Origin of the sequence: Cryobacterium sp. Hh38 (assembly GCF_004403235.1) — a bacterium.
Classification (GTDB): Bacteria; Actinomycetota; Actinomycetes; order Actinomycetales; family Microbacteriaceae; genus Cryobacterium; species Cryobacterium levicorallinum.
Map to the genome: position 1 here is coordinate 172,141 of NZ_SOHD01000008.1, position 55,989 is coordinate 228,129.

Annotated in this window: 58 protein-coding genes (2 of these 58 cut by a window edge); 34 read left to right on the plus strand and 24 right to left on the minus strand. The window is 64.0% G+C overall.

The genetic code is table 11. The features are described 5' to 3' along the window. The 9 genes from uvrC to E3T41_RS04175 all read left to right on the plus strand — a co-directional run. Positions 1-307, plus strand: partial view of an excinuclease ABC subunit UvrC gene (uvrC, locus tag E3T41_RS04135; protein ID WP_134477450.1) — the 3' portion only. Its footprint begins 1,598 nt before the window's first position; only the last 307 of its 1,905 coding nucleotides appear in the window; the start codon falls outside the window, past its left edge; its stop codon occupies positions 305-307. Between the two features lie 61 nt (positions 308-368). Then, on the plus strand, positions 369-1,244 hold the full coding sequence (gene rapZ, locus E3T41_RS04140; RefSeq protein WP_092448545.1) for an RNase adapter RapZ: 876 nt from the start codon (positions 369-371) through the stop codon (positions 1,242-1,244). Between the two features lie 84 nt (positions 1,245-1,328). Then, the gene (gene whiA, locus E3T41_RS04145) at positions 1,329-2,309 is read left to right on the plus strand and encodes a DNA-binding protein WhiA (RefSeq protein ID WP_092448546.1); all 981 of its coding nucleotides are present in this window, start codon (positions 1,329-1,331) and stop codon (positions 2,307-2,309) included. A 100-nt stretch (positions 2,310-2,409) separates the two neighbouring features. Next, complete coding sequence (locus E3T41_RS04150; RefSeq protein WP_092448547.1) at positions 2,410-3,036, plus strand: superoxide dismutase; 627 nt, start codon at positions 2,410-2,412, stop codon at positions 3,034-3,036. A 123-nt stretch (positions 3,037-3,159) separates the two neighbouring features. Next, positions 3,160-4,167 (plus strand): type I glyceraldehyde-3-phosphate dehydrogenase, encoded by a 1,008-nt coding sequence (gene gap / locus E3T41_RS04155; protein ID WP_134477452.1) that lies wholly within the window; start codon positions 3,160-3,162, stop codon positions 4,165-4,167. Positions 4,168-4,176: 9 nt separating this feature from the next. Continuing rightward, positions 4,177-5,391 (plus strand): phosphoglycerate kinase, encoded by a 1,215-nt coding sequence (pgk, locus tag E3T41_RS04160; RefSeq protein WP_092448549.1) that lies wholly within the window; start codon positions 4,177-4,179, stop codon positions 5,389-5,391. Then, complete coding sequence (gene tpiA, locus E3T41_RS04165) at positions 5,382-6,182, plus strand: triose-phosphate isomerase (RefSeq protein WP_170851537.1); 801 nt, start codon at positions 5,382-5,384, stop codon at positions 6,180-6,182. Before pgk ends, tpiA begins: the two co-directional genes overlap by 10 nt. 133 nt (positions 6,183-6,315) lie before the next feature. Then, positions 6,316-6,567 (plus strand): preprotein translocase subunit SecG, encoded by a 252-nt coding sequence (secG, locus tag E3T41_RS04170; protein ID WP_092107845.1) that lies wholly within the window; start codon positions 6,316-6,318, stop codon positions 6,565-6,567. A gap of 143 nt (positions 6,568-6,710) precedes the next feature. Then, positions 6,711-7,079, plus strand: a complete 369-nt coding sequence (locus tag E3T41_RS04175) for an RNA polymerase-binding protein RbpA (protein ID WP_092107849.1) — start codon at positions 6,711-6,713, stop codon at positions 7,077-7,079. Between the two features lie 104 nt (positions 7,080-7,183). Here E3T41_RS04175 and pgl read toward each other — a convergent pair whose 3' ends face one another. From pgl to tkt, 6 genes are all read right to left on the minus strand, one after another. Continuing rightward, positions 7,184-7,969 carry a 6-phosphogluconolactonase gene (gene pgl, locus E3T41_RS04180; RefSeq protein ID WP_134477598.1) on the minus strand — a complete coding sequence of 262 codons (786 nt, stop codon included), beginning with the start codon at positions 7,967-7,969 and terminating at the stop codon, positions 7,184-7,186. A 2-nt stretch (positions 7,970-7,971) separates the two neighbouring features. Further along, on the minus strand, positions 7,972-8,928 hold the full coding sequence (locus E3T41_RS04185; RefSeq protein ID WP_134477454.1) for a glucose-6-phosphate dehydrogenase assembly protein OpcA: 957 nt from the start codon (positions 8,926-8,928) through the stop codon (positions 7,972-7,974). Further along, positions 8,925-10,466 carry a glucose-6-phosphate dehydrogenase gene (gene zwf / locus E3T41_RS04190; RefSeq protein ID WP_092448551.1) on the minus strand — a complete coding sequence of 514 codons (1,542 nt, stop codon included), beginning with the start codon at positions 10,464-10,466 and terminating at the stop codon, positions 8,925-8,927. The genes E3T41_RS04185 and zwf overlap by 4 nt, the downstream gene beginning before the upstream one ends. 110 nt (positions 10,467-10,576) lie before the next feature. After that, on the minus strand, positions 10,577-12,178 hold the full coding sequence (locus E3T41_RS04195) for a glucose-6-phosphate isomerase (RefSeq protein ID WP_092448552.1): 1,602 nt from the start codon (positions 12,176-12,178) through the stop codon (positions 10,577-10,579). Next, positions 12,178-13,305 carry a transaldolase gene (gene tal / locus E3T41_RS04200; protein ID WP_092448553.1) on the minus strand — a complete coding sequence of 376 codons (1,128 nt, stop codon included), beginning with the start codon at positions 13,303-13,305 and terminating at the stop codon, positions 12,178-12,180. The genes E3T41_RS04195 and tal overlap by 1 nt, the downstream gene beginning before the upstream one ends. Before the next feature lie 115 nt (positions 13,306-13,420). Further along, a complete protein-coding gene (gene tkt / locus E3T41_RS04205; protein WP_092448554.1) occupies positions 13,421-15,514 on the minus strand; it encodes a transketolase in 2,094 nt (697 codons plus the stop codon). Positions 15,515-15,838: 324 nt separating this feature from the next. Here tkt and E3T41_RS04210 point away from each other — a divergent pair, with 324 nt between their 5' ends. Continuing rightward, positions 15,839-16,759, plus strand: coding sequence for a heme o synthase (locus E3T41_RS04210; RefSeq protein ID WP_092448555.1), 921 nt, complete (start codon positions 15,839-15,841; stop codon positions 16,757-16,759). A 22-nt stretch (positions 16,760-16,781) separates the two neighbouring features. On the opposite strand, the gene E3T41_RS04215 is transcribed toward E3T41_RS04210, so the two are convergent. Together E3T41_RS04215 and E3T41_RS04220 are read right to left on the minus strand one after the other, a co-directional pair. Then, positions 16,782-17,369: a hypothetical protein gene (locus tag E3T41_RS04215; protein WP_092448556.1), complete on the minus strand. Its 588-nt coding sequence runs from the start codon at positions 17,367-17,369 to the stop codon at positions 16,782-16,784. 227 nt (positions 17,370-17,596) lie between these two features. Next, positions 17,597-18,571 carry a heme A synthase gene (locus tag E3T41_RS04220; RefSeq protein WP_241991022.1) on the minus strand — a complete coding sequence of 325 codons (975 nt, stop codon included), beginning with the start codon at positions 18,569-18,571 and terminating at the stop codon, positions 17,597-17,599. Positions 18,572-18,906: 335 nt separating this feature from the next. Between E3T41_RS04220 and sufB the strand changes: the two genes are divergently transcribed. From sufB to E3T41_RS04260, 8 genes are all read left to right on the plus strand, one after another. Further along, a complete protein-coding gene (sufB, locus tag E3T41_RS04225) occupies positions 18,907-20,325 on the plus strand; it encodes a Fe-S cluster assembly protein SufB (protein WP_092448558.1) in 1,419 nt (472 codons plus the stop codon). Next, positions 20,326-21,564 carry a Fe-S cluster assembly protein SufD gene (gene sufD, locus E3T41_RS04230; protein ID WP_104132808.1) on the plus strand — a complete coding sequence of 413 codons (1,239 nt, stop codon included), beginning with the start codon at positions 20,326-20,328 and terminating at the stop codon, positions 21,562-21,564. It abuts the gene before it with no gap. Positions 21,565-21,566: 2 nt separating this feature from the next. Then, on the plus strand, positions 21,567-21,893 hold the full coding sequence (locus E3T41_RS04235; protein WP_092340113.1) for a non-heme iron oxygenase ferredoxin subunit: 327 nt from the start codon (positions 21,567-21,569) through the stop codon (positions 21,891-21,893). Between the two features lie 55 nt (positions 21,894-21,948). Further along, on the plus strand, positions 21,949-22,713 hold the full coding sequence (gene sufC, locus E3T41_RS04240) for a Fe-S cluster assembly ATPase SufC (RefSeq protein ID WP_092448560.1): 765 nt from the start codon (positions 21,949-21,951) through the stop codon (positions 22,711-22,713). A 4-nt stretch (positions 22,714-22,717) separates the two neighbouring features. After that, the gene (locus E3T41_RS04245; protein ID WP_092448561.1) at positions 22,718-23,047 is read left to right on the plus strand and encodes a metal-sulfur cluster assembly factor; all 330 of its coding nucleotides are present in this window, start codon (positions 22,718-22,720) and stop codon (positions 23,045-23,047) included. A 249-nt stretch (positions 23,048-23,296) separates the two neighbouring features. Then, positions 23,297-23,854 carry a TetR/AcrR family transcriptional regulator gene (locus tag E3T41_RS04250; RefSeq protein ID WP_158251654.1) on the plus strand — a complete coding sequence of 186 codons (558 nt, stop codon included), beginning with the start codon at positions 23,297-23,299 and terminating at the stop codon, positions 23,852-23,854. A 106-nt stretch (positions 23,855-23,960) separates the two neighbouring features. Continuing rightward, a complete protein-coding gene (locus E3T41_RS04255; protein ID WP_092448563.1) occupies positions 23,961-25,559 on the plus strand; it encodes an ABC-F family ATP-binding cassette domain-containing protein in 1,599 nt (532 codons plus the stop codon). A gap of 61 nt (positions 25,560-25,620) precedes the next feature. Then, on the plus strand, positions 25,621-26,847 hold the full coding sequence (locus tag E3T41_RS04260; RefSeq protein WP_134477458.1) for a glycosyltransferase: 1,227 nt from the start codon (positions 25,621-25,623) through the stop codon (positions 26,845-26,847). 56 nt (positions 26,848-26,903) lie between these two features. Here E3T41_RS04260 and E3T41_RS04265 read toward each other — a convergent pair whose 3' ends face one another. The 3 genes from E3T41_RS04265 to E3T41_RS04275 all read right to left on the minus strand — a co-directional run bounded on the left by E3T41_RS04265 (position 26,904) and on the right by E3T41_RS04275 (position 28,296). After that, positions 26,904-27,752 (minus strand): SURF1 family protein, encoded by an 849-nt coding sequence (locus tag E3T41_RS04265; RefSeq protein ID WP_092448565.1) that lies wholly within the window; start codon positions 27,750-27,752, stop codon positions 26,904-26,906. Continuing rightward, positions 27,749-27,877, minus strand: a complete 129-nt coding sequence (locus E3T41_RS18905) for a hypothetical protein (protein WP_369828696.1) — start codon at positions 27,875-27,877, stop codon at positions 27,749-27,751. The genes E3T41_RS04265 and E3T41_RS18905 overlap by 4 nt, the downstream gene beginning before the upstream one ends. A gap of 143 nt (positions 27,878-28,020) precedes the next feature. Further along, the gene (locus E3T41_RS04275; protein WP_092448567.1) at positions 28,021-28,296 is read right to left on the minus strand and encodes a DUF3099 domain-containing protein; all 276 of its coding nucleotides are present in this window, start codon (positions 28,294-28,296) and stop codon (positions 28,021-28,023) included. A gap of 146 nt (positions 28,297-28,442) precedes the next feature. On the opposite strand from E3T41_RS04275, the gene E3T41_RS04280 reads away from it, so the two are divergent. Then, positions 28,443-29,153 (plus strand): beta-ketoacyl-ACP reductase, encoded by a 711-nt coding sequence (locus E3T41_RS04280; RefSeq protein WP_092448568.1) that lies wholly within the window; start codon positions 28,443-28,445, stop codon positions 29,151-29,153. Between the two features lie 22 nt (positions 29,154-29,175). Here E3T41_RS04280 and serB read toward each other — a convergent pair whose 3' ends face one another. Next, on the minus strand, positions 29,176-29,829 hold the full coding sequence (gene serB / locus E3T41_RS04285) for a phosphoserine phosphatase SerB (RefSeq protein WP_092448569.1): 654 nt from the start codon (positions 29,827-29,829) through the stop codon (positions 29,176-29,178). Continuing rightward, positions 29,826-31,070, minus strand: a complete 1,245-nt coding sequence (locus E3T41_RS04290) for a glucose-1-phosphate adenylyltransferase (RefSeq protein WP_092448570.1) — start codon at positions 31,068-31,070, stop codon at positions 29,826-29,828. The genes serB and E3T41_RS04290 overlap by 4 nt, the downstream gene beginning before the upstream one ends. Before the next feature lie 79 nt (positions 31,071-31,149). Between E3T41_RS04290 and glgA the strand changes: the two genes are divergently transcribed. The 3 genes from glgA (at position 31,150) to E3T41_RS04305 (ending at position 33,636) form a co-directional block, all read left to right on the plus strand. Further along, entirely contained in the window at positions 31,150-32,331 is a 1,182-nt protein-coding gene (gene glgA, locus E3T41_RS04295) for a glycogen synthase (RefSeq protein WP_092448571.1), read from the plus strand. A gap of 97 nt (positions 32,332-32,428) precedes the next feature. Next, on the plus strand, positions 32,429-33,211 hold the full coding sequence (locus E3T41_RS04300) for an ABC transporter ATP-binding protein (RefSeq protein ID WP_104132807.1): 783 nt from the start codon (positions 32,429-32,431) through the stop codon (positions 33,209-33,211). A gap of 173 nt (positions 33,212-33,384) precedes the next feature. Further along, positions 33,385-33,636 (plus strand): type B 50S ribosomal protein L31, encoded by a 252-nt coding sequence (locus E3T41_RS04305; protein ID WP_092448573.1) that lies wholly within the window; start codon positions 33,385-33,387, stop codon positions 33,634-33,636. Positions 33,637-33,723: 87 nt separating this feature from the next. Here E3T41_RS04305 and E3T41_RS04310 read toward each other — a convergent pair whose 3' ends face one another. From E3T41_RS04310 to treS, 4 genes are all read right to left on the minus strand, one after another. After that, complete coding sequence (locus E3T41_RS04310) at positions 33,724-34,410, minus strand: exonuclease domain-containing protein (RefSeq protein WP_092448574.1); 687 nt, start codon at positions 34,408-34,410, stop codon at positions 33,724-33,726. A 225-nt stretch (positions 34,411-34,635) separates the two neighbouring features. After that, positions 34,636-35,349 (minus strand): GAF and ANTAR domain-containing protein, encoded by a 714-nt coding sequence (locus tag E3T41_RS04315; RefSeq protein ID WP_104132461.1) that lies wholly within the window; start codon positions 35,347-35,349, stop codon positions 34,636-34,638. A gap of 29 nt (positions 35,350-35,378) precedes the next feature. After that, positions 35,379-36,059, minus strand: a complete 681-nt coding sequence (locus E3T41_RS04320) for a GAF and ANTAR domain-containing protein (RefSeq protein WP_241991023.1) — start codon at positions 36,057-36,059, stop codon at positions 35,379-35,381. 143 nt (positions 36,060-36,202) lie between these two features. Beyond that, positions 36,203-37,900, minus strand: a complete 1,698-nt coding sequence (treS, locus tag E3T41_RS04325; RefSeq protein ID WP_092448575.1) for a maltose alpha-D-glucosyltransferase — start codon at positions 37,898-37,900, stop codon at positions 36,203-36,205. A gap of 118 nt (positions 37,901-38,018) precedes the next feature. Here treS and E3T41_RS04330 point away from each other — a divergent pair, with 118 nt between their 5' ends. The 3 genes from E3T41_RS04330 to E3T41_RS04340 all read left to right on the plus strand — a co-directional run bounded on the left by E3T41_RS04330 (position 38,019) and on the right by E3T41_RS04340 (position 41,510). Then, the gene (locus E3T41_RS04330) at positions 38,019-38,981 is read left to right on the plus strand and encodes an alpha/beta fold hydrolase (RefSeq protein WP_241991024.1); all 963 of its coding nucleotides are present in this window, start codon (positions 38,019-38,021) and stop codon (positions 38,979-38,981) included. Next, positions 38,978-40,048: a glycosyltransferase family 1 protein gene (locus E3T41_RS04335; RefSeq protein WP_092448577.1), complete on the plus strand. Its 1,071-nt coding sequence runs from the start codon at positions 38,978-38,980 to the stop codon at positions 40,046-40,048. The genes E3T41_RS04330 and E3T41_RS04335 overlap by 4 nt, the downstream gene beginning before the upstream one ends. A gap of 70 nt (positions 40,049-40,118) precedes the next feature. Then, the gene (locus E3T41_RS04340) at positions 40,119-41,510 is read left to right on the plus strand and encodes an MFS transporter (protein WP_134477462.1); all 1,392 of its coding nucleotides are present in this window, start codon (positions 40,119-40,121) and stop codon (positions 41,508-41,510) included. Positions 41,511-41,692: 182 nt separating this feature from the next. On the opposite strand, the gene E3T41_RS04345 is transcribed toward E3T41_RS04340, so the two are convergent. Together E3T41_RS04345 and E3T41_RS04350 are read right to left on the minus strand one after the other, a co-directional pair. Then, positions 41,693-42,295, minus strand: coding sequence for a histidine phosphatase family protein (locus E3T41_RS04345; RefSeq protein WP_166787592.1), 603 nt, complete (start codon positions 42,293-42,295; stop codon positions 41,693-41,695). 51 nt (positions 42,296-42,346) lie between these two features. Beyond that, on the minus strand, positions 42,347-43,270 hold the full coding sequence (locus E3T41_RS04350; RefSeq protein ID WP_134477464.1) for an NAD-dependent protein deacetylase: 924 nt from the start codon (positions 43,268-43,270) through the stop codon (positions 42,347-42,349). A gap of 130 nt (positions 43,271-43,400) precedes the next feature. On the opposite strand from E3T41_RS04350, the gene E3T41_RS04355 reads away from it, so the two are divergent. After that, positions 43,401-44,210 carry an RNA methyltransferase gene (locus tag E3T41_RS04355; RefSeq protein ID WP_092448581.1) on the plus strand — a complete coding sequence of 270 codons (810 nt, stop codon included), beginning with the start codon at positions 43,401-43,403 and terminating at the stop codon, positions 44,208-44,210. Positions 44,211-44,254: 44 nt separating this feature from the next. After that, positions 44,255-45,490 (plus strand): D-alanyl-D-alanine carboxypeptidase family protein, encoded by a 1,236-nt coding sequence (locus E3T41_RS04360; protein ID WP_134477466.1) that lies wholly within the window; start codon positions 44,255-44,257, stop codon positions 45,488-45,490. Positions 45,491-45,551: 61 nt separating this feature from the next. Here E3T41_RS04360 and E3T41_RS04365 read toward each other — a convergent pair whose 3' ends face one another. Then, positions 45,552-46,340, minus strand: a complete 789-nt coding sequence (locus tag E3T41_RS04365; RefSeq protein ID WP_092448583.1) for an SGNH/GDSL hydrolase family protein — start codon at positions 46,338-46,340, stop codon at positions 45,552-45,554. 87 nt (positions 46,341-46,427) lie between these two features. On the opposite strand from E3T41_RS04365, the gene E3T41_RS04370 reads away from it, so the two are divergent. Then, complete coding sequence (locus E3T41_RS04370; protein WP_092448584.1) at positions 46,428-48,245, plus strand: DEAD/DEAH box helicase; 1,818 nt, start codon at positions 46,428-46,430, stop codon at positions 48,243-48,245. On the opposite strand, the gene E3T41_RS04375 is transcribed toward E3T41_RS04370, so the two are convergent. Then, positions 48,242-49,444 (minus strand): PLP-dependent aspartate aminotransferase family protein, encoded by a 1,203-nt coding sequence (locus E3T41_RS04375; protein ID WP_092448585.1) that lies wholly within the window; start codon positions 49,442-49,444, stop codon positions 48,242-48,244. The genes E3T41_RS04370 and E3T41_RS04375 overlap by 4 nt on opposite strands. 106 nt (positions 49,445-49,550) lie before the next feature. On the opposite strand from E3T41_RS04375, the gene E3T41_RS04380 reads away from it, so the two are divergent. After that, positions 49,551-50,030 carry an Lrp/AsnC family transcriptional regulator gene (locus tag E3T41_RS04380; RefSeq protein ID WP_092107921.1) on the plus strand — a complete coding sequence of 160 codons (480 nt, stop codon included), beginning with the start codon at positions 49,551-49,553 and terminating at the stop codon, positions 50,028-50,030. 71 nt (positions 50,031-50,101) lie between these two features. Here E3T41_RS04380 and E3T41_RS04385 read toward each other — a convergent pair whose 3' ends face one another. Together E3T41_RS04385 and E3T41_RS04390 are read right to left on the minus strand one after the other, a co-directional pair. After that, positions 50,102-50,305 (minus strand): cold-shock protein, encoded by a 204-nt coding sequence (locus E3T41_RS04385; RefSeq protein ID WP_035840308.1) that lies wholly within the window; start codon positions 50,303-50,305, stop codon positions 50,102-50,104. 309 nt (positions 50,306-50,614) lie between these two features. Continuing rightward, entirely contained in the window at positions 50,615-51,451 is an 837-nt protein-coding gene (locus E3T41_RS04390; protein ID WP_134477468.1) for a DUF3097 domain-containing protein, read from the minus strand. Between the two features lie 59 nt (positions 51,452-51,510). On the opposite strand from E3T41_RS04390, the gene E3T41_RS04395 reads away from it, so the two are divergent. The 3 genes from E3T41_RS04395 to E3T41_RS04400 all read left to right on the plus strand — a co-directional run bounded on the left by E3T41_RS04395 (position 51,511) and on the right by E3T41_RS04400 (position 53,545). Further along, a complete protein-coding gene (locus E3T41_RS04395) occupies positions 51,511-52,230 on the plus strand; it encodes an SOS response-associated peptidase (RefSeq protein WP_134477470.1) in 720 nt (239 codons plus the stop codon). A gap of 91 nt (positions 52,231-52,321) precedes the next feature. Beyond that, positions 52,322-52,486 carry a hypothetical protein gene (locus E3T41_RS17780; RefSeq protein ID WP_166787591.1) on the plus strand — a complete coding sequence of 55 codons (165 nt, stop codon included), beginning with the start codon at positions 52,322-52,324 and terminating at the stop codon, positions 52,484-52,486. A 129-nt stretch (positions 52,487-52,615) separates the two neighbouring features. Beyond that, a complete protein-coding gene (locus E3T41_RS04400; protein ID WP_134477472.1) occupies positions 52,616-53,545 on the plus strand; it encodes a nuclease-related domain-containing protein in 930 nt (309 codons plus the stop codon). A gap of 3 nt (positions 53,546-53,548) precedes the next feature. Here E3T41_RS04400 and E3T41_RS04405 read toward each other — a convergent pair whose 3' ends face one another. Further along, complete coding sequence (locus tag E3T41_RS04405) at positions 53,549-54,427, minus strand: hypothetical protein (protein ID WP_092448589.1); 879 nt, start codon at positions 54,425-54,427, stop codon at positions 53,549-53,551. A gap of 83 nt (positions 54,428-54,510) precedes the next feature. Here E3T41_RS04405 and E3T41_RS04410 point away from each other — a divergent pair, with 83 nt between their 5' ends. Continuing rightward, positions 54,511-54,918, plus strand: a complete 408-nt coding sequence (locus tag E3T41_RS04410; protein ID WP_092448590.1) for a hypothetical protein — start codon at positions 54,511-54,513, stop codon at positions 54,916-54,918. A 51-nt stretch (positions 54,919-54,969) separates the two neighbouring features. After that, positions 54,970-55,989: the 5' portion of a DUF2092 domain-containing protein gene (locus E3T41_RS04415; RefSeq protein ID WP_134477473.1), read on the plus strand. It continues 123 nt past the right edge of the window; 1,020 of the gene's 1,143 nt are visible here — the first part of the coding sequence; the start codon lies at positions 54,970-54,972; the stop codon falls past the right edge of the window.

Here is a 55,989-nt window from a genome sequence, read left to right on the forward strand (position 1 = left end):
AATCTGGCTGCCCGACTCCGACTACCCGGTGATTCTGCCGCGCAACAGCGACGCGCTGTTCCTGATTCAGCGCATCCGCGACGAAGCTCACCGGTTTGCCATCACTCATCAGCGCATCCGACGTAAGAAGGACGTAGCCTCGATCTTGGGGGAGATCGCCGGGCTTGGCCCCGCCCGGGTCAAGGTGCTGCTGCAGCATTTCGGTTCGGTGGCCCGGCTCAAGGTCGCATCCGTGCAGGAAATAGCAGATGTTCGCGGCATCGGCCCGGTGCTGGCCGAGGCGATCCATGCCCATTTGCGCGCGTGAACCGCTCACCGCTGGGTAGGCTAGATAGTCCCACAACTTTTCATTAAGGCGCTTTGAACGTATGACTACGGATCCCGACAAGCAGGAAGTGCTGATCGTCACGGGAATGTCCGGGGCGGGTCGTTCGACCGTCGGCAATGCGCTGGAGGATCTCGACTGGTACGTCGTCGATAATCTGCCCCCGCAAATGCTGCGGCCCCTGGTCGATCTGGTCGAACGTGCCGGTACCAACCTGCCCAAGATCGCCGCCGTGGTCGACATTCGCGGCCGCGATCTGTTCGGTGACTTTCTCGAAACCGTGCAGCAATTGCGAAGTAACACGCAGGTTCAGGTGATCTTCCTCGAAGCGCGGGATGACGCGCTCGTGCGCCGCTTCGAATCGGTACGTCGGCCGCACCCTCTGCAGGGTGATGGCACCCTGCTCGATGGCATCGCGGCGGAGCGGTCTCGCTTGCTGACCGTGCGGGAGTCGAGCGACCTGGTCATCGACACCTCAGACCTCAATGTGCACCAGCTGGCGACGGCCATCACTGAGCGATTCGCCGCAGCCGGATCGGCCGGCGTGCAGCTCACCATTATGAGCTTTGGCTTCAAGTACGGCCTGCCGACGGATGTCGATCTGGTGGCCGATGCCCGCTTCCTGCCGAACCCGTTTTGGATCCCAGAGCTGCGGGCGCACACCGGTGTCGATCCGGAAGTGAGAGACTTTGTACTTGCCCAAAATGGTGCCCTCGAATTTATCGACCACTATGCGGCCGCCCTGGCACCGGTTTTGGCCGGGTACCAGCGGGAAAACAAACGCCATGCCACGATCGGTATCGGCTGCACCGGGGGCAAACATCGCTCCGTCGCCATGGCCCGGGAACTGGCGTCTCGACTCGAAAAACTTCCCGGAGTCGTGGTTAATATCAAGCACCGCGACCTCGGACGCGAATAAGCGAGACCGGGCGCAGCATCCGCTGCTCCACCGCACTCTCATCCCTCAGACCTAACGCAACTGATCAACAGAATGGAAAAGCGATTGGCACTCACCGCCGACGTTAAAGACGAACTTTCGCGCGTGGAGGTCTCCAAGACCACCGTGCGCGCGGCCGAACTGGCCACTATTCTTCGGTTCTCCGGAGGTTTGCACATGATCAGCAGCCGCATCGCGATCGAATCGGAACTGGACACCGCCATCCTGGCTCGCCGGGTGCGGAAGGACCTGGCCGAGCTCTACGGAGTGCGCAGCGCCCTGCAGGTCATTGCCGCCGCCGGCCTGCGCCAGTCCAGCCACTACCTCGTGCAGGTCATCGAGGGTGGGGAGACACTGGCACGACAGACTGGCCTGTTGGATGCCCGTCGGCGCCCGATTCGAGGTCTGCCCAACCGTCTCACCACCGGCTCGAAGGAAGAAATCGCCGCCGTCTGGCGCGGAGCCTTCCTCGCCCACGGCACTCTGACGGATCCGGGCCGTTCGGCGGCCCTCGAGGTCATCTGCCCCGGCAACGAAGCCGCCATGGCATTGGTCGGCGCTGCCGGACGCCTCGGCGTCGCGGCCAAGGCGCGCGAAGTTCGCGGGGTACACCGGGTCGTCATCCGTGACGGCGATGCCATTGGGGCGATGCTCGTGCACATGGGCGCCACCAACACCGTGCTCAACTGGGAGACGCTGCGGCAGCGTCGCGAAGTGCGTGCCACCGCCAACCGGCTGGTCAACTTTGATGACGCGAACCTGCGCCGTTCGGCCGAAGCCGCGGTCGCCGCCTGTGCCCGCGTTCAGCGCGCCATGGACATCCTGGGCGAAGATATCCCCAAACACCTGCGCTATGCCGGCGATCTCCGCCTCAATTTTCGTGACTCCAGCCTTGATGAACTGGGCCACCACGCCGATCCGCCGATGACCAAGGACGCCGTCGCCGGCCGGATCCGCCGGCTGCTCGCCATGGCAGACAAGAAAGCGGTCGAGCTTGGCATCGAGGGAACCGACGTTCCCTACCCGGTTCACCCGGAAGACGCCTGACGTGATCAATTCTGTGCCTGGGAACCGCGCAGGTACACTTGAATGTGCTTACAAGGTCGCCGCATCCGATGTGGCGCCACCACTGAAAAGGAGATAAGTAATGGCTGAATATATCCTGCCCACCCTTGACTATGACTACTCGGCTCTCGAGCCCAGCATCAGCGGTGCCATCATGGAACTCCACCATGGCAAGCACCACCAGGCGTATGTTACCGGCGCGAACACCGCGCTGGCCCAGCTCGCCGAGGCCCGCGACAGCGGCAGCCTCGCCAACGTGAACAAGCTGCAGAAGGACCTCGCCTTCAACCTCGGCGGCCACGTCAACCACTCCATCTTCTGGACCAATCTCTCCCCGAACGGTGGAGACAAGCCTGTCGGCGAACTCGCCGCCGCGATCGATGACAACTTCGGTTCCTTCGATAAGTTCCAGGCGCACTTCACCGCCGCTGCCCTGGGCGTGCAGGGTTCCGGCTGGGCAGTTCTAGCTTGGGACTCCATTGGCCAGCGCCTGATCATCCAGCAGTTCTTCGACCAGCAGTCCAACTTCGCTGCTGGTACCGTTCCGGTTCTCATGCTCGATGTCTGGGAGCACGCCTACTACCTCGACTACCGCAACGTGCGCGCTGACTACGTCAAGGCGTTCTGGAACATCGCCAACTGGGCGAACGTTCAGGAGCGTTTCACCGTCGCACGCGAGAAGACCAACGGCCTGCTGCTACTCTCATAGCCTGCCGGTGCCCCACCCCAGCATTTCGGTGCGCGGGCGGGGCACCGCTGTTTTCCTCCCGTACCCAGTAGTGCATCACTTTTCATCGCGCCAGTCGGCGCCCTTTTCTAACAGGAGTTATTTGTGTCCGTAAAGATCGGCATCAACGGATTCGGCCGTATTGGCCGTAACTACTTCCGCGCAGCCCTCGCGAAGGGCAGCGACATCGAAATCGTCGCCGTCAACGACCTCAGCGACCCCGCGTCGCTCGCCCACCTGCTCAAGTACGACTCCGTCGCCGGTCGTTTGAACGCCTCGGTCGAGGTCGACGGTGACGATATCATTGTCAACGGCAAGCCCATCAAGGTGCTCGCCGAGCGCGACCCGGCCAACCTCCCCTGGGCAGCCCTGGGCGTCGAGATCGTCATCGAGTCCACCGGTCGCTTCACCAAGGCCGTCGACGCGCAGAAGCACATCGAGGCCGGCGCAAAGAAGGTCATCGTCTCTGCCCCGGCAACCGGTGCTGACGTTGCCACGCTTGTGCTCGGTGTGAACGAAGACACCTACGACGCGGCGATTCACAACATTATCTCGAACGCATCCTGCACCACGAACTGCCTCGCGCCGCTCGTCAAGGTGTTCCTGGACAACTTCGGCATCGAGCGTGGCCTCATGACCACGATCCACGCCTACACCGCAGACCAGAACCTGCAGGACGGCCCGCACAGCGACCTTCGGCGTGCCCGTGCCGCCGCGCTGAACATCATCCCGACCTCTACCGGTGCAGCTAAGGCACTCGGCCTGGTCATCCCGGAGAGCGTCGGCAAGCTCGACGGTTACGCGCTGCGCGTTCCGGTTCCGACCGGCTCGATCACCGACCTCACCCTGACGGCCTCGCGCCCGGTCACGGTCGAAGAAGTGAACGCCGCCTACAAGGCTGCAGCCGAGGGCCCCCTCAAGGGCATCCTCAGCTACACCGAGGACCCTATCGTCTCCAGCGACATCGTCGGCGACCCGCACTCCTCGATCTTCGACGCCGGCCTCACCAAGGTGATCGGCGACCAGGTCAAGGTTGCTTCTTGGTACGACAACGAGTGGGGTTACTCCAACCGCCTCGTTGACCTCACCGAGTTCGTCGCCGAGCGACTCTAACGGCCCCCGGTGACGTTACGCACGATTGACTCGCTTGGTTCCCTCGCCGGCAAGCGGGTTATTGTCCGCTTCGACCTGAATGTTCCGTTGAAAAACGGGCAGATCACCGATGATGGACGAGTGCGGGCGTCACTGCCCACCCTCAACGCCCTCGTCGCTCAGGGCGCCCGCGTAGTGATTGTTTCTCACCTCGGGCGTCCCGACGGGGCTGTTGATCCCCAGTACAGCCTGAAGCCGGTCGCTGCTCGCCTGAGCGAACTGGTGGCCCTTCCGGTGGCCTTCGCCACCGACACCGTCGGCGCCTCGGCCACCGAGGCCGTGGCAGCGCTGCAGAACGGTGAAATCGTCGTCCTGGAAAACCTGCGCTTCAACGCCGGAGAAACCAGCAAAACGGATGCCGATCGCCTCGCGTTCGCCCAGCAGCTCGCGCTGTTCGGCGACGCGCTCGTTTCGGATGGCTTCGGCGTTGTCCACCGCAAGCAGGCCAGCGTGTACGATCTCGCCTCGCTCCTTCCGAGCGCTGCCGGACTGCTCATCGCTGCCGAACTCGACGTGCTTGATCGCCTCACCGAAAAGCCAGAGGCGCCGTACACGGTCATCCTCGGCGGGTCCAAGGTGAGCGACAAGCTCGGCGTCATCGGTCACCTGTTGCCGCGCGTGAATTCGCTGCTGATTGGCGGCGGAATGCTGTTCACGTTCCTGGCCGCGCAGGGGCACCAGGTCGGCGCGAGCCTGCTCGAAAGCGATCAGATCGACACGGTTCGCGGTTACCTGGCCGAGGCGGATCGCCTTGGCGTCAAAATCGTGCTTCCGACCGATGTCGTTGTCGCCTCGAAATTCGGTGCAGATGCCGAACACGTCATCACACCGGCCGACGGTATCGAGAACACCCCGTTCGGCGCAGCCGGACTCGGCCTCGACATCGGACCAGACACCGCTCTGGCGTTTGCCGAAATAATTCGGGCATCGAACACGGTGTTCTGGAATGGCCCGATGGGCGTTTTTGAACTCGCACCGTTCGCGGAGGGCACCCGTACCGTGGCCGCCGCACTCACCGAGGTTACCGGCCTCAGCGTGGTCGGCGGTGGCGATTCCGCCGCGGCCGTGCGTATTCTCGGTTTCAACGACGACCAATTTGGTCATATTTCTACCGGCGGCGGTGCCAGCCTCGAGTTCCTCGAAGGTAAGCGCCTGCCAGGACTGGAGGTCCTCGGATGGCAGTGAACATTAACCCTCGGCGTACACCGCTGATCGCGGGCAACTGGAAGATGAACCTGGACCACCTCCAGGCCATCGCCTTTGTGCAGAAGCTCGCCTGGAATCTCAAGGACGCCAATCATGATTTCGCCGCCGTGGAGGTGGCAGTCTTTCCGCCGTTCACCGACCTGCGCAGCGTGCAGACCCTGGTTTCGGCCGACAAGCTGCCGCTCGCCTTTGGTGCGCAGGATGTCTCGGCGCAGGAATCCGGAGCCTACACCGGCGAGATCTCCGGGGCGTTCCTGGCTCAGCTGGAGTGCCAGTACGTCATCATCGGGCACTCCGAACGCCGTACCCTGCACAATGAGTCCGATGAGCAGGTCGCCGCGAAGGTGACCGCAGCCTTGAAGCACAATCTCGTGCCGCTGATCTGCGTGGGCGAAAGTGCTGAAGACCTCGCCGTTCACGGTCCAAGCGCCGTTCCCGTCGCTCAGCTGCGTGCCGCCCTCGCCGGCGTCACCAACGCCGCCGATATCGTCGTCGCGTACGAACCGGTTTGGGCCATTGGGTCCGGACAGGCGGCAACGCCTGAACAGGCCGAACAGGTCGCCGCAGCCCTACGCGGCGTTCTCACCGAACTGCTTGGGCAGGACGTCGCCGACAAGACGCGCATCCTCTATGGCGGTTCGGTCAAAAGCGGCAACATCGCCGCGTTCATGCGCGAACCCAATGTTGACGGTGCCCTGGTCGGCGGTGCGAGCCTGGATATTCCAGAGTTCTCCAGCATCATCCGCTATCAAAAGCACGTCGGTCTCTAAACCGACGCGCACCCTCCCAGTCGTGAGCGAGGGGGTTGCCCGTGTGGCAACCGCCTCGCTTGTGGGCTGAAGGGTATAATTACGATGGTCTGGGCGCCAGAGTTGCGTCCACCGTGTTTGTGAAAGGTTTCGTGTGGAGATTCTCCAGGTCGTCATGCAGGTGCTCGTCGGTATTACGAGCCTCCTGCTCACCATGCTCATTTTGTTGCACAAGGGGCGGGGTGGTGGGCTCTCCGACATGTTCGGCGGCGGTGTGACTTCCAACCTGGGAGCGTCGGGGGTGGCCGAGCGAAACCTCAACCGGATCACGATCATTCTGGGCCTGCTCTGGATCTCCTGCATCGTCGTTCTCGGATTGATCACGAAGTTTGACACAGGAGCTTAACTTTTCGACCAGTGCGGAGTTACCCTGAGGTTTCCGGTGCACTTTGTCGTGCACAGGCTTTCAAGGCACATTGTCTACAGCAGTAGCACCAATCACAGCTCGAACCTGCAGCGCACGACTGCACGAGTCAACGGAGGAACAAGATGGCATCAGGCGGAAGCGCAATTCGTGGCTCTCGTGTAGGCGCGGGGCCCATGGGCGAGCAGGACCGCGGTTTTCACGCGGACCGCATCAAGGTCTCATACTGGGATGCTTTGGGCAATGAGACGGTACGGTACTTTGCTGCGAGCCTGCCCGATGAAGAGATCCCGGTGACCATTGATTGCCCGTCGTCGGGGCTTCCCGCTGGCCGGGACAAGGAGAATCCTCCGTCGGTCGTGAAACTCGAGCCCTACAAGACCCACTTGGCCTATGTCAAGGAGCGTCGTACCGAAGAAGAGGCCGAGTCGCTCCTTGAAGAAGCACTCAACCAGTTGCGCGTTCGTCGGGGCAAGCTGTCGCCTACGAACTGATCTGCACCACCCAAAGGGCCGGCTCTCGAGAAATCGAGAGCCGGCCCTTTGTTGTTTTTCACGCCTGATTAGGGAATCCAATTCAGCGGATGCCCTCGGAAAGCCTAGTTGGCAGCCGCGATCAGGCTTTCCGGCACTTGGGCTGCTGCGTCGTTGTCCACGAAGAACACGGTGTGGTAGCGGCCCTTGATCCCGGCAGCGGGTACCTCGTCGCGGCTGGCTCCAGCGAGAGCCAGTCCGAGCGCCGATGCCTTGTCAGATCCGGCCAGCACCAGCCAGACGCGATCCGACGAGTTGATCACGGGCCGAGTCAGGGACAGCCGGTCGGCCGGGGGTTTGGGGGAGTCACGCACAGCGATGACGCTGGCTTCACGCTCGCGGATACCCGATCGGTGAGGGAAGAGCGACGCGATATGGCCATCGGGTCCGACTCCGAGAAACGTGACGTCAAAACGAGGGTACTGGGATCCCTCGGGGGCTCGAGCCAACAACTCCGCCGCATAGTGGGCGGACGCAGCGTCGAGGGCATCCGTCCCCGCTTCGACGTCGTCGTCGGACGCTCCGAAAGCGTGAATATTTTCCGCAGGGACCGAGATGTGGTCCAAAAGTGCTTCGCGCGCCTGCAACTCGTTACGTTCCGGATCGGCGCGGGGAAGCCAACGATCATCGCCCCACCAAAAATTCACCCGGGACCAGTCGATGGTGTCCCGGGCGGCCGACTCGTTGATGGCGGCCAGAACGGCGATGCCCACGGAACCGCCGGTGAGCACGACGTTGGCCTCGTCCTGTTCGTGTAGGACGTCAACCATGTTGGTCAGAAAGCGTGCAGCGACCGACCCGGCCAGCGCTTGCTTGTTCTGGTGCAGCAGCACGCGTCGTTCATTGGTCACGGTCACGCTCCGGTTCTTTGTGCCACCACGTCATCGAGTTGCGGCAGGCCGCGCGTGATCACCTCACCATACAGCTCATCGGGATCGAGTCGGCGCAGTTCATCGGCCAGGCAATCGCGCAGGCTGCGGCGCTTGAGCGTCAGGTCCTGCATCGGCTGGCCCGGCTGGGTGAGGGTGGCAATATCGGGAATCTCGCGTTCGAGGGAAATGGTCCCGGACGCGCGCGTCAGATGTACACCGTTCACACCATTGGCCAGGGGGCCCGTCGTCAGTACGCAGTCCACGGGCACCTGCAGCTGCATCTGCAACCAGGCAGCGAGCAGCGTAGTCGAGGGCGAGGCTGCGGCGCCGGTCACCTGGATGCCGATGATCGGCTCATAGGGTGGCTGGTCCAGAACGGCCGCCAACTGGGCCCGCCAGAGCGTCAGTCGGGTCCAGGCGAAGTCGGTGTCGCCGGGACGATAACTGCCGCACAGCTGGTGCAGTGCCGCTTGCGGGTCCGGCTGGGCAGAGGAATCCGTGATCCGGCGATAGGCGATGCGGCCGAGTGGCGAGTCGCCGGGAACGGCTGGCGCGGTGCCCGGCCACCAGGCGACGACGGGAGCATCCGACAAGAGCAGGCCGGTGACCAGGCTTTCCGGATCGTTCGCGGCATCACCGTAGACGCGCAGAACGATGACCTCGCTCGCGCCGGCATCCCCGCCGACGCGAATTTCCGCATCGACGCGAGCAGTCGCATCCGTTTCATCGTTGTCCTGGGTCGACACGACGATGACTCGCATGGGGTGTTCCCGCGAGGCATCGTTGGCGGCTTCAATGGCTTCCTCTTCGTGTCCGAGGGTGGAGGCGATGATCAGCGTCAGTACTCGCCCGAGGGCGACCGCGCCACCCTCCTCGCGGATGCGCACGAGCGCCTTGGAGATCTTCGCGGTGGTCGTGTTGGGCAGATCGACGATCATGGTCGCCTCCAGGTGCGGCCGTCGCGGGCCAATAGGTCGTCAGCGGATGTGGGGCCCCAGGTGCCGGGGCGGTATTGTTCCGGCTGGCCCTGGGTGGCCCAGTATTCTTCCACCGGGTCCAGAATCTTCCAGGACAGCTCGACCTCTTCATGGCGGGGGAACAACGGTGGGTCGCCCAGGAGGACGTCAAGGATGAGTCGCTCGTAGGCCTCAGGGCTGGCCTCGGTGAAGGCATGCCCGTAGCCGAAGTCCATGGTCACGTCGCGAACCTGCATGACCACTCCCGGAACCTTCGAGCCGAACCGAATGGTGACCCCTTCGTCCGGCTGCACGCGAATCACGAGGGCATTGTGTCCGAGTTCGGCCGTCTGGCCGGGCGCGAACAGGTATTGGGGGGCCCGCTTGAAGACCACGGCAATTTCGGTCACGCGACGCCCGAGGCGCTTGCCGGCGCGCAGATAGAACGGAACGCCAGCCCAACGTCGGGTGTCGATCGTCAAACGCATGGCAGCATAGGTTTCGGTGACCGAGTCCGGGTTCATCCCGTCTTCTTCGAGAAAACCGACGACCTTTTCGCCGCCCTGCCAGCCGCCGGCGTACTGCCCGCGGGCGGTGCCGAGGCCGAGGTCGGCGGGGAGCCGCACCGAGGCGAGCACCTTTTCTTTCTCCGCGCGCAGGTCGGCGGCGTCGAAGGAGATCGGCTCTTCCATGGCGGTGAGCGCGAGCAGCTGCAGTAGGTGGTTCTGAATCACGTCGCGAGCCGCGCCGATACCGTCGTAGTATCCGGCACGACCTCCGACACCGATGTCTTCGGCCATGGTGATCTGCACGTGCTCGACGTGGTTGGCGTTCCACAGCGGTTCGAACATCTCGTTGGCGAATCGCAGCGCCAGAATATTCTGCACCGTCTCTTTGCCGAGGTAGTGGTCGATGCGAAAGACGGAGTCGGGTGGAAAGACCGACTCGACGACATCGTTGAGCTCACGGGCCGTTGTCAGGTCGCTCCCGAACGGTTTCTCGATGACGACACGTCGCCACTGGCCGTTCTTCTGCTCGGCCAGGCCGGAACGGCGCAACTGCTCGGTGACGAGGGGGAACGCCTTTGGCGGAATGGCGAGGTAGAACGCATGGTTGCCCATCGTTCCGCGTTCTCGGTCCAGCTCGTCAATGGTTTGCGTCAATCGAGCGAACGCCTCGTCATCGTCAAAGGTGCCCGAAACGAAACGGATGCCTTCGGCTAGCTGCGCCCAGACATCTTCGTGAAAGTCGGTGCGAGCGTGTTCCTTGACGGCGTCATGCACAACCTGCATGAAGTCCTCGTTGTCCCAGTCGCGGCGGGCGAAGCCCACCAGGGCAAAGCCGGGCGGCAGCAGCCCCCGGTTGGCGAGGTCATAGACCGCGGGCATGAGTTTCTTGCGCGCGAGGTCACCGGTGACGCCGAAGATCACGAGGCTGGACGGCCCGGCGATTCGATTCAGACGATAGTCGGACGGCGACCTGAGCGGATTAAACTCCGGGGTAATTTCCACCGGGGACATGCAGCTCCTTTGACGGGACAGTGCAGAAAATTGAGGACACGAAAAAAAATCGGATGATGCGCAAGCGGGTGGGGTTCCTCGCGGCCGCTGGCCGAGAGGACCCCGATTGGTTAGCTTAAGGCGTCAAAAAGCGTGCTGATGTTCTGCTTCGGCTGGGTCAGCGTCAGTGTCAGCACGGGCCGGCCGTGCTCAGCGAGCACGCTCGCGTCGCCGCTGGCCTGTGCCTGAATGAGCTCACCAAAGGTGAACGGACGCTCAGGAATGTCGAGGTCCTCCGCCGGTGTGGTCAGAATCTGCAGGAAGACGGCCGTTGCCGTTCCACCCTTGTGGAACTGACCGGTGGAGTGCAGAAAACGCGGTCCCCAGCCGAAGGTCACCGGGCGCTTGGAGAGAGCGGCGAGCTTATTGCGAACCTCGGCCAGCTCGGGCAGTGCGAGCCGGTCGACGTAGGCCTGCACGGCCACATAGCCGTCGGGGCCGAGCTCCTCGAGTAGTGCATCAACGGCCGAAGCGAGGTCGCTCGCGGCACCGATGACGTGTGGCGTGCCGCGCACTTCGATACCGTCAGCGATGAACGCGGCGGGTTCCGGTGCGGGGCGGGCGTCCAGCAGACCGCGGGTCGCGATCTTCGCGGATTCAACGTCTGGCTGGTCGAACGGGTTGATACCGAGCAGGCGCCCGGCGACAACGGTCGCGTATTCCCAAACCAGAAACTGTGCACCAAGGGTTCCGCTGACGCGGATCTCGTCGCCGGTTTCGCTGAACAACTCGGTGCCGGCGTCAGCGACGACCCGCACGAGTTGCACATCGGGAAGCGCTTCGGTCAGTTCCGGAGCATCGAGTTCGAGCACGACCGGCAGGATGCCGGTGCCGAGCTTGCCGGTCGATTCGGCGATGAGCTGTTCGACCCAGTCGGCGAAGCCCACAATGTGGGTGCCGTCCGAGACGATGGCGAGCTTGTCGCGGCGCGGGCTGGTCGCGGCGATCGCCGCTCCGAGCACGAGCCCCGGGTTCTCTGGGGAGTCAACGGCCAAAGCCAAGGAGATGGACTCTGCTTCGTCGAGAAGAGCACCGATGTCAACGCCCGCCAGGCCCGAGGGTACGAGGCCGAACGCGGTCAGTGCGGAGTAGCGACCGCCCACGTTGGGATCGGCGTTGAAGACGCGATAACCGTCCGCGAGAGCGGATGCCTCGAGTGGCGATCCTGGATCGGTCACCACGACAATACGTTCGGCTGGATCGATTCCAATGGCACGAAACGCACGCTCAAACACGCGGCGCTGGCTGTCGGTTTCGACGGTCGAGCCGCTCTTCGATGACACCACGAGAGCGGTGCCCACGAGGTTGTCGTTCAGGGCAGCGAGCACCTGGCCGGGGTCGGTCGCGTCGAGAACGGTGAGGTTCACGCCAGCCGTGCGAGTGATGACCTCGGGGGCGAGCGACGATCCGCCCATGCCGGCGAGGGCGATCTGGGTGACGCCGCGCGCCTGCAGGGTGGCCCGCAACTCCAGAATCTCGGCCACGAGCGGCCTGGACACCACGACGGATTCGGTCCAGCCGAGGCGCAGTGCGGCCTCGGCTTCCGCCTCCGGCCCCCACAGCGCCGGGTTGAGGCCGGTGACGCCGGAGGCGACGAGATCCGTCACCAGCGTCGGTACGGTGGCGCGTACAGCATCGGCAGCTAAGCCGCTCACCGAGATGCGAAAGCTCATTAGACTGCCGCGGTTGTCGACGCTGCGGTGAGGGCCGTCTGCACGGTGTCGAGCAGTTCGTTCCAGGACACCTCGAACTTCGAGAGGCCTTCTTCTTCGAGCAGTCGGGTGACGTCATCGTACGAGACGCCCTGCGCTCCCAGTGCGTCGAGCACAGCGTTGGCAGCGGCGTAGGAGCCGGTGACCGAGTCGGCCGGGATGACGCCATGGTCGGCCGCAGCCTTCATGGTCTTCTCGGGCATGGTGTTGACGACCTCGGGGGCGACCAGTTCGGTTACGTACAGGGTGTCGGGCAGGCTGGCATCCTTGACGCCGGTCGAGGCCCAGAGCGGGCGCTGCTTGGTGGCGCCGGCCTTGATCAGGCCGAGGGCACGCTCACTGCTGAAGGCCTGCTCGTAGACCTGGTAAGCAAGCTGCGCGTTGGCGACGCCGGCCTTGCTCTTCAGAGCCAGAGCCTCGGGGGTTCCGATGGCTTCGAGGCGGGTGTTGATCTCGGAGTCGACGCGCGACACGAAGAACGACGCAACCGAGTGAATGGTTGAGAGGTCGATGCCGGCAGCCTTGGCCTGCTCGAGCCCAGCCAGGTAGGCGTTGATGACCTGGCGGTGACGCTCGAGGCTGAAGATCAGGGTGACGTTGACGCTGATACCCAGGGCGATGGTCGCTGTGATGGCTTCGAGCCCTTCGACCGTCGCGGGAATCTTGATCATCGCGTTGGGGCGGTTGACCTTCTTCCAGAGCTGCTGGGCTTCGGCGACCGTGCCGGCTGCGTCGCGGGCGAGGCTCGGCTCGACCTCGATCGAGACGCGGCCGTCCTGGCCCTGGGTCGCGTCGTAGACCGGGCGGAAGATGTCGCAGGCGGCGGCAACGTCGTCCGTGGTGATGGCGAAGACGGCTTCGGTGACGTTCGTGCCGGCGGCGGCCAGGGTTGCTACCTGGTCGGTGTAGGCCTCGCCCTTGGCGAGGGCTCCGGCGAAGATGGTCGGGTTGGTGGTGACGCCAACGACGTTGCTGTTCTTGATCAGGTCCTGCAGACCGCCGGAGTTGATGCGCTCACGGGACAGGTCGTCGAGCCAGATGCTGACGCCGGCTGCGGACAGCTGGGCGAGGGGGGTAGTCGTGGTCATAGTGAAAATCTCCTAATAATGCTGCCGTCAGGCAGCTGGCTATAGCGGTTTAATGGAGAGTCATGGAGACGCGCGGTGTTGACCTGCGGCGACGATCCATGCCTGTGGGACAACGTCAGGCTGCGCTGATTGATTCCTTGGCGGCGGCGACGACTGCTTCAGTGGTGATTCCGAATTCGCGGAACAGCGTCTGGTAATCAGCGGATGCACCGAAGTGCTCGATTGAGATGCTGCGGCCGGCATCGCCGACGTAGCCGCGCCAGGTCAGCGCGAGGCCGGCCTCGACGGACACCCGTGCGGTGACGGCTGCGGGCAACACCGATTCGCGGTAGTCGCTGCTCTGCTCTTCGAACCATTCGAGGCAGGGGGCGCTGACCACGCGGGCGTTGATGCCTTCACGGGCAAGCTGGGCCCTAGCGTCGACGGCGAGCTGCACCTCGGAGCCGGTGCCGATCAGAATGACGTCCGGGGTTCCGCCGGCCGCTTCGGCCAGCACGTAGGCGCCGCGGGCGACGTTCTTGGCCGAGGCGAAGACCTCGTCAGATGCTGCGCCCTCACCGCGCTCGTAGACCGGAATGTTCTGGCGGGTCAGCGCGATGCCGGCCGGACCATTACGGCGTTCCAGAATGGTCTTCCAGGCCCAGGCGGTTTCGTTGGCGTCGCCGGGGCGAACCACGTCGAGTCCGGGAATGGCGCGCAGGGTTGCGAGTTGTTCGATCGGTTGGTGGGTCGGGCCGTCTTCGCCGAGCGCGACGGAGTCGTGGGTCCAGACGAAGATCGACGGAGCCTTCATCAGTGCGGCCAGACGCACCGCGGGGCGCATGTAGTCGCTGAAGATGAGGAAGGTGCCGCCGAACGGGCGGGTGTTGCCGTGCAGCACGATGCCGTTGAGAATGGCGGCCATGGCGTGCTCGCGAATGCCGAAGTGCAGCACCCGTCCGTACTCGTTGCCCGACCATTCACCGGTGGAGTGCTCGCTCGGAATAAACGAGGCAGCGCCGCCGATGGTGGTGTTGTTGGATTCGGCAAGGTCGGCTGAGCCGCCCCACAGTTCGGGGATGACGCCGCCGAGGGCGGTGAGAACCTTGCCGGACGCCGCGCGGGTCGATACCGCGGTGCCGCCGGGGAAGACAGGGAGGGCCTCGTCCACGCCGTCAGGCAGATCGCCGGAGAGGACCCGGTCGAGCAGAATCTTGCGCTCCGGGTTGGCCGTCGCCCAGGCATCGAACTGCACGGTCCACTCGGCGTGGGCAGTGACGCCGCGATCGAGGGCCAGCCGGGTGTGGGCGATGACCTCGGGAGCGACGTCGAAGGTCTTCTCCGGGTCGAAGCCGAGAATGGTCTTGACTCCGGCGAGCTCTTCGGCGCCGAGCGCGGAGCCGTGGATCTTGCCGGTGTTTTGCTTCTTCGGGCTCGGCCAGCCGATGATCGTCTTGAGGATGATCAGGCTGGGCTTGCCGGTTTCGTTCTGGGCAGCCTCGATGGCTGCGTTCAGCTCGGCGACGTCTTCGACGTAGGAGCCCGTCTTCTTCCAATTCACCGTCTGCACGTGCCAGTTATAGGCGGCGTAGCGCGCGGCGACGTCTTCGGTGAAGGCGATGTTGGTGTCGTCTTCGATGGAGATCTGGTTGCTGTCGTAGATCGCGATCAGGTTGCCGAGCTGCTGGTGGCCGGCGAGAGAGGATGCCTCGCTCGTGAGGCCTTCCTGCAGGTCGCCGTCGCCGGCGATGACGTAGACGAAGTGGTCGAACGGGCTGGCACCGGTGGCGGCATCCGGATCAAACAGGCCACGCTCGAAGCGTGAAGCGTAGGCGAAGCCGACGGCGGAGGCCAGTCCCTGGCCGAGCGGGCCGGTGGTGATCTCGACGCCGGCGGTGTGCCCATACTCCGGGTGGCCGGGGGTCTTGGATCCCCAGGTACGGAGGGCCTTGAGGTCTTCAAGCTCGAGGCCGTAGCCGCCGAGGTACAACTGCACGTACTGGGTCAGCGAGCTGTGGCCGACCGAGAGAATAAAACGGTCGCGACCGAGCCAGTCGTTGTCGGCCGGGTCCCGGCGCATGATCTTCTGAAACAAAAGATACGCGGCGGGAGCGAGGCTCATCGCTGTACCCGGGTGCCCGTTCCCAACCTTTTCAACGGCGTCAGCCGCGAGAATGCGTGCGGTGTTAACCGCCTGATCGTCAATGGAATCCCATTGGAAAGCTGCCACGTCACGTAACCCTTCATTGAAGCGAAGGCGGGTTGAGCTCAACCCATCCTTTGATAGATGTGCAAGTGTCGGCAACCGTCTCACACTGCGGGGCCGCGCCATCCCGACGCGAGAATGCAGGTGAAATGTCACCCCCAGCGAGTTGGCCTGCTGTTGCCGCCATCTCCCACCCGGGGGCTCGCCGAACTACTGATTCACTGTGGGGAGCACTATAAGTATAGGGAAGTTTGCGGCGGGACGCTCTATATGACGTGACATGTCCATTGTCGGGAAGGGGCAGTGGGTGACCTACACTAAAAAGACTTGCCTAGCGTTAGAGGAACAATGAACGTCGCCCTGAAGACCCCGGTCCTAAGCGGACCGCGCACAGTGAAGCGCACCCTCAAGGCTTATATCTCCCTGACTAAACCGCGAGTCGTCGAATTGCTTCTGGTAGTAACCGCACCCACGATGCTGCTCGCCGAACGGGGCATCCCCAGCCTCTGGCTGATTCTGGCGACTCTCGTGGGCGGGGCCCTCAGCGCTGGTTCCGCTGGAGCGTTCAACTGCTACCTCGATCGCGATATCGACCGCCTGATGAAGCGCACGAAGAACCGTCCGCTCGTCACCGGTGAACTGAGTGACCGGGAAGCCTTGATCTTTGCGTGGGCGTTAGGCGCGGCATCCATTCTCTGGCTGGGACTGCTGACCAACTGGCTCGCCGCCGCACTGTCGTTCGGTGCCATTTTGCTCTACGTCGTCTTTTACACGATCATTCTCAAGCGTCGCACCCCGCAGAACATCGTCTGGGGCGGTGTGGCCGGGTGCATGCCCGTGCTGATCGGTTGGGCCGCCGTGACTGGCGACCTGTCGTGGCCGCCGGTCATTCTGTTCATGATCATCTTTCTGTGGACGCCGCCGCACTACTGGCCGCTGTCGATGAAGTACCGTGCCGACTACCAGGCCGCCGGCGTGCCGATGCTCGCCGTGGTGCGCGGCCGTGCCCAGGTGGGACTGCAGGTCATCCTGTACGCCTGGGCCACCGTCGCCTGCTCGCTGCTGCTGATCCCGATTGCCGACATGGGGCTGCTGTACACCTTCGTCGCGCTCGTCACCGGCGGCTGGTTCATCTACGAGACGCACCGCCTGTACAGCCTGGCCATCCGGCACGAGCATGTATCGCCGATGCGCGTCTTCCACGGCTCGATCGCCTACCTGACCCTGCTGTTCGTGGCCGTCGGAATCGACCCGCTGCTGCCGTTCTAATCGGGACCAGCCACAGCCCGCGCTAGACCCGGCGGGTGAGGCGGGTGTCGATCTTGCCGACATCGGCCGAGTGAATCACGACGGTCACCACGCGTCCGGCCACGGCCATCGCGGTACCTGTGAAATCGGAGGCCGTCACGGTGATGGCCGGCAGGGCCATGTCGTTGACGATCAGGTTCGATCGGTGCGCCAGCGCTAGCTCGATCTCCGCCTGCTGCTGCGTGTGCCGTCCGGCCCAGAGTTCAGACCCGAACTCGTAGGGATTCTTGGCATAGTTCATCACGATGTATTGCAAGTGTTGGTTGAGTGCATCACGAATGGGGTCTCCGCCCCGATTTGTTGAACCCGGCACGTCGGTGAAGACGAATCCGCGCAATTCGGCGATGCCGATCGGGCCGGCCGGCGAATTCTCGAACCAGAAATTGCCCGCGGGATCGGCGAGCCAGTAATGGGCCTGCGCTTCGAGTGTGCGGCCGTGATTGCCGTACCAACTCCAGCCGCGTTCCTGAATGCGCCGTTGCGGCACGAAGCCGAACACCGGCGGTCCGAACAGGGCAAGGCGCGCCGCGTCGTCTGGCGGCTTCGACTTGGCTCCCGGCGCGAGGTGCATGTCTGGAGAATACACCGGAGACCACCGCCGGGGGAGTGCCGCGCGGCAATTTCCGATCGGGGTATTTGCGCTGCGCCGTGAGGTGCCATCTTCGGCTCCTTCATGCGCGTGAGATGACGTATTCGGCCCATTCAAAGCAACTCACGGTGCCGGATGTGTCGTCTCGCCCGTCCCAGGGCGTGTCCGTGGGGCGAAGGTGTCGTCTCGCGACTCTCGATCGTGTTCAGTTAGCTGCGAGCGTGCTCGTGCGTCGTTTCGGATACCCGGTCCGTGAGGGTGGTCGGAGCCTTGAGGTTCAGCACGACGGCGGTCATCGCCGCGGCGAGCACGCAGGCGAGCACCATGTGCAGCCCGACGAGCACCGGCGGCAGGCCCAGGTTTGCCTGCAGCAGGCCGACCACAATCTGGACAAGCTCGACCACGAGTAACGTGACGACGAGTTTACGCACGGGCAGCTTGCCTCGAACGGATGCCGCGAGCAGCACGATCGTCAGGACCAGCGTCGCGTAGCCCGGCCAGGCATGCAGGTGCTCGAGCAATTCAGCGTTGAACCCAGTACGACCAGCCTCGGCGTCACCCGAATGCGGTCCGGAGGCCGTGGTCACGACTCCCATCACCACGGTCAGTGCCACCACGAAACTCGTGGCGTGGGCGAGCCCGGCGAAGCCGACCGGTACGACGAGGGCGCGCGGACCCGACGGGAGGTAGACCCGGTGCACCAGCACGGTGGCGATGCACACCATGATCAGCGAGGCCATGAAGTGAAATCCGACGATGAACGGGTTGAGACCGGTCAGCACGGTGACGCCGCCGACGAGGGCCTGCGCGAGAACGCCAACGCCGAGAATGACGGCGAGCGTGAACAGATCCTTGCGCTCGGTGCGCAGTCGCCACAGCAGCACGACGGCCGCTATCGCAATAATGCCGATCAGTCCGGTCATCAGGCGATTGCCGAACTCAATAACGCCGTGCAGGCCCATCTCCGGCGTCGGCACGAGCGATCCGGCAACACAGGTCGGCCAGGTCGGGCAGCCCAGTCCGGAACCGGTGAGGCGTACAGCGCCTCCGGTGCCGACGATCAGGATCTCCGTCACGAGTGACAGCCAGGCGACGACCCGGATTCGTCGGTCGACAGCGCTCGGTAACCAGTAGCGAATTTTCTGGCTGACGACCCGGTATCCTGCGCCGATAGCACTGGACAAGCCCTGATTTTTCCGATTCACCGATTCTGCTCTCTCTGTCGTGCTTATCATCCGTGCGTTTTCATCGTGCCGTGTCCAAATGTGAATCGACCGGCAAGCACGCGAATCCCACTGATCAACCTGTAGAATTGAAACATCCATGGAGATCCTTCCCGCGGTCATCCGATCGAGGGATTCAATCCGGGCCGCAGGGCTCGGGGTCATCGCGATACTCCATGAATATTCTAGGTACGCAACGTAGCTGTCCAGACAACCCGTTCCCCCGTCTCCGTTGGAGGCACCGTGGGAATGACCGGACTAATATCCGGGTTGTGATGGGTAGAGAAGAGGTTAATATGTCGGATGTCCTGCTAGACCGTCCCGACCTTGAGGGGATCGGCACCTACGAATTCGGGTGGGCCGACTCAGACAAGGCCGGAGCATCCGCTCGTCGTGGTATTTCTCCCGAGGTTGTCACTGACATCTCGAACCTGAAATCCGAGCCGGATTGGATGCTGCAGCGACGGCTGAAGGCACTTCAGCTGTTCGAACGAAAGCCCATGCCCACCTGGGGCGCCGACCTCTCCGAGATCGACTTCGACAACATCAAGTACTTCGTGCGGTCCACGGAGAAGCAGGCCCAGACCTGGGAAGACCTGCCCGACGACATTAAGAACACCTACGAGAAGCTCGGTATCCCCGAGGCCGAGCGTCAGCGCCTCGTCTCCGGTGTCGCCGCCCAGTACGAGTCTGAAGTCGTTTACCACCAGATCAACGAGGAGCTCGAAGCTCAGGGCGTCATTTTCATGGACACCGACACAGCGCTCAAGGAACACCCGGAGTTCTTCGAGGAGTACTTCGGCACCATCATTCCCTCCGGCGACAACAAGTTCGCCGCGCTCAACACGGCCGTCTGGTCCGGCGGATCCTTCGTCTACGTCCCCCCGGGCGTGCACGTTGAAATTCCCCTCCAGGCCTATTTCCGCATCAATACCGAGAACATGGGCCAGTTCGAGCGCACGCTGATCATCGCCGACGAGGGCAGCTACGTTCACTACATCGAGGGCTGCACGGCCCCGATCTACAAGTCCGATTCGCTGCACTCCGCCGTGGTCGAGATCGTCGTGAAGAAGAACGCCCGCGTTCGGTACACGACCATCCAGAACTGGTCGAACAACGTCTACAACCTCGTAACCAAGCGGGCCACAGCCGGCGAAGGCGCGACGATGGAGTGGATCGACGGCAACATCGGTTCCAAGGTCACCATGAAGTACCCGTCCATCTACCTGATGGGCGAGCACGCCAAGGGCGAGACGCTCTCGGTGGCCTTCGCTGGCCCGGGCCAGCACCAGGATGCCGGCGCCAAGATGATCCACATGGCTCCGTACACGCAGTCGTCGATCGTCTCCAAGTCCATCGCTCGCGGTGGCGGGCGCAGCGGATACCGCGGTGAGGTTCGAATGGATGCCTCCGCGCACCACTCCGCCAACACCGTGCGCTGCGATGCACTCCTCGTCGATACCTCGTCGCGCTCCGACACCTACCCATCCATCGACATTCGCGTCGACGACGTGCAGCTCGGTCACGAGGCCACCGTTTCCCGGGTCAGCGCCGAGCAGCTCTTCTACCTGATGAGCCGCGGCATGCCCGAAGACGAAGCCATGGCCATGATCGTTCGCGGATTCATCGAACCGATCGCCCGGGAGCTCCCGATGGAGTACGCCCTCGAACTCAACAAGCTCATTGAAATGGGCATGGAAGGATCCGTCGGCTAAATGTCCGCCGCTTCAGCGCTTTCGAAGAGCGCGTCAACAACTGTGCCCGAATCATCCACACCCGCACCCGAGTCGGTTCTGCCGGCCGGTCAGCACGGAATCAAGAAACACTCCGACGGACGTTTCGGCTACGTGCCGGTACAAACTCGATCGGATCGTTTCAAGAGTGTCAACGTCGCCGACTTCGAGACCGTCACCGGCCGCGAAGCCGTCTGGAAGCTCTCGCCCGTCGCGAAGTTCACCGATCTCACCGCCGGTACCCTCGACGGCTCGCGCTACGAGATAACGTCCACCCCGTCGGAGGACGTCTCCGTCGAGTGGGTCCCCAGAACGGATGCCCGCATCGGCACCGCCGGTCTGCCGGAAGAACGCGCCGCCGCGAACGCCTGGGGCGTTTTCGAGGACGCCCTCGCCATAACGGTGAGCGGCGAAGAGGCCAAGGAGATCACGGTCACGCGATCGGCCCTCGGGAGTTCCGCCCGCGGAGCGCACACCATCATCGAGGCCAAGCCGTTCAGCCAGGCCACGGTCATCCTGGCGAACACGGGTGACGCCAGGTTGAGCGAAAATGTCGAGATCATCCTCGGCGAGTCCGCCAACCTCACGGTCGTCTCGTTGCAGGAATGGGACGACTCGGCGGTGCACCTGGCCAACCATTTTGCATCCATTGGTCGCGATGCGCGCCTCAAGCACGTCGTCGTTTCGCTCGGTGGCAGCATCGTGCGGGTGAACCCGTCTGTGCGTCTGGCCGGACCCGGCTCCGACACGCTGCTACTCGGTCTCTACTTCGCCGATGCTGGTCAGCACCTGGAACAGCAGGTGTACGTCTTCCACGACGCTCCGAAGAGCCGCAGCCGAGTCAACTACAAGGGTGCGCTGCAGGGCCAGGACGCCCGCACGGTCTGGATCGGCGACGTGCTGATCGGCAACAAGGCCGCTGGTACCGACAGCTATGAGCAGAATCGCAACCTCGTGCTCAGCGAGGGCACTCGCGCCGATTCCATCCCGAACCTGGAGATCGAAACCGGCGACATCGTCGGAGCCGGTCACGCTAGTGCCACCGGTCGTTTCGACGATGAGCAGCTGTTCTACCTGCAGTCTCGCGGCATCACCGAGGACGAAGCGCGTCGGCTCGTCGTCCGCGGATTTCTCACCGAGGTCGTGCAGCAGATCGGTTCCCCGGAACTCGAAGCTCGGTTGCAGCTCGCAATCGAAGCCGAACTTATTGGAACGGACTAAGCATGGCCGCGACGAAGATTTGCGCTCTCGATGAGCTCGAAGTAAACCAGGCCGTCAAGGTCGAAATCGACGGGGTCGCCATCGCCCTTGTGCGTGATGCCGCCGGCGATGTTTTCGCCATCGGTGATACCTGCACGCACGGTGATATCTCCCTGTCGGAGGGATTCGTGGAAGGCCAGACTCTCGAGTGCTGGGCTCACGGTTCGATGTTCTCCCTCACGACAGGAAAGCCGCTCTCGCTGCCGGCCTACGACCCGGTCCCGGTCTACAACGTTGAACTCATCGACGGCTTTGTCTTCGTCGATCCTTCCGTCACCGTCGCGGTCTAGTCACACCTTAAAGCAACCGCCTCACCAGCCATTTTTAGAAAGGGATAAGACATTCATGTCTGTTCTTGAAATTATCGACCTGCACGTCAGCGTCGAGACCGACCAGGGCACCAAGCAGATTCTGCGCGGCGTCAACCTCACCATCAACGAGGGCGAAATCCACGCCATCATGGGCCCGAACGGCTCCGGCAAGTCCACCCTCGCCTACACGATCGCTGGCCACCCCAAGTATCACGTCGAGAGCGGTTCCATCCTCCTCGACGGCGCTGACGTGCTCAAGATGACAGTGGATGCCCGTGCCCGCGCCGGCCTGTTCCTCGCCATGCAGTACCCGGTCGAGATTCCCGGAGTCACCGTCACGAACTTCCTGCGCACGGCCAAAACGGCCATCGAGGGCGAAGCCCCGCCGATCCGCACCTGGATCAAGGATGTGCGCGAGTCGATGGCCAACCTGCGCATGGACAAGGCTTTCGCCGAGCGCAACGTCAACGAGGGCTTCTCCGGTGGCGAGAAGAAGCGCAACGAGATCCTGCAGCTTGAACTTCTCAGGCCTAAGTTCGCCGTACTCGACGAGACCGACTCCGGCCTCGACGTTGACGCGCTCAAGATCGTCTCCGAAGGAGTCAACCGTGCCAAGGCCAACACCGGCCTTGGACTGCTGCTCATCACGCACTACACGCGCATCCTGCGCTACATCCACCCCGATTTCGTGCACGTCTTCGTCAACGGACGCATCGCCGAACAGGGCGGCCCCGAGCTCGCCGACCGCCTCGAGGACGAAGGTTACGATCGCTTTCTTGTCCCGTCGAACGTAGGCTAGTCGTATGGTCTCAACACTCAGTCCGGCCCGCTTCGACGAAATCGAAGAAGCTCTCAAGGACGTCATGGACCCGGAGCTCGGCATCAATGTCGTCGACCTTGGACTCATCTATGACCTCGGCTGGGACGACGAGAATGACGCGCTCATCGTGCACATGACGCTCACCTCGGCTGGCTGCCCGCTGACCGACGTGATCGAGGAGCAGACGGCGGAGGCGCTCGATGGCGTCGTCGACCAGTTCCGCATCAACTGGGTCTGGATGCCGCCGTGGGGTCCGGAGAAGATCACCGACGATGGTCGCGACATGATGCGAGCCCTCGGCTTCGCTATGTAGCTCTAGTTCTATCTTGAAGGCCCCGCCTGCACCGCAGGAGGGGCCTTCGGTCTGCTTGGTTCGGGTCGCGCCGAAACCTCAATGTCCGAGCAATAGCAGGTGACCCGTCCCGGCGCGTCACACCACGACATCCGCTTTAGAAAAGGTTTCCACTCAGTAGAACGGTATGCTAGTTGTATGGATATAGGGGAAAACGGGGCCATGAGACGGCGTGCGGCGCAGGCGGCGAGTACTCGGGCGGAGATTGTTATGGCGGCGGGGCGCCTCATGCTCGAGCGCGGATACGTGGGCACCTCGGTTGCGGCGATCGCGGCGGAGGCTGGCGTGGTGGTGCAGACCATCTACAACTCCGTGGGGTCGAAAGCGGAATTACTCGCGGCGGTTCTTGATCGAGTGGCCGCGGAACCGGGGGCACCGGCGTTGCTATCGGGGGCCACACGCGAGCGCATTGCTGAGGCGCGAACGGCGACAGAGGTCATCCGCATTCTGGCCCGGTCAAGTGCGCTCGTGAATGAGCGCACCTCGGGCATTCTGCGCATTGTCAGCGAAGCGGCCGTTGTCGATCCGGACGTGGGGGAGTTCGAGCAGAAACGGGACGCTGCCCGGCTGCACGGCTTCGGCGAAGTGGCGGCTGCGCTTCGGGAAAAGCGCGGACTGCGCGGTGGCATCAGCGACCACGAGGCGGCCGCGACGATGTGGGCGCTGGCCCACCCGCACACGTTTCGTACCCTCGTGCTGTCCCTCGGCTGGTCGACGGAGGCGTACCTGAATTGGCTGGAAAAGTCGCTTCTGGCATCCCTACTGTAGGCGCCGTGTGCCGAGCACAGCCTGAGGGCAAATATACTAGTGAGTTGGACCGCTCTGGCCCACCCACACTTCACACCCGTACAAACACTTCGAATGGACTATTGCTGTGCTCAACGTGCAAGATCTCGAAATCCGCGTTGGAGCCCGCGTGCTCATGGAGGGCGTCAACTTCCGCGTCGCGAGCGGCGACAAGATCGGCCTCGTCGGCCGTAACGGTGCCGGCAAGACGACGCTGACGAAGACTCTCGCCGGGGAGACAAACCCGACCAAGGGTTCGATCAGCCACTCCGGCGAGATCGGCTACCTGCCGCAGGACCCGCGCGCGGGCGACCCGAGCATGCTTGCCCGTACGCGCATTCTGGACGCCCGCGGCCTCGGCACTATTGCCTTGGGCATGCAGGAGTCCAGCATGGCCATGGCCGATTCCGATCCCAAGATCGCCGCCGCCGCCATGAAAAAGTACGGGCGTCTGACCGATGAGTTCAACGGCCTTGGCGGCTACGCCGCCGAAGCCGAAGCCGCATCCATTGCCAGCAACCTGAAACTGCCGGACCACATTCTCGACCAGGCTTTGAGCACCCTCTCCGGTGGCCAGCGTCGTCGCATCGAACTCGCTCGCATCCTGTTCTCGGCCGCCGAGATGATGATCCTCGACGAGCCCACCAACCACCTCGACGCCGACTCGGTGGCGTGGCTGCGCGAGTTCGTCAAGAACTACAAGGGCGGCTGCATCATCATCAGCCACGACATCGAACTCGTCGGCGAAACGGTCAACCGGGTCTTCTACCTCGATGCGAACCGCATGATGATCGACATCTACAACATGAACTGGAAGAACTACCTCCTCCAGCGCACAGCGGATGCCGACCGCCGCAAGAAGGAACGCTCGAACGCCGAGAAGAAGGCCTCGACCCTGCAGCTGCAGGCCGCGAAGTTCGGGGCCAAGGCCAGCAAGGCCGCCGCAGCCCACCAAATGGTGGCCCGGGCCGAGAAGCTGCTCTCCGGCCTCGACGCCGTGCGTGCCGTTGAGCGCGTTGCCAAACTGCGCTTCCCCGAGCCAGCGCCGTGTGGTCGCACACCGCTTATGGCCAAGGACCTCTCGAAGAGCTATGGTTCCCTCGAAATCTTCACCGCGGTCGACCTCGCGATCGACCGCGGATCCAAGGTCGTCATCCTTGGCCTCAACGGTGCCGGTAAGACCACACTGCTGCGCATGCTCGCCGGCGTCGATGAATCCGACACCGGTTCGATCGAACCCGGTCACGGTTTGCGCATCGGTTACTACGCCCAGGAACACGAAACCATCGACGTGAAGCGTTCGGTGCTCGAGAACATGGTCTCCTCCTCGCCGAGCATCACCGAGATGGAAGCACGTCGGGTGCTCGGTTCGTTCCTGTTCACCGGCGATGACTCGAACAAGCCGGCCGGCGTACTCTCCGGTGGAGAGAAGACACGTTTGGCCCTGGCCATGATCGTGGTCTCCGGTGCCAACGTGCTGCTGCTCGATGAGCCCACTAACAACCTCGACCCGGCCAGCCGCGAAGAGATCCTCGACGCCCTCGCCCACTACGCCGGCGCCGTCGTTCTGGTCAGCCACGATGAGGGCGCCGTGCAGGCCCTCAATCCCGAGCGCGTCCTAATCATGCCCGAGGGCACAGAGGACCACTGGAACAAGGACTACCTCGACCTGATCGAGCTGTCGTAACCAATTCCGTGACCCGGTCACCTGTCGGTGACCCAGGCAAAAGGACTAGAGCGTGATATCGATGAGATCGCCACTGCGCATCGCGCTGGTCTGCCTGCACACCTCGCCGGGCACGGACCCTGGCTCCGGCGATGCCGGCGGTATGAACGTCGTCGTGCGGCATCAGGCCGAGCGGCTGGCCGCCCTTGGACACCGTGTGACGATTCTGACTCGGCGGTCAGCGGCGGATCAGCCCGAATCGCAACAGCTGGCCGAGGGCCTCACGCTGCGGTTTCTGGCCGCCGGGCCCGCCCGAGCGCTGTCCAAGGGCACGCACGAGAACTATATCGATGAGTTCTCCGACCGGCTCAACGCTCTCGAGCCGGTCGACATCATCCACTCGCATCACTGGTTTTCCGGCATGGCAGCGCTTCCCGTCGCCCGCAACTGGGGCGTCCCGCACGTTCAGAGTTTCCATAGCATTGCAGCGGATGATGCGTCCCCGCTTTCGGCCGGAGAACGCGCCGAATCACCGGGACGGATGCGCGGAGAAGCGCGGCTGGCGCGGGAATCCGACGCGCTGGTGGCGATCAGTGCGGCGGAGGCCGCCACGATTTCCGGGCGGCTCGGCGGCTCGGCGAGCCGAACCAACATCGTGCTTCCAGGGGTGGACAGCAACTTGTTCTCACCCAAACACCAGCCCGCCGGCAGCGCGGTCGACCGCGGTTACGCCGTTGTCGCCGCGCGTTTGCAGCCGCTGAAGGGCCTTGATCTGGCGATTCAGGCCATTGCGGCACTACCGGCGGGCCTGCGTCCCGACCTAGTTGTTGCCGGTGATGCCTCAGTCGACTACTCCGGTTACGTTGAGGAGCTCCATCAGCTCGCCGAACGGGCCGGTCTGTCCGGCATCCGCTTTGTTGGGCCGCAGTCCCATGCGCACCTGGCTGAACTGTTTCGCGGTGCCCGCCTGGTGCTCGTGCCTTCGCACTCGGAAACATACGGTCTGGTGGCACTGGAAGCGGCCGCGAGCGGTGTGCCCGTCGTCGCTTCGGCGGCCGGTGGCCTGCGTGAAGCAGTTGTCGATGGGATCACCGGACTGGTCCTGGAATCCCGCGAACCGCGGGTCTGGGCCGACGCGATGGCGCAGATCCTGTCCGATCCGACCCTGGCACGCGAACTGTCGCTGGCTGCTCGCAAGCATGCCCTCGGTCTGGATTGGAACCGTTCGGCAGCGTCGCTGGTGCGGGTGTACCGCGGTCTCCTCGACGAGGCGACCGAGGCCCGGCAGCACCACCGCGCCGTCGCCTGAGGAGCCGTCTCGGCGGGCTCGACCAGCGAAGTGGGCCAGCTCGAGAGTTGAGGTGGCTAGCCCCGCTGCCGGTCGAGCAGCTCGTCTTCAATCTCGGCATCATTGCGTGGCTTCGCCGCGCGCTTGCGGGCGCGTTCCTCGGCGCGTTCGCGCTCCTCGGGGTCCTCAGCATTGACGCTGCGGTATTCTTCGCGCAGGGCCCAGCCGAGTCCGATGAAGGCGAGTAGCCCGAATACGAACCACTGGAACGCATAGGACAGGTGTGGGCCCTCATCGCGGATCGGTTTAAGCACGGCGGCCGGGCGCTTCTCGGTCGCCGTGGGGCTCTCGGTGTCCATCAGGCCGTACGCGCCGGTATAGGTCGGGGCATTGAGTCGTTCTGCGATGGTAGTGAGGTTGATGGTCGCGACCTGGTTGCCGCTGGCCGTGCGGCCGGGCAGATCAGGTTCGCTGGCCTTGAGCCGGGCCACCACGGTGACCGTTCCGGAGGGCGCCGCCGGAACGGTGTCAGGAGCATCCTGTTTCTGCCCGGTGGGCAGCCAGCCGCGGTTGACGATAAAGATCGTGCCGTCGGTAAGCAGCAACGGGGTCAGTACTTCGAAGCCCGGGTTTACGTTGAGCGGGCGGTTGCGCGCGAGCATCTCGTCAGCGGTGAGGTAGGTTCCGGTCAGTTCCACCGGCATCCATTTTTGCGATTCGTCGAAGGCGGCCAGGTTTTCAAGAGCCTCGGCGACGGGCACCGGGTTCGAGTCGAAGTTGGAATCGATCTTGAACAGCTCGGTCAGTGCCTCATCGCGGCGGGCCAGCTGCCAGAAGCCCAGCCCGGCGCAGACCGCGGCGAACAGCATGGTCAGCACGAGATATCCGGCCCAGCGGCGGCTGAAGGCGAACTTCCAGCCCGTCATTGCTGGTCTCCGGAGGAGTCGGGCGTGCACGTCTCGAGTGCGCTCACCGTCAGCGGAAAGTCCCGTGAGGCCAGGAATTCGCGCAGGTAGTCCACGTGTTCGTCGCAGGCCAACCAGGTTTTCACCCGATCAGCAGAGTGGATGCGCGGGTTGCGCCAGTCCAGCCGCCACCTTCCTGCAGCGCGGCAGTCCGCCCGCGAACAAGTCGTAGATTCCAGAGGTCGACCCAGGCCTATCATCGGACTGCCGCCAGCAACCGCGTCAGCACTCACTTGACCTCGTCGTTGCCGCGGTAGAGCTCGACGCCGCCGGGCCGGAGCACTTCTGCTGCCGGAGGGGAAATTTTCACGGTCGCGACCACGACGGCAAAGTACGGCAGCAGAATAGCGCCGAGCGCGCAGACCACGAGCCACCAACCTTGTACGAAGAGCATGAGCACAATGCAGATGACACGCACTCCCATGGCAATCGAGTATTTGATCATTCGGTTGCGGCGTTCAACCTCGGGGGAGGCGGGGAGGGAGGTGATCGACTGCTGCTTCATAGGTCCATCGGGTTCGTCTACGGTGGAAACTCCACCTATCAAGACTACGTCTGCCCGGCGACTTTGTGGCACGCCTTAAACTTGAATTTGCCGGGTGTTTCCTTGAACCCGATTTACGATACCCAGCGCACCAGGACAGGAACATCATGACAACGACTCGAACAGTGCTCGTCACTGGCGGCAACCGTGGAATCGGCTTCGCCATCGCTGAGGAGTTTCTGGCCCAGGGACATCGGGTTGCAGTGACGTCCCGCTCCGGTCATGGACCGTCCGGCAGCCTCACAGTGCGGGCCGACGTGACAGACGCCGCATCCATTGACGCCGCCTTCACCGAGATCGAAGCGACCTACGGCCCGGTCGAGGTTGTTGTGGCCAATGCCGGAATCACCCGCGATACCCTGCTAATGCGCATGTCAGAGGATGATTTCACCGCCGTTATCGACACCAACCTGAGTGGTGCCTTTCGCGTGGTCAAGCGCGCGAGCAAGGGCATGCTCAAGGCCCGATTCGGGCGCATCGTGCTGATCTCCAGCGTCGTCGGCCTGTACGGCTCGGCCGGGCAGGTGAATTACTCGGCGTCGAAGAGCGGCCTGATCGGCCTGGCCCGCTCGGTCACCCGCGAACTCGGTGCCCGCGGAATCACCGCGAACGTGGTCGCTCCCGGCTTCATCGAAACCGATATGACCGCTGCCCTGCCCGAAGCGCAGCAGGTCGAATACAAACGCAATATTCCGGCCGGCCGGTTCGCTACGCCGAGCGAGGTTGCGCGCGTCGTCAGCTGGCTGGCCGGCGATGATGCCGGCTACATTTCCGGTGCGGTCATTCCCGTCGACGGCGGTCTCGGCATGGGGCACTGACCGTCTTTTTGCAGCTGTCCGTTCAGCCGCGCAGGCCGAGAAGCGGCAGCACCTGGCTGAGGTTGCACAGGTCGATCACCAGGTCGGCCTCACGTTTCACCCGCGGTTTCGCGTTGAACGCGACGGCGAGTCCGGCCGCGTCCATCATGCGCAAGTCGTTGGCACCGTCCCCGACCGCAATAGTCTGCGCGAGCGCGATCTGCTCCTGTGCGGCCCATTCGCGCAGGGCGACAGCCTTGGCTTCGGCATCGATGATCGGTCCGATAACGCGACCGGTCAGGTGGCCGGCCTGTACCTCAAGCCGATTAGCCCGCCAATGATCAAGCCCCAGCTCGGCGGCCAGCGGGTCGAGCAGCTCATGAAAGCCGCCGGACACCACCCCGACCACGCCACCGCCGGCATGAATGCCCGCGATCAGCTCGTGCACGCCGTCGGTCGGGCGGATGCGTCGCCCCACGTCGGCAAAAACGCTCTCGGGCAGCCCCGCCAGGGTCAACACCCGCTCACGCAGGCTCTCGGCAAAGTCGAGCTCACCGCGCATGGCACGGTCGGTCACCTCGGCGACGCGCTCGCGCGCGCCTGCGGCATCCGCGAGCAGCTCAATCACCTCGTCTTGAATGAGGGTGGAGTCGGCGTCCAGAACGACGAGAAAACGTGCTGCGCAGCTAAGGATCACGGAGTAACGAGCACGCCCTTGCCGACGACGGTGATGCCGGATTCGGTCACGCTGAAGCCCCGCGCCAGGTCACGATCCCGGTCGACACCGACGGTGGCGCCAGCTTCGACGATGACTTCCTTGTCGAGGACGGCGCGCCGCACGATGGCGCCGGGTCGAATCTGCACCCGGTCGAAGATGATGGAGTCCACGACCTCGCAGGCGGAGCCGATCGACGTCCAGGGACCGAGCACGCTGCGCTCGATGTGCGCGCCGGAGATGACACAGCCCAGCGACACGATCGAGTCGATCATAGTGCCGAGGGCGCCTTGGCCGTCGCGCACGAACTTGGCTGGCGGCGAATTCAACTGCATGCTGAAAATCGGCCATTTCTGGTTGTACAGGTTGAACACCGGCAGGGCCGAAATGAGGTCCTGGTGCGCCTCAAAGAACGAGTCGATCGTTCCCACGTCGCGCCAGTAGTAGCGGTCGCGATCGGTCGACCCGGGTACTTCGTTTCGCTTCAGGTCATAGACGCCGGCGTCACCACGCGAGACGAAATCGGGAATAATGTCGCCGCCCATGTCGTGGCTGGAGTCGGTGCGCTCACCGTCACGAAGCACGGCCTCGATCAGGGCGTCGGTGTTGAAGACGTAGTTGCCCATCGAGGCGAATACCTCGTGCGGGGCATCAGCGAGTCCGACGGAATCCTTGGGCTTTTCACGAAAGTCGCTGATTCGATCCGGGGTGGCGGCATCCACTTCGATGACACCGAACTGGTCGGCGAGACCGATCGGCTGGCGAATGGCCGCGACGGTGGCGGACAACCCCGACGCGATGTGTGCGTCGATCATCTGACTGAAGTCCATTCGGTAGACATGGTCGGCACCGACCACGACGACAATGTCGGGCTTTTCATCGTGAATGAGGTTGAGGCTCTGCAGAATGGCGTCGGCGGAGCCGCTGAACCAGCGCTTGCCGAGGCGCTGCTGCGCCGGTACCGAGGCGATGTACGAGTTGAATAACCCACCGGAGACATGCCAGGTCTGCGACACGTGGCGGTCCAGGCTGTGTGACTTGTACTGCGTCAGCACGACGATCTGGGTCACGCCCGAGTTGATCAGATTGGAGAGGGCAAAATCCACCAGGCGGTAATGCCCGCCAAAGGGGACGGCAGGCTTCGCCCGGTCTTCGGTCAACGGCATCAGACGTTTTCCCTCACCACCCGCGAGCACGATTCCAAAGATCTTCTTGGCCTTCATGTGTACAGAGTAGGGCCTCCCCGGCAAGCCGACTCGCAACATGGCTGTGCGCCGTGTCGCCCTTTGCTACCTTTGCTCCATGCGAGTGGATCTGATGACCAAGGAATACCCCCCGGAAATCTATGGGGGAGCCGGTGTGCACGTGACCGAACTGGTGCGAGCGCTCCGACATGACATCGAGGTGTCCGTTCGGTGCTTCGGCGCGCCGCGTGACGACCTCGACACGTTCGCCTACGACGTCCCCGCGCAATTGGCCGACGCCAATGCGACCTTGGGCACCCTCGGGGTCGACCTGCAGATGGCGCAGGACGCCGCTGGCGCCGATCTGGTGCACTCTCACACCTGGTACGCGAATGCGGCCGGGCACCTCGCCCAAATGCTGCACGGCATCCCACACGTGGTCACGGCGCACAGCCTGGAGCCATTGCGACCGTGGAAGGCCGAGCAGCTCGGCGGCGGCTATCGGGTGTCGAGCTGGATCGAGAAAACCGCCTTTGAAGCAGCGGATGCTGTGATCGCCGTCAGCGACGGCATGCGTCGCGATATCCTGCGCAGCTACCCCGCACTCGACGCCAGCCGGGTGCACACGGTCTATAACGGCATCGATCTTGAGCGGTGGAAACCGACCAGGGATGACGATTTTGTGCGCGGCCTGGGAATAGACCCCGAGCGCCCCTCCGTCGTCTTCGTGGGGCGCATCACTCGACAGAAGGGCCTGCCCTACCTGTTGCGTGCGGCGCAGTTGCTGCCTCCGGAGGTGCAATTGGTGCTGTGCGCGGGCGCACCGGACACGCCCGGAATTCTGGCCGAGGTTACGGCCGGTGTCGAATCCCTGCAGCAGGAACGCTCCGGCGTGGTCTGGATCAATCGGCTGCTGGCCCAGCACGAGCTCGCCGCGGTCCTGACGCAGGGAACGGTGTTCGTCTGCCCGTCTATTTACGAGCCCCTCGGAATCGTCAATCTTGAGGCCATGGCCTGCGGCCTCGCCGTGGTCGGTACCGCAACCGGTGGAATCCCCGAGGTCGTCGCTGACGGCGAGACCGGACGTCTCGTGCCGATCGAGCAGCTCACCGACGGCACCGGAACGCCCCTGCACCCCGAACAGTTCGTCGCCGACCTGGCCCGCACCCTCACCGAGGTCGTGAGCGATCCGGCTCGCGCGGCCGAGATGGGGCGCGCCGGTCGGGTCCGTGCCGAGCAAGTATTCGGCTGGGCTCAGATCGCCACCCGCACACGGGAGATCTACGCCGCCCTGCTCTGAGCTGGCCGTATCTGCTGCCTCGGCGCGTCCCACTGCGACGCGCCGAGGCATGTTCGCACGGTCTGTCGGCAAGCGCGGCGCCCGATAACATGGTTGTATGGTCAACGTTTTGCATTTCACCGACGTCTCCGTCGTCCGGGGTGGCACCGCCATCCTCGACTCAGTGAATTGGAGCGTCGACGACGACCAACGCTGGGTGATTCTCGGCCCCAACGGTGCCGGCAAGACCACCCTGTTGCAGATCGCCGCCGCCTTCATGCACCCGTCGACCGGGCAGGCCGAGGTGCTCGATGAGACCCTCGGTGGAACGGATGTCTTCGAGCTGCGGCCCCGTATCGGCTTCGCTTCGACCGCCATGGCGCGTAAGGTTCCCGGCAACGAAAAGGTCATCGACGTTGTCATGACGGCCGCGTACTCGGTGACCGGCCGCTGGAATGAAGAATATGAAACCATCGATGAACGCCGCGCCCAGCGCGTTCTGCAGGAATGGAACCTCGATCACCTCGCCGATCGCAAGTTCGGCACCCTCAGTGACGGCGAGCAGAAGCGGGTGCAAATCGCCCGCTCGGTCATGACCGATCCGGAGATGCTGCTGCTCGATGAGCCCGCCGCGAGCCTGGACCTCGGTGCCCGGGAATCCTTGCTGCAACTGCTGAGTGGTTTTGCCCGCGAGACGAACTCTCCGGCCATCATCATGGTGACCCATCACGTCGAAGAAATTCCTCTCGGATTCACGCACGTACTGCTGTTGTCGGAGGGCAAGATCGTCGCCGCCGGCCCGATCGTCACGGCGCTCACCGCCACGGCGCTCAGCGAGACCTTCGGTCTCAAGATTGAGCTCACCGAGACAGATGGACGCTACGCGGCACGAGCGATCTAGGGCGGTTGCTTTCGCCGCGCGCCCAGCGCTCCAAGGCCACGGTGTTCTGCTAAAGTTAATGGCTGGCCATTTGGCCAACCAGCTTGTCGCCTCCTGGGGCTGCGGGCCCAACATTCGAACAGCACTGTGACCAGTTACAAGTCTGTTCACCAGAAGTGCAAAAGGAAATTCTCATGAAGTCTGACATCCACCCCGAGTACGCTCCCGTGGTCTTTCGCGACCTCGCCTCCGGTGCGACCTTCCTGACTCGTTCGACGGTCTCCAGCAAGAAGACCATCGAGTGGGAAGACGGAACCACGTACCCGGTCATCGACGTGGAAATCTCCTCCGAGTCGCACCCGTTCTACACGGGCAAGCAGCGCATCATGGACTCCGCCGGACGCGTGGAGAAGTTCAACTCGCGCTACAAGGGTTTCGGCAAATAGCACCTGTTTTTTAGTTCCAATGAAAAAGCGACCAGCCTCGGCTGGTCGCTTTTTTATCTAGAGTTTGTTGCTCAGCGCTGGTCCTAGTTAGCGCTGGGGCCAGGCAGTATCGGCCAAAAATTCGGGATCGCGGCCGCGGCGCATGTATTCCTGAAAGCTTTCGGCCTGCTGGCGATACCAAGTGACCTGCAGGGCGTGCATCTCATCGAGGGTGGTCGGAAGGGCCACGCGGTGCGCGCGGTGAATCGCCTGGGCGACCCGGCCGGCGGCGATCGCATCCGCTCCGGCATCGTGCGCTTCATCGAGGCTGACACCGTAGAACGCGCTCGTCACCTCGAGGGTGCGCTTCCCCTTGCGGTACTTGTCGACGGCCTTGTCAATGACGAGGGGGTCGACCACCGGGCTGGGGGAGACGAGCGGGGCGATGCCATAGCGCACGGCTTCACGATTGAGCAGGGTGAGGTCGTACGGGGCGTTGTAGGCGACGATGGGCAGTCCGTCGGCCAGGTGCGCGCGAAGTGCCGCAACAATCTCGGCGACGGCTTCGGTGGCGACGCGACCGTGTTGCACGGCGTACTCGGTCGTGATGCCGTGCACGTTGGTGGCACCGGCGGGAATCTCAACGCCCGGATCGACGAGCCAGTCGATGCGCTCGATGGCGGTGCCGCTCGCGTCGAGGACTGCGACGGTGGCCGACACGATGCGGCAGGATTCTACGTCGATGCCGGTGGTCTCAAGGTCGAATACGGCGAGGTGATCGCTCCAGGTGCTCATACTTCAACCCTAGGGCCGACCACCGACACACTTCCGCGGCGCCACTCTCCGGCGAGAGAACTGGCCGCGAGCGCTGAGATCGACCTAGGAGTTGCGGGTGGCTCACGTCCGGCGTAGGCGGTCGGTACGCGAGGCACAATGCTGGACTTCGGCGCCGCAGTGTCTGTTGCCAGCAACCAACGCGGTTACGTCCCGGAGTGGGGTCGGCTATCGGCGGGGAATTCGTTAGAGCCGAATGCGACGGTTGATGACATTCTCGGCGCTCTCGCGCATGGTGTGGTTGCGGGCGCGGGCATCCGCTCGCAATCTCTTGAAGGCTTCGTCCATGTCGACGGTGCTGAGCTGGGCGATGACCCCCTTCGCCTGTTCAATCACGATGCGGCTGTTGAGGGCACGTTGCAGCTGTTCGTTGACCACGGCGTCTTCGCGCACGGTGCGTTCCTGCAGAATGCTGATCGTTGCAACGTCAGCCATGGCCTGGCCGATAGCAGCGTCTTCGGGTGTGACATCGCCGGTCTCGGTACGGAACAGATTGAGAGCGCCGATCGCCCGGTTACGTACCCGCATGGGAATGGCGTGCACCGAGCGGAAACCCTGGGACAGCGCGGCCGCCTTGAAAACGGGGTAGGTATCGCCGGAAGCGGCGATATCGCCCATGGTGACGACCTTGCCGGTGAGGTAACAGTCAACGCACGGCCCGGCCCCGGCCTGCTGTTGCAAAACTTCGACGAGATAACTTTCCTCGCTGGTTGAGGCGACGACCTGCAGCTCGCCGCTCGGATCGGCCAGCAGGAGGCCGGCAGCTGAGGCGTCGAGCAACTCAACGCATTCCTCGACGAGGGTGTGCAGCACGTCGAGAACGTCATATTCGCCCACCAGAGTGTCCGTCAACTTCACGAAGGCGGCGCTCACCATCGAGGCGCGAGTCTGAGTGACCATGGGTTAATTCTATGACCTTTCCTGTTTTTTTACTCGGTTTCCGGCGTGAACTGCAACCGCCGCGCAACCACGTCACCGGCGATTGTGCGCACGGTCTTGCCGTGCGCAAACGCGTGCCCGCGCAGGAGTAGCAGCGCATCCATCGGCGTGACATTCATCTGCACGAGCACCATACCGGTGGCCTGATGAATTTCCCGCCTCGACAGGGGAGAAGCCTCCGTAATCGTCGCTGACGCGGTGGATTCCTTGACCCGAAGCAGCCGATCCAACAGGTTCCAGGCGGTTTGGTTGGCCAGGACCAGTGCTTTCGCCCGGTCGGTGCGATCCAGCGCTCCGGAGGTGGTGCTGTAGAGCTCGACGATGCCCACATCGAGCGCGCCGAGGGTGAGTGGAAAAACGTAGAGCGCCTCCACCTCGGTGTCCAAAAGCGCCGAGAAAAAGACCGGCCAGAGTGGATGCTCACCCTCGCGCACGCGAGGTTCGAGCACGGGGATGCGCGTGCGCACCGCCTCCCACAGGGGGCCTTCGCCCAAATCGAACTGAAGCTCATCGAGGCGAGCGGCCAGCTCATCGGTGGCGCAGACGACCGTTTCGGGAACGGCCCCGCCAAACACCGAAACCGCAGCACCGGTGACCGGCAACGCGTCGAGAAATTTGGCGCACAGCGCCACGTCCTCGACGCCACAATCTGAGCTGGACAGTTCAGGCACGATCGACTAGCCCCCAGACCTAGGACGACAGCTTGCTGGTCTTAAGGATACGTGCCATCGGTTGCGGCAACAAAGACAGCGGATGAGCTTTTGCCGAGCTCGCAGCATCGGTTTATCTGCCGCAGCATTCGTTTAATATCGTGTCAACCGCAGTGCAGCCAGTAGAAGCTTTGCGCACCCAGGGTGAGCGTGAGCGATCCCTCGTCGTTGAAGCTCGGAAAGACTGCTCCACCGAACAGGTCGTACAACCGCGTTCCGGCCATGTCGACGTCGTCGATCGTGAACGCGACCGGGTTGTGCGAGAAACTGAACACGCACAGCACGGTTTCGGGCTGGTCGCCGAACATCGAGCCGGAGCCGGCGTAGCTGCGGGTGAACACCAACACCGATTCGTGGTTGGTGTTGAGCACGCGGATCGTGCCGAGTCCGAAGGTCTGGTGTGCCTTGCGCACGTGGATCACATTGCGAATCCAGTGCAGGAGCGACCCGGACTGGGCCAGCTGCGACTCCACGTTGGTCTGGGTGAAGTTGTAGACGAGGGACTGCACAATGGGCAGAAATAGCTTGCCCGGATCGGCATCCGAAAAACCGGCATTGCGGTCGGGGGTCCACTGCATGGGCGTGCGTGAACTGTCCCGGTCGGGCAGCCAGATGTTGTCGCCCATGCCGATCTCATCGCCGTAGTAAAGAAAGGGGCTGCCGGGCAGGGCAAACAGCAGGGCGTGGGCCAGTTCCAGCTCGGCCCGTGAATTGTCGAGCAGCGGGGCGAGCCGTCTGCGGATGCCGATATTGGCGCGCATCCGCGGGTCGTAGGCGTACCAGCCGTACATAGCCTGCCGGTATTCCTCGCTGACCATTTCGAGGGTGAGCTCGTCATGGTTGCGCAGGAATACGCCCCAGCCGGCGCCCTCGGGGATGTCGGTCGTTTCGGAGAGCACGCGCACCAGCTCGTTGGCCTGCTGGGAGCGTAAAGAGTAGAAAATGCGTGGCATGACCGGAAAGTCGAACGCCATGTGGCATTCCGGTTCTTCCTCGGTGCCGAAGAAGGCGGCGACCTCGCGGGGCCATTGGTTGGCCTCGGCGATCATGACTCGGCCAGGATAGTCGCGGTCGACCATGGCCCGCAGACGCTTGACGAACTCGTGAGTCGGCGGCTCGCCCTCACCGTTGCCCTCTTCGGACTCGAACAGGTAGGGGATCGCGTCGAGTCGAAAGCCGTCGACGCCGAGGTCGAGCCAGAAGCGGATGACGTCGAAGATCGCCTCCTGCACGGCCGGGTTTTCAAAGTTGAGGTCGGGCTGGTGCGAGAAGAAGCGGTGAAAAAAGAACTGCCGACGTACCGGGTCGAATGCCCAGTTCGATTCCTCGGTGTCGGTGAAGATGATGCGAATGTTGGGATACCGCTCGTCGGTGTCACTCCAGACATAGAAGTCGCCGTAGGGCCCGTCCGGGTCTTCACGGGACTGCTGAAACCATTCGTGCTGGTCCGAGGTGTGGTTGAGCGGAAAATCGATCACGATGCGCATGTTACGTTCGTGCGCCTTGGTGACGAGATCCTTGAATTCCTCGAGGGTACCGAACTCCGGCAAAATCGTGCGGTAGTCGGCCACGTCGTAACCGCCGTCTTTCAGCGGAGAGTTGAAGAACGGCGGAATCCACAGGGCGTCGATTCCGAGCCATTGCAGGTAGTCGAGCTTCGATACCAGCCCGGAGAGATCGCCGGATCCATCGGCGTTGCTGTCCACGAAGGAGCGAACCATCACCTCGTAGAAGACGGCGCGGCGATACCACAGCGGGTCGAGGGCCAATCCGGGTAACTGAATGGGTGCAGTGAAACTCACGGCTGTCCTTCCGTCCCCGCAAAGGGCTCTCTCTCGTTGCGCGTCGTGGCTTGAGTCTAGATCGAGCGATCTGGTTCAAGTCCAGCTTTGCGGAAGTCTCCCGCCTAAACTAGGGCCGGTGATCGTTTCTTCTCCCTACGACAAAGTCCTGGCTGGCCTGACGGTGCGCGAACTCACGGCAAGCGTTCTCGGCGCCAACGGGCGAAGCAGCGCCACCCAGTACTGGGAATACGGCGACCCCGCTGCCACGACCACTCTGGTTCTCGTGCACGGGTTTCGCGGCGATCACCACGGACTGCAACTGGTCGTGGCCGAGCTGCTCGGTGCCGGTGAATTGCCCAGGGCCGTCGAAACGGATGCCGCAGCTCCCGCCCTGCGCATCATCGCACCGGACCTGCCCGGATTTGGCCGGTCGGAGCCGCTCCCCGACGGGGACCATTCCCTGGCCGGATACTCCCGTTGGCTGCGCGAATTTCTGAAGGTACTGGCCCGCACGGGGCGTCTGGTCGTGCTCGGGCATTCCTTCGGATCGATCGTGGTCGCCGCGGCCGTCGCTGAGGGTCTGGCCGCCGACGACGTCGTTCTGGTCAACCCGATCGCCGCCCCGGCATTGTCCGGACCGCGTGGAATTCTGACCCGACTGGCCGTCTTCTACTACTGGGCCTCAGCCTCCTTTCCGGAGCGGTGGGGCTACGCCCTGCTGCAGAACCGGGCTATTGTGCGCGTCATGAGCGTGAGCATGGCGAAGACGCAGGACCCGGCGTTGCGGCGCTGGATCCACAACCAGCATGATCGATACTTCAGCGCCTTCGCAAATCGTCAGGTGGTCATGGCCGCGTTCACCGCTTCGGTCAGCCACGACGTGAGCGAATTTGCGGCACGCATTCCGCAACCGACGCTGCTGATCGCGGCCGACCGCGACGACATCACGCCGCTCGCCGCGCAATATCGGCTGCAGAGCTTGTTCCCGAACGCGACCTTGCGCGTCGTCGACAACGTGGGTCACCTCATCCACTACGAAACGCCGAAACCGGCGGCCACCTACATTCGTGAATTTCTTGCCGAGGAGCGACCGGAGTGAGAATCGTGGTCGACTGCCGCTACGTCCGGTTGGATCAACACGACGGCATCAGCCGATACACCGCTGGTTTGGTGACCGAACTCGGCCGGCTGCATCCGCTCATCATGCTGATCAGCGACCATCGGCAACTGGCGATGCTGCCGGCCTTGCCGTGGCAGCTTGTGCGGGCACCGACCAGTCTGCTCGAACCGCTGATCGCGCTGTCGGTCAACCGGTTGAAGCCCGACGTGGTGTTCAGTCCGATGCAGACCATGGGCTCGTGGGGCCGCAAGTATCGGCTGTTTCTCACCGTGCACGACCTCATTTATTACCGCAACCGCACACCACCGCGTGACCTGCCTGCATTTATCCGTCTGCTCTGGCGGGCGTACCACCTCTCCTGGTGGCCACAGCGGATGCTGCTCAACGGCGCCGACGGCGTCGTGACTGTGTCCGAGACCACCCGGACGCTGATCACAGAGCACCAGCTCACCAGGCGACCGGTCACGGTGGTGGCCAACGCCGCCGATCCCGTTCTGGGGGCGATGCGTCATCGCAGCATTCCGGAGACCACCCGGCTCGTCTACATGGGCTCGTTCATGCCGTACAAGAACCTCGACACCCTGGTTCTGGCCATGGCCGACCTGCCGGAATACGAGCTGCATCTGCTCAGCCGGGTGTCCGCAGCCGAACGTTCCCGGCTGAGCCGCCGTGCCCCGCAGGCGCGCCTGGTCTTTCACGATGGGGTCAGCGATGCCGATTATCACCGGCTGTTGCGCTCGGCCACCGCACTGGTGACCGCCTCGTTCGATGAGGGCTTTGGAATTCCGCTGGTCGAGGCGATGAGCCTCGGCATCCCCGTTGTGGTCAGCGACATTCCCATTTTTCGGGAGATCGGCGGGGTCGCCGCCCTGTATTTCGACCCTCGCAGCGCGAATTCCATTGCTACGGCTGTTCGGCGCCTCGCCGAGCCGGGGGAGTGGGCGGCCAGATCGGCCCAGTCAGTCGATCAGGCGGCGCGGTTCACCTGGGCCGCTTCGGCCCGAACCCTGCTCGAGGTATTGGAAGGTACCGAGCCCCCGGCATAGCCGTTCGCGGTCCGTGACCTAATGCCGTGAATCGACCGAGAGTCGCCTGCGAATTCGCTATTCTCAAACGATGACACGATTCGGCCGGCGCCGCCCCAGCACGGAAAGCGGGTCGGGTCTCTCTCTGCTGTGGCCCCGCGGCATCCACCCGGCCTGGATCATCGCCGCCGTGGCCTTTCTTGCGCTCGTCGGTGCGGCCGGATTCCGTGCGGCCCCTGGAGTGCTCATGGTGCCGATCGAGGAGGAATTCTCCTGGTCGCGGGGGGAACTCGCGGCAGCCGTTGGGGTGAACCTGCTGTTGTTCGGTCTGACCGCGCCGTTCGCCGCTGCCCTGATGCAGCGATTCGGCATTCGCGGAGTGACGACGGGTGCGCTCTTCATCGTCGCAGCGGGAAGTGCGCTCAGTACCTTCGCCACGTCACCGTGGCACCTCATGCTCACCTGGGGGGTACTGATCGGCACCGGAACGGGGTCGATGGCGCTCGTGTTCGCGGCCGTCATCAGCCAAACCTGGTTCGTGAAGCGGCGCGGCTTGATCGCCGGGGTGCTCACGGCCGGAAGCGCCACCGGCCAGCTCATCTTTCTCCCCTTCATCGCGCAGCTCGCCGTCACGACCGGTTGGCGAAGCGCGTCGCTTCTGATCGCACTCGGCGCGATCCTGGTGGTGCCGATCGTGCTCATCTGGATGCGCAACTCTCCGGCCGACCTCGGCACCACGCCCTACGGCACGCCGGAACTGCCCGAACGGGCCGACGGAGCTGCAGGACCGGCGGCATCCGCTCTGTCGAACGTTGTCGCGACGCCGAAACGAAATCCGGCGGTCGAAGCCCTCAGCGCCCTGAAATTTGCCAGCCGGCATCGCACATTTTGGGCTCTCGCCGCCGGATTCGCCATTTGCGGGGCGACGACGAATGGCCTGATCGGCACGCATTTCATCCCCTCGGCGCACGACCACGGCATGCCGGAGACCACCGCAGCTGGATTGCTGGCCGTGGTCGGAATCTTCGACATTGTCGGAACGATCGCCTCCGGCTGGCTGACCGACCGGTACAACCCGAGAATTCTGCTCGCCGGATACTGCGCCTTTCGGGGCCTGTCGTTGCTCGCACTACCATTTCTGCTGTCGGCAACCGTGCACCCCAGCATGGTGATCTTCATCGTCATCTATGGTCTGGACTGGGTCGCCACCGTTCCGCCGACGATCGCGCTCTGTCGGGAGCTGTTCGGCGATCGCGGTCCCCTCGTCTTCGGCTGGGTGTTCGCCGCGCACCAGATCGGCGCTGGAATCGCGTCGGTCGCCGCCGGGATCGTGCGCGAGGAAACCGGGCACTACACGGTCGCCTGGATCGGCGCCGCTGGCCTCTGCATCATCGCCGCGGTGGTCAGCGTGAGCATTCGCCGCGGAACCCCGACCGGCGATGCCGTTCCAGCGGCCAGGGTCAACGCCGACAAATTTGAGTAGCAGCGAAGGTCACGCGTGCAGGGCTTGTGGCCACGGGTGAGGTGCCAACTCTGGCCCCATGGTGCTCGCCGCTGGCGAAAACGAAGGGGCGAAAAGTGGCACCTTGCTCCGCTGAGGCATTCCACTGAACACGAGGTGCCAATTTCAGCGCCCTAAAGGCGCCCGCAGATCAGCTGGAGGCGTCACAGCACCGGCGACGAGCCGCGGTCGCCCGGCTCGCGCATCGACGCATCGAAGTGGGTCAGCAGCAGCTGATCGTCCGCCCAGGCGAAATCGTGCACGGACCCATTGGCGATGTACTCGCCGTGCCGAGGGCGGTCGCCGTCCGTGAGGTGACGCAGCAGCGTTCCGATGATGCCGCCGTGACTCAACACGAGAACGGATTGGCCAGCATGCCCGGCGGCAAGTGCTGATAGCGCAGCGAGCACCCGGTCAATGACGTCGCGGCGGGTCTCGAGTCCGGGAACAGCCACACCGTCAGGAAAACGGTACTGACGCTCGGCGAAGGTGAGGCCCTCGATGGCGCCGTGGTGACGTTCGGTCAGGGCGGGAACCACCTCGGGTTCCTCCAACCCGAGCTCCGCGGCAATAATTCTGGCCGATTCCGCAGCGCGCATCAGAGGGCTGGTCACGATGGCATCCCACTGCCTGCTCTGCAGACGCTCAGCGGCGGAGACGGCTTCGGCGCGCCCGGTGGCGTTGAGGGGAATGTCGGTGCGGCCCTGGATCCGCTGGTTCAAATTCCAGTCGGTCTGGCCATGACGCACAATGGCGAACCTGGTCACGAGTGATTGCCCCGATTCACCGGTGATTCCCCGGGCCGCGCACAAGCGCGGTCAGCCCAGCAGCCGGTCGGCCAGTGCGGCGAGGGTTTCACTGGTTCCGGCCTCGAGCTTGTGCAGGGCTCGCCCGTCGCCCTTGGTCACCCCACGGTTAATTACGATGATCGGCAGTTTGCGGCGCCTGGCCTGCTCGACCAGACGGATGCCCGAATTCACCGCGAGCGACGACCCGGCAACGATCAGGGCATCCGCAGCCTGAATCAAAGCGGCTGCCTCCAGAAACGTTTCCGTCGGCACGAGTTCACCGAAAAAGACCACCCGGGGCTTGAGCATGCCGCCACAGACCGTGCAGGCCGGCACCACGAAGTCGTCGATGTTGCCGACGTCGGCATCGCCGTCGGGAGCGATTCGGATGCTGTCCGAATCACGCAGAACCGGGTTGTCGGCCTCCAGCCGGGCAGCGATGCTATCCCGGCCGAATGCCTGCCCGCAGTCCAGGCAGATGACCCGGTCGAGGGACCCGTGCAGTTCGACGACATGGCGCGATCCGGCCCGAGTATGCAGTCCGTCGACGTTTTGGGTGATGACCCCGGCAATGGCGCCGGCGCTTTCCAACTGCACGAGAGAACGGTGTCCGAGGTTGGGTTCGGCCCGTCGAAAAACGCTCCAGCCCAGGTGACTGCCGGCCCAATAGCGTTTGCGGGATCGTTCGTCGGCGACAAAGGTCTGAAAGGTCATCGGCGTGCGCTTCGGCGCGCCTTCCCCGCGATAATCGGGAATTCCCGAATCGGTGCTGAGGCCGGCACCGGTGAGCACGGCGGCGCGCTTGCTGCGCAGGAGCGTGGCGACGGCATCCACTGCCCGCTCGGAATCGAGGGCGACCGTCGAGGTGAGCGCGGCGGCGGCGTCGGGGGCGTCGGTGGGCTCGAGCGCGTCCACCAGGACCGTGTCGCTGGGCACGACCGGGTCGGCAGTCATCGGCGTTCCTTTCGGGCAGAGACGGGCAGCAAAAGATGTTGGTCCCTTGATTCTAAACTCGTCTGTTTTCCCGTTTGACTACCCACCTGTCAGGCTTGAGCTCAATACCCCTTCTGAAAGGCACTTTTCCGTGCAGATCACCCGCATTACCGACCTGTCCAGCCCGGGTCTCGCCGACTATTCGCGTTTGACCGACGTGGCACTGCGACGAGTGCTGGAGCCGGCCGGCGGCCTCTATATCGCCGAGTCACCCAAGGTCATTGCTCGTGCTCTTCGGGCCGGCCATCGCCCGCGCTCCCTACTTATTCAGGAACAGTGGATGCCCGACGCCGAGCGATTGCTCGCCGATTGGCCCGACGTTCCTGTTTATGTCGGCGAGGCGAGCGTGCTGGAACAGCTGACCGGCTACAACCTGCATCGCGGTGCCCTCGCCGCGATGCACCGGCCGGTGCTCGAGCCGGTCGAGGCGCTTCTCACCCATGCCCGCCGCATCGTGATCCTCGAAGACATCGTCGACCACACCAACGTCGGGGCCATCTTTCGCTCCGTGGCCGGGCTTGGCGCCGATGCCGTGCTGATCACCCCGCGCTGCGCCGACCCGCTCTACCGGCGCAGCGTGCGCGTGAGCATGGGCACGGTGTTGCAGGTGCCGTGGACCCGCCTCCCGGAATGGAGCGTGGCCACCCCGCTGCTGCACGCCGCCGGTTTTCACCTCGCCGCGCTGGCGCTGGCCGACAATGCGGTCTCCCTCGACGTGTTTGCCGAGGCGCCGCCCGAGCGGCTCGCGATCATCCTCGGTGCCGAAGGCGACGGGCTCAGCCAGCACGCGCTCGAAGCCGCCGACACGGTCGTGACCATTCCGATGCTGCACGGCGTCGACTCGCTCAACGTCGCCTCCGCGAGCGCGGTCGCGCTGTACGCGCTGCGCACGCGTGCGTGAGCGCGCCGACCCGCTGAGCGCGACGAAGAAGTTAGGCTGAGCGGATGTCTCCCTCCCGGCGTGTCACCCTCCGACGGCGTCGACTCGCCGTCGCCAGCGTTCTGCTCGTGGTGCTGGGCGGCGTTGGCTATGTCGGCGCCACCACCCTGGCTCCCGTTCCGGAGAGCGCTGCCACGATCGTGCAGCCGGCGGCGCTGACCCAACCAGCCGCCGCTCTGGTCTGGCCGACCTTCGGTGAAAGCGCGATCGGCGCGGTCGGTTTTCCCGGCGTTCTGGCCTCGAGCGGCGAACAGGGCACGGTGCCGATTGCGAGCATCACCAAGATGGTCACCGCCCTCGTCATCCTCGATGCTAAACCGCTGGGCGCGGGGGAGGACGGCCCCGCGATCACTTTCACCGACGCCGACGTCGATATCTACTACGAGGTGATCGCCGAAAATGGGTCGGTTGCGCCCGTGGTCGCCGGAATGGAACTGACCCAGCGGCAGGCTTTCGAAGCGATGCTGCTGCCCTCGGCCAACAACTATGCGGCGTCTCTCGCGGTGTGGGCGTTCGGCTCGACCGACGGCTACCTGGCGGCAGCGAAAACCTGGCTGGCCGACAACTCACTCAGCCAGACCAGCGTCGCCGACACGAGCGGCATCTCGTCGTCGAGCGTGAGCACTCCGGCCGACCTCGTTGAGATCGGCAAGCTCGTCGTCGGTCACCCGGCGCTGGCCGAAATCGTCGCCCTGCCCTCGGCGGTGCTGCCGGTCATCGGCACCATCACCAACACCAACAAGCTGCTCGGTCGCGACGGCGTCGACGGCATCAAGACCGGTACAACGGACATCGCCGGCGCCTGCCTGCTCTTTTCCACCGATTTCACCGTCGGCGACAACACGGTCACGCTCGTAGGCGTGGTGCTGGGTGGTGACACCCACTCCGAACTCAATTCGGCGATCGCCGCGCTGATCCAGAGTGTGCAGCCCGGGTTCCACGACGTCGTCCTGGCCGAGGCTGGCACCGTGTACGGCAGCTATAGGACCCAGTGGGGTGACGTGAGCGATATCGTCGCCGCGCGGGCGGCATCCGCTTTGGTCTGGTCAGACTCACCTATTTCGGGTTCCGCGACGGCGACCGATTTGCAGCTGGGCCGGGCCGGCGACGACGTCGGCGAGTTGTCGTTCACGATCGGCACGGGATCTCCGGTGACGGTGCCGCTTGAACTGCAGGACAGCGTCACTGATCCCGGTCCGGCCTGGCGCATGGGCCACCCGGGCGAACTCGCCGCCGGCTGACCCGCCCGGCTGCCCACCCGCCCGGCCATGACCAGCTCCGTCTAGTGGACCGAAATGCGGGTCAGACGCGGGGGAGCGTGGAGGGGCCGGCTTTGGGACGTTTGGGCAGTACGTGATCGCCGGAGGACTGGTGGCGCACCCGGCGCAGCACCCACGGCACGAGGTACTCCCGCGCCCAGGCAAAATCTTCGGTGCGGGCCTGCCGCCAGGTGGTTCCGGGCATGGGCTCCGGCTCGCTCGGCTCGAGCGAGTTCTTCACATTGAGGGTCTGCAACACCATGCGCGCCACGGTGTGGTGCCCGAGGGCATTGAGATGCAGCCGGTCGGGCGCCCACATGCGCGGATCCTGAATTTCGGTGAGCTGCCACATGTCGGCCACGATGCAGTCGTACTTCGTGGCAATGGCCCGGATGTTCTCGTTGTAGATCGCGACCTTGCCGCGAATGCTACGAAACACGGGAGAGAATCCCACGTCGGCTCCGGTGAACAGCACGACCGTCGCGCCGTCCCGGGAGAGCCCGGAAACCACCTCATCGCAGCGGGCCGCGATGAAATCCGGGTCAGTTCCGGGGCGAATGACGTCGTTGCCGCCGGCCGAAATCGTGATCAGGTCCGGGCGCAGGGCCAGCGCTGGCTCGATCTGTTCGTCGGCGATCTGCCGGATGAGTTTGCCGCGCACGGCCAGGTTGGCATAGGCGAAATCATCGGTCCCTTCGCTCAGTACCTCGGCGACCCGGTCGGCCCAGCCCCGGTGCCCACCAGGGCTCTGCTCTTCCGGGTCACCGATGCCCTCGGTGAACGAATCGCCGAGCGCGACGTAGCGCGACCATGGATGCTGTTGCTTCGTCATCAAACCATTGTGTCTGAACCCTGAGCCATTGGTGCAAACGGTGCCGTCGGCGACGAACGTCGGTGGTCTTTGGTAGATTTGTGAGAAGTGAATACTCCATCGGTTTTCGGTCCCGCGCAGGGAACGAGTGCAGCCGAACACCTGTCGCCGTCCTTCCCCGAACGCGCGGCCTGGGGTACCGCCGGCAAGCTGCGCGCCTGGCAGGCCGAGGCGCTCGAGGCCTACTTCGTGCACGAGCCACGCGACTTTCTCGCCGCGGCAACGCCGGGAGCGGGAAAGACCACGTTTGCCCTGCGCCTGGCCGCTGAACTCCGCTCCCGGCGCACAATCGACCGCATCACCGTTGTCGCGCCGACCGAGCATCTCAAAAACCAGTGGGCGGATGCTGCGGCGCGCGCCGGCATCCGTCTCGATCCCATGTTCAAGAACGCCGACCGCAGTTACGGCAGCCACTATCACGGCGTCGTCGTCACCTATGCCCAGGTGGCTGCCCGAGCCGCCCTGCACAAGCAGCTCACCGAGTCCAGCCGCACCCTGGTCATCCTCGACGAGATTCACCACGGGGGAGATGCCCTCAGCTGGGGCGACGCGATTCGTGAGGCCTTCGGCCCGGCCACCCGGCGCCTCTCACTCACCGGCACCCCGTTTCGCTCGGACACCTCGCCGATCCCGTTCGTCAGCTATCTGCCCGACAAACACGGCATCCGTATGTCGCAAAGCGACTATGCCTATGGCTACGGCCGAGCCCTCGCCGACGGTGTTGTGCGCCCGGTGATGTTCATGGTCTACGCCGGGCACATGAAGTGGCGTACCCGGGCCGGCGACGAGATGGAAGCCAAGCTCGGCGAGGGCAACGCAAAGGACATCACCAGCCAGGCCTGGCGCACCGCGCTCGAGCCCAGCGGGCAGTGGATTCCCTCGGTGCTGCGCGCCGCGAACTCCCGACTGACCGAGGTGCGGCGCGGCATTCCGGATGCCGGTGGCCTCGTCATTGCCACGGACCAGACCACCGCACGCGCCTACGCCGTCATCCTCGAAGACATCTGCGGTGAACCGGTCACCATTGTGCTCTCCGACGAGAAGGAAGCCAGCGACCGGATCGATGAGTTCTCCAAGAACACCCGTCGGTGGATGGTCGCCGTGCGCATGGTGTCGGAGGGCGTCGACGTGCCGCGGCTTGCCGTCGGTGTCTATGCGACCAGCGCGGCCACACCGCTGTACTTCGCCCAGGCGATCGGCCGGTTCGTGCGCGCGCGCCGACGCGGCGAAACGGCATCCATTTTTCTGCCCAACGTGCCCGGGCTGCTCAGCCTCGCCAACGCGCTCGAGCTGGAACGCGATCACGCCCTCGATCGCAGCAATCGTGACGACGGCGACGACGGCATGTACAACCCCGAAGATGCCTTGGTCGCCGCGGCGAACAAGGAAGACAAGGCGTCAGACGACCTGGGCCTGGACGACTTCACCTGGCAGGCCCTCGACTCGCAGGCCACTTTCGACATGGTCATGTTCGACGGCGACGAATTCGGTGAGCTTGCCGAACCGGGCACCGACGAGGAATTCGACTTCATCGGCATCCCCGGCCTGCTCGAACCGGAACAGGTGTCGGAGCTGCTGCGTCAACGCCAGTCACGGCAGTCCAAACGTTCAACCGACAAGCGCAAGGATCCGGTGACGGGGGAGATCGCCCCGCTCGAGCCACCGCCCCTGTACCGAACCCTGAAGGAACAGCGCACCCTGCTGTCGAGCCTCGTGGGCATGTGGTCCAAGCTCGCCAATGAACCGCACGGCATGATCCACGCGGAGATGCGTCGGATCTGCGGCGGGCCCGCCGTCGCCCAGGCCAGCGTGACCCAGCTGCAGATGCGGATCGATCTGCTGCGCCGCCGCCTCGGTCGCAGCTAGGCCGTCGCGACTGCTCCCACCGGCACGCGGGCGACCAGCAGGGCTGTGAGGATGTCGTCCATCAGATCGTCGACGTGCTCGAGCCCGATCGACAGCCGCACGATGCCGGCCCCCGGTCGTGCATCAGCCGCCACCGGTCGGTGGGTGAGCGAGGCCGGATGCTGCACGAGCGAATCAACCCCGCCGAGTGACACCGCGTGGGTGATCAGTCGCAGCGCCTCGGTGAAGCGCACAGCGGCGGCAAAGGAGCCGAGATCGAGCGCGATCAGGGACCCGGCCCCGGCGCTCTGCCTGCCGATCAGCCCGTGCGGGTCCTGGCCCGGCAGCCCGGGGTAGAGCACCCGGGTCAGCGCCGGATGGGCGCTGAGCCGGTCAGCAATCTCGCCAGCACTCGTCTGTTGGGCGCGCACCCGAATCGGCAGGGTGCGCAGCCCGCGATGCAGCAGGTATGCGTTGAACGGCTGCAGCAGGCCGCCGGTCAGCGCGCGTACCTGTCGCAGCCGCACCATCCACTCGGCCGGCCCGGACACCGTGCCGCCCATAGCATCGCCGTGACCGCCGAGAAACTTGGTCGCACTGTGCAGCACGAGCGTGGCGCCCGACTCGACCGGGCGCTGCAACACGGGCGTCGCAAAGGTGTTGTCCACCAGTACGGGAACCGAACCGGCAGCATCCGCCACCGCCCGGATGTCGGTCAACTCAAGCGTCGGGTTGGCCGGTGACTCCAGAATGACCAGACCGGTATCTGAGCGGATGGCCGCACCAACGCCGGCCAGGTCGGTCCAGGTGACCGTCGTGCCGAGCAGCCCGTTCGCGAGAACATGATCGGTACCGCCATACAGGGGACGCAGCGCCACAATGTGCGGTTTGTCGGCCGTCACGGTGGCAATAAGGGTTGCGGTCAGGGCCGCCATTCCGGTGGCGAAGGCAACGGTGCCGGCGGTTCGTTCCAGGGCCGACAGTGCGTTCTCGAACCGGGCGACGCCTGGCTGCCACAGTCGCTGGTAGACGGCGGAATCGCCGGGTTCCGGCGTGCCGCCGGTGGCGAGGTTTTCGTAAGAATCCCCGCCAGACTCCACTCCGCGCAGCGGATTGGTGGTGGACAGATCGATGCCCGGAACGTGCGTTCCGGCCTCGGTAAGACCGTCCATTCCGGCGTGCACGGCAACGGTTTCGATATGTGACAGCGGTGGCAACATGAGCCAACAGAAACAGGTTCTGCCCTTGAACGCAAGTGACTATGCAGACCCTTGCAAATAACAAACCCGAATCGCATAAGCTTGCTAGGAATAAGGGAGTCTGCTGATGGAATCAAAGAAGCCGGAACTTGACCGGGTCGACCGTGCACTGCTGCGCGCCCTGTCGGTCAATGCTCGGGCCTCCGGTGCGGCCCTGGCCAGCGAGATCGGAGTGGCCGAGTCCACAGTATCGCTGCGACTGCGTCGGTTGCAGCAGCTCGGCCATATCCGTGGCTACCGGGCCAATATCGACCTGGCTGCGCTCGGCGCCAGCCTGCAGGCGCTTATCTCGGTGCGGCTGGCCAAACATGCCCGGGTGCAGATCGATGACTTTCGGAATGCCGCCCCGCACTGGCCCGGTGTGATCGGGCTCTTCCACACGGCCGGTGCCGACGACTACCTGCTGCACGTGGCTGCAGCGGATGCCTCGCACCTGCGCGACTTTGTGCTGGAACATCTCGCGGAGCATCCGGCCGTCGCCCACACCGAGACCAACCTGATCTTCGAGTATGTCGACGGTGATGGGTGGCAGGACTTGGTGAAGTAGTCCGGTCAGCCACGAGGATTAAAACAAGAACGCCCCCCGCCTGAGCGGGAGGCGTTCTTCGCAAGCTCTATTTAGAGGGCGCGGATGTTCTCGGCCTGAGGACCCTTGGGGCCCTGGGTTACCTCGAACTCGACCTTCTGGTTCTCATCGAGGGACTTGTAGCCATTCGACGCGATCGCGGAGTAGTGCGCGAAAACATCGGCGCTTCCGTCGTCGGGTGCGATAAAGCCGAAGCCCTTTTCAGCGTTGAACCATTTCACGGTACCTGTTGCCATTTGTAAAACTCCTCCAGGAGTGTTAGACCGGCCCCGACTGTCGGGACCGTTCGTCGCGGTATTCGTCGTCCGCTTCCGAAAGGAATGTGGCGCACTAACTGTGATCCAGATGAATCACGATCAATGCGTTTAAGACGTGCAAGCACTACAACTTCGAGTCCAACACTAGCCCACAAGTCTGGATGGTTTCGGAATTCAGCGCCTTTTTTACCGGAAAGCGTGTCGTTTGCTGCGGAAAAGGGGTGAACTCCGGGTCCACCACTGGGAATGACCGCGAATGCGAAATTACCGAAAACGACGACAAAACCGTCATTCCGCTGTCACAAAGTCGATCAGGTGTTCCACCCGGCCGAGAAGTTGCGGCTCCAGATCGGCAAAAGTGCGCACCTGGCCGAGGATACGCTGCCAGGCCCTGGCAATATCAGCCTGCTCTTCGTGCGGCCAGCCGAGTGTCGCGCAGATTCCGTGCTTCCACTCGATGTTTCGGGGTATCTCGGGCCAGGCGGCGAGGCCGACGCGAGCCGGTTTCACCGACTGCCACACGTCGACAAACGGATGCCCTACCACCAGCACGTTCGCCGCAAACGGCCCGCGCGCCACAGCCTCCGCAATGCGACTCTCCTTCGACCCCGGCACGAGGTGGTCGACGAGCACTCCGACGCGGCGCCCGGCACCCGGTCGGAACGCGCGCAGAATCTCGTCCAGGTTGTCTACGCCCTCGATGTACTCGACGACGACGCCCTCGATACGCAGGTCGGCACCCCAGACCTTCTCCACGAGTTCGGCGTCGTGCCGGCCCTCAACGAAGATCCGGCTGGCGCGCGCGACGCGCGCGGGGGCATCCGGAACCGCCGTTGAGCCCGAGGCGGTGCGCACTCGGCCGTGGCCTGCCGCCATGGTCGGAGCTATCAGTGTGACCGGTTTACCGTCGATAAGAAACCCCGAGCCGAGCGGAAACAGGCGGAGCTTGCCGTGGCGGTCTTCCAGAGTGACGATCTTCTTCTCGACCCGAATGACGGCCCCGCAGAAACCGGTCGCGACCTCTTCCACCACGAGGTCCCTGGTCGCTTCCTGGGTCGGAATAATGATGCGACCGGCCTCGCGCCAGCCGGGGGAGAGCACGTCTGCGCTGTATCGATCGTCCATTGCATCGACGCTAGCTGATGCTCACCAATACGTTAGGTAGGCAACGGTATTCTGGAGACATGTGTGGTCGATTCATCATTACCGATACGGCGCCCGATCTGGCTGCCATGTTCGACGTCGAGCATGAGGGAGAGAACCTGCCGGAACCCTCGTGGAATATTCGGCCAACGGAGCAGATCCCCATCGTGCTCGAGTCGGCGCGCACCGATCCGGCCGTGCGCCGGCTGGAATCGGCGCGCTGGTCCCTGATTCCGGCCTTCGCCACCGAGCCCACCTCGAAGTTCCCGACCTTCAATGCGCGAGCCGAGACCGCCGCCGAGAAACCGACCTTCAAAACGTCGGTGCGTTCCCGGCGTGCGCTCGTGCCGGCCACCGGCTATTACGAGTGGCACACCGACGGAACTACGAAGAAGCCGTACTTCATCCACTCGGACGACGGCCTTCCGCTCGCCTTCGCCGGCCTGTACGCCTGGTGGAAGAATCCGGCGGCCGCCGACGACGACCCAGCGCGGTGGGTGCTGTCCGCCACAATCCTGACAACGGATGCTCTGGGCCCTCTCACGCAGATTCACGACCGCACCCCGGTTCCCCTGCCCGAGGAGTGGTGGGACCAGTGGCTGGATTCGGCCACGGACGGCGACCAGACGCTCGTCGATGCTGCCGTCGCCGCATCCTATGAGGTTGTGGAAACACTGAACTTCTACGCGGTAGCGCCGGTCGTCGGCAATGGACCCGAACTGATCGAGCCGCTCGACGCGATCGTCGGCGATTCCCTGTAATTCCGATCGGCCCCAGCCGGTACGCTCGAATAAGTACGTTCAAACCAGTTGCTGGGCGAAAACACCGGGCACTGCCGTGAAAGGGTTTCCCATGCACATTGTCGCCTTTATCGCCGCGTTCGCGATCTTCGTCCTCGGCCTCTGGCTGTTCGGTCTGGCGTTCTCCGTCACGTCGCTGATGGGACTGACCTTCGTAGCCGGAATTCTATGCGTGTCTCTCTCTATGGCGATCCCGTTCCACTTGTTGCGCGACTAGCAGCCACGCTGAACCCTCGCTGCTGTGAGACCGGCGCCCTCGGCGGGATGTCAGATTCCCGCGATACGGTAAATTCTCTCATCGTCTCTGAGACGATCTGCTCGCACCCGCAGAAAGGTACCGTTCAGGATGCATGACAGCCCGGCCGCATCCACCCCCTACGAGGTGCTCGGCGTGAGCCCGACGGCGACCAACGACGAGTTGCGCCGTGCCTACCGGCTCCTCCTGCGCAAAACTCACCCCGACGTCGGAGGCAGCGCGACCCGGTTTCATGCCGTTCAGCTGGCGTGGGAACGCATCGGTACTCCCGATCACCGGGCGGCCTACGATCGCCGTCGCTTCGGTGACACCGATCCAGAAGCGGATGCCTACGCCGCTCCCGCCGCCCGTGGCCCGGCCACGAAATCCAGCCTGAAAACCCGCATGCACGGTCACCCCGGCGGCCAGGCACGCCTGAGATACCTGGATCTCGTGCGCGAATGGGCCGGCCGCGGTACCGTCATCGACGATCCGTACGCGCCAGCCCTGATCCGCAGCGCCCCACGTCTCGTGCGGCACTGCCTCGCCAAGGCCCTCGCCGAGGAGGCCACCGCCCAACTCGTGGCCAACCTCGGCATCGGATTCACCGCCTGGCACGACATCGACACCGGCCCGCAGACCGACAAACTCGACCACATCATCCTCGGCCCGGCCGGCCTGTTCGGCATCCTCTCCGAAGACTGGGGCGGCCCGGTGCAGCTGCGCCGCGGCGAACTGGTCGGTGACGATCTCGACCCCGACGACCGCCCGATCCATCAGTTCGAAGACGCCGCCAAATCGATTACGCGTGCCCTCAAGGTGCGTTTCACCGCCCTCATTATCGTGCTGCCCGACGGCGCACTCGACGAAGCGGTGTCCCTGCCGAAGCGCGGCCGCCGCCCGATGATCATCGGCATTCCGCGGTCACGACTGGTCGGCGTGCTGCGTGAAGGACTGATCGGCATGGAACGGGGCAGCTTCGAGAAGGTCTTCGAGCTGCGCAGCACGCTGCAGAATGGCATCCGCTTCGTTAATGCGTGACGATCAGGCGGGTAGCGCCAACTTGTCGACCCAGTAACGCAGAAAAGTTGCCCCGGCTTCATCGTGAATCTGATCACCGATGACGATGACCGGATACGGCCGGTCGAGAATTCCATCGGCCGGGCGCACGTCGACGTGCGACACGTCGTAGCCGGCCTCGTGCAGGTGGTCGGCCATGCGGTAGTCGCTGCGCGAATCACCCACCGACCGCCACAACCGGGGAAGCGGACCGCTCTCGGCAAAGAAAGCGAGTGCCCGCTTGGCCGCATGGTTCTTGTCCAGGGTGACCGATTCGATATCGGTCGAGATGATGGTGGCGTCCAGCCGAAACGGAATCTGCCCCGAGGCATCGGCGCTTTCGCGATCCTCGAATCGAACGCCGAGCCCGTGCCCGACCATAATGGCGAAAGCGGCGTCATTGAACTCGGATTGGCGAGCCTGAAAGGCCGCCCGGCTGACATCGGTGCGCTGCTCAACCGAGATCATCGCCTGCTTGGTCTCGTCGAAGAACATCTCGGCGGCGAATGAGTCGGCGACCAGTTGGCGCACTTCGTCGGTGACGGCCAGCGGTAGGGCGACGGCCCGATCAACCACGACTGTGCCCATGCCGTCTGACCCGATCGGAAACCAAACAGCACCCTTTTCACACACCCCGTACATGCGAAAATTCTCGGGCAGACCCGCGGCCACGAGCGGCGCGACGACCTGCTCGCGAATGAAATCGGCAGACCGCCCCGTAATGAAGGCGATCGGCACGTGCGCCCCGGCCAGGGTGATCAGGTCGGTCACAATGCTCGGCGTACTGATCGTGCGGGTGATCGGGCTCGCAATCGGCCCGTCCACGTCCAAGAGCAGCCCCAGCGGGGACGGAGTGTTTGACATTGGGTCATTCTCCCATAGTGACGGGCGCCTGCTGCGAACGGATGCTCCGCGCGGCCCCTAAAAAGCGCCTATCGTAGTTTGAGATGATTACGCGACGAGAAGTAGCACTGCGCCTGGATATCCCCCTGGAAATGGCCACCCGCCACGGTATTCCGTCGCGCCTAAGCGAAGCTCAGCTGGCCAGGCTGGAGGCCGAACCGCCGGCCTGGTTGCTGCAGTCGCGCGCGAATCGCACCGGAAAGAAGCCGGTCTGGGTGCAGCTCACCTGCACCATCTGTGGCTACACCGAGGCCGTGCGGCCCAAGAAGTGGTGGCCGACCTTCACCTACATCACCTGCTCGAACCACCGGGCGGATGAACTGCCCGATCCGGCCGACGGCCTCGGACGCACCGAGTGCGACGGCATCGGCAGTCAATTCATCGGCATCACCGATGAGGCACCGAGCCGGAGCGAACCGACCCGCGATAGCAGCGAGTCCGGGGACCTGTAAATACGCTGACCCCACCGGTTGAGTGCGGCGTACGGGGCGTACGATCGCGGTATGAAGCTCGTGTCTCGAAATTCTCTCCGCTGGCTCCCGGCGTTCGTCGTTCCGGCAGTCGTTGTCGCTGCCGTCATTGCTGTGCCGCTCCAGGCCGGTGCCACCGTCGATCTGCCGGACAAGACACCGGAGCAGGTTCTCCTTCTGGTGAACGACAGCACGGTGTCCGCTTTCTCGGGAACCGTTGAACAATCAGCGGACCTGGGCCTTCCGTCACTAGACCTCAGCGCGGGCATGAGCGAATCCATGACGGGAGCCCTGCCCGAAGGCAACGACAGCGTTATTCCTTTGGGAGTGACCACGGCCCTCGAATTGCTGAGCGGCTCGCACGAATTTCGAGTGTATGTCGGCGGCGAAAGCCAGTCCCGGGTGCAGATCAAAGACCGCATGGCCGAACGTGATGTTGTGCACAACGGCGGAGACATCTGGCTGTATGACTCCAACACGAACGCGGCGACCCACCTGAGCCTCGACCTCGAAGCCACCGCCCAGGCGAAGTCCGCCGAACTGCAGTCACAGCTGCCCACCGACCTCGCGACGCCAGCACAGCTCGCCGAGCGCTTCCTCGGCGAGCTCGACCCGAGCACGACGGTCTCGGTCGGCACCGATGCCCGAGTCGCGGGGCGCAGCGTGTACGAGTTGGTCCTCACGCCAAAAACGACCGAAACGCTCGTCGCATCCGTTTCTATCGCCGTTGACTCCGAAACCGGGCTGCCGCTTCAGGTGACCGTGCTGGCCCAGGGGCAGAGCTCGCCGGCATTCCAGGTCGGCTTCACCGCCATCGACTTCGCGGCCCCGAACGCCGACCTGTTCGCCTTCACGCCCCCGGCCACGGCCACCGTGACGGAACAGGCCATGCCGGCTCCGACGGAAGGCGCTACCGGCGACCAGCCGGGCGATCACAGCTCGGCAGCGGGTCAGGTTCCCGTCATGACGGGTACCGGCTGGTCCACCATCGTCGAGGTGCCAGCAGCGGCCGTGCCGGCCGAGCTGAGCGCCAACCCCCTGCTTGACCAGCTG

What these genes read in the sequence shown, in the direction of transcription:
- E3T41_RS04235 (WP_092340113.1), top strand. Translation starts at nt 21,567, where the DNA reads ATGGCCGCGACGAAGATTTGCGCTCTCGATGAGCTCGAAGTAAACCAG.
- sufC (WP_092448560.1), top strand. Translation starts at nt 21,949, where the DNA reads ATGTCTGTTCTTGAAATTATCGACCTGCACGTCAGCGTCGAGACCGAC.
- E3T41_RS04300 (WP_104132807.1), top strand. Translation starts at nt 32,429, where the DNA reads ATGGTCAACGTTTTGCATTTCACCGACGTCTCCGTCGTCCGGGGTGGC.
- E3T41_RS04380 (WP_092107921.1), top strand. Translation starts at nt 49,551, where the DNA reads ATGGAATCAAAGAAGCCGGAACTTGACCGGGTCGACCGTGCACTGCTG.
- E3T41_RS04390 (WP_134477468.1), bottom strand. Translation starts at nt 51,451, where the DNA reads ATGGACGATCGATACAGCGCAGACGTGCTCTCCCCCGGCTGGCGCGAG.
- sufD (WP_104132808.1), top strand. Translation starts at nt 20,326, where the DNA reads ATGTCCGCCGCTTCAGCGCTTTCGAAGAGCGCGTCAACAACTGTGCCC.
- E3T41_RS04405 (WP_092448589.1), bottom strand. Translation starts at nt 54,427, where the DNA reads ATGTCAAACACTCCGTCCCCGCTGGGGCTGCTCTTGGACGTGGACGGG.
- E3T41_RS04175 (WP_092107849.1), top strand. Translation starts at nt 6,711, where the DNA reads ATGGCATCAGGCGGAAGCGCAATTCGTGGCTCTCGTGTAGGCGCGGGG.
- E3T41_RS17780 (WP_166787591.1), top strand. Translation starts at nt 52,322, where the DNA reads ATGCACATTGTCGCCTTTATCGCCGCGTTCGCGATCTTCGTCCTCGGC.
- E3T41_RS04185 (WP_134477454.1), bottom strand. Translation starts at nt 8,928, where the DNA reads ATGATCGTCGATCTGCCCAACACGACCACCGCGAAGATCTCCAAGGCG.
- E3T41_RS04360 (WP_134477466.1), top strand. Translation starts at nt 44,255, where the DNA reads ATGTCTCCCTCCCGGCGTGTCACCCTCCGACGGCGTCGACTCGCCGTC.
- E3T41_RS04210 (WP_092448555.1), top strand. Translation starts at nt 15,839, where the DNA reads ATGAACGTCGCCCTGAAGACCCCGGTCCTAAGCGGACCGCGCACAGTG.
- E3T41_RS04275 (WP_092448567.1), bottom strand. Translation starts at nt 28,296, where the DNA reads ATGAAGCAGCAGTCGATCACCTCCCTCCCCGCCTCCCCCGAGGTTGAA.
- E3T41_RS04195 (WP_092448552.1), bottom strand. Translation starts at nt 12,178, where the DNA reads ATGAGCTTTCGCATCTCGGTGAGCGGCTTAGCTGCCGATGCTGTACGC.
- E3T41_RS04290 (WP_092448570.1), bottom strand. Translation starts at nt 31,070, where the DNA reads ATGAAGGCCAAGAAGATCTTTGGAATCGTGCTCGCGGGTGGTGAGGGA.
- E3T41_RS04280 (WP_092448568.1), top strand. Translation starts at nt 28,443, where the DNA reads ATGACAACGACTCGAACAGTGCTCGTCACTGGCGGCAACCGTGGAATC.
- E3T41_RS04315 (WP_104132461.1), bottom strand. Translation starts at nt 35,349, where the DNA reads ATGGTCACTCAGACTCGCGCCTCGATGGTGAGCGCCGCCTTCGTGAAG.
- tpiA (WP_170851537.1), top strand. Translation starts at nt 5,382, where the DNA reads ATGGCAGTGAACATTAACCCTCGGCGTACACCGCTGATCGCGGGCAAC.
- rapZ (WP_092448545.1), top strand. Translation starts at nt 369, where the DNA reads ATGACTACGGATCCCGACAAGCAGGAAGTGCTGATCGTCACGGGAATG.
- E3T41_RS04215 (WP_092448556.1), bottom strand. Translation starts at nt 17,369, where the DNA reads ATGCACCTCGCGCCGGGAGCCAAGTCGAAGCCGCCAGACGACGCGGCG.
- E3T41_RS04375 (WP_092448585.1), bottom strand. Translation starts at nt 49,444, where the DNA reads ATGTTGCCACCGCTGTCACATATCGAAACCGTTGCCGTGCACGCCGGA.
- E3T41_RS04365 (WP_092448583.1), bottom strand. Translation starts at nt 46,340, where the DNA reads ATGACGAAGCAACAGCATCCATGGTCGCGCTACGTCGCGCTCGGCGAT.
- E3T41_RS04410 (WP_092448590.1), top strand. Translation starts at nt 54,511, where the DNA reads ATGATTACGCGACGAGAAGTAGCACTGCGCCTGGATATCCCCCTGGAA.
- E3T41_RS04310 (WP_092448574.1), bottom strand. Translation starts at nt 34,410, where the DNA reads ATGAGCACCTGGAGCGATCACCTCGCCGTATTCGACCTTGAGACCACC.
- tal (WP_092448553.1), bottom strand. Translation starts at nt 13,305, where the DNA reads ATGACCACGACTACCCCCCTCGCCCAGCTGTCCGCAGCCGGCGTCAGC.
- E3T41_RS04350 (WP_134477464.1), bottom strand. Translation starts at nt 43,270, where the DNA reads ATGACTGCCGACCCGGTCGTGCCCAGCGACACGGTCCTGGTGGACGCG.
- E3T41_RS04245 (WP_092448561.1), top strand. Translation starts at nt 22,718, where the DNA reads ATGGTCTCAACACTCAGTCCGGCCCGCTTCGACGAAATCGAAGAAGCT.
- E3T41_RS04340 (WP_134477462.1), top strand. Translation starts at nt 40,119, where the DNA reads ATGACACGATTCGGCCGGCGCCGCCCCAGCACGGAAAGCGGGTCGGGT.
- glgA (WP_092448571.1), top strand. Translation starts at nt 31,150, where the DNA reads ATGCGAGTGGATCTGATGACCAAGGAATACCCCCCGGAAATCTATGGG.
- E3T41_RS04400 (WP_134477472.1), top strand. Translation starts at nt 52,616, where the DNA reads ATGCATGACAGCCCGGCCGCATCCACCCCCTACGAGGTGCTCGGCGTG.
- E3T41_RS04260 (WP_134477458.1), top strand. Translation starts at nt 25,621, where the DNA reads ATGAGATCGCCACTGCGCATCGCGCTGGTCTGCCTGCACACCTCGCCG.
- E3T41_RS04395 (WP_134477470.1), top strand. Translation starts at nt 51,511, where the DNA reads ATGTGTGGTCGATTCATCATTACCGATACGGCGCCCGATCTGGCTGCC.
- zwf (WP_092448551.1), bottom strand. Translation starts at nt 10,466, where the DNA reads ATGTCCCCGGTGGAAATTACCCCGGAGTTTAATCCGCTCAGGTCGCCG.
- E3T41_RS04305 (WP_092448573.1), top strand. Translation starts at nt 33,385, where the DNA reads ATGAAGTCTGACATCCACCCCGAGTACGCTCCCGTGGTCTTTCGCGAC.
- E3T41_RS04250 (WP_158251654.1), top strand. Translation starts at nt 23,297, where the DNA reads ATGGCGGCGGGGCGCCTCATGCTCGAGCGCGGATACGTGGGCACCTCG.
- E3T41_RS04385 (WP_035840308.1), bottom strand. Translation starts at nt 50,305, where the DNA reads ATGGCAACAGGTACCGTGAAATGGTTCAACGCTGAAAAGGGCTTCGGC.
- E3T41_RS04150 (WP_092448547.1), top strand. Translation starts at nt 2,410, where the DNA reads ATGGCTGAATATATCCTGCCCACCCTTGACTATGACTACTCGGCTCTC.
- sufB (WP_092448558.1), top strand. Translation starts at nt 18,907, where the DNA reads ATGTCGGATGTCCTGCTAGACCGTCCCGACCTTGAGGGGATCGGCACC.
- E3T41_RS04265 (WP_092448565.1), bottom strand. Translation starts at nt 27,752, where the DNA reads ATGACGGGCTGGAAGTTCGCCTTCAGCCGCCGCTGGGCCGGATATCTC.